Annotated in this window: 44 protein-coding genes, 4 tRNA genes and 1 riboswitch (1 of these 49 only partly in view); of the genes, 16 read left to right on the top strand and 32 right to left on the bottom strand. The window is 40.1% G+C overall.

Annotation, left to right across the window (positions count from 1 at the left end; genetic code table 11):
• Positions 1-200 precede the first annotated feature (200 nt).
• The 18 genes from WA249_RS15855 to WA249_RS15770 form a co-directional block, all read right to left on the bottom strand.
• Positions 201-275: transfer RNA gene (locus WA249_RS15855), tRNA-Thr, on the bottom strand.
• 13 nt (positions 276-288) lie between these two features.
• A tRNA-Gly gene (locus WA249_RS15850) sits at positions 289-364 on the bottom strand.
• 37 nt (positions 365-401) lie between these two features.
• Positions 402-485: transfer RNA gene (locus tag WA249_RS15845), tRNA-Tyr, on the bottom strand.
• A gap of 52 nt (positions 486-537) precedes the next feature.
• A tRNA-Thr gene (locus tag WA249_RS15840) sits at positions 538-613 on the bottom strand.
• Between the two features lie 98 nt (positions 614-711).
• Positions 712-2,205 (bottom strand): anthranilate synthase component I, encoded by a 1,494-nt coding sequence (trpE, locus tag WA249_RS15835; protein WP_336170082.1) that lies wholly within the window; start codon positions 2,203-2,205, stop codon positions 712-714.
• A gap of 108 nt (positions 2,206-2,313) precedes the next feature.
• On the bottom strand, positions 2,314-2,982 hold the full coding sequence (locus tag WA249_RS15830) for a phosphoglycolate phosphatase (protein ID WP_336170080.1): 669 nt from the start codon (positions 2,980-2,982) through the stop codon (positions 2,314-2,316).
• A gap of 65 nt (positions 2,983-3,047) precedes the next feature.
• A complete protein-coding gene (locus WA249_RS15825; protein ID WP_336170078.1) occupies positions 3,048-3,677 on the bottom strand; it encodes an FHA domain-containing protein in 630 nt (209 codons plus the stop codon).
• A 39-nt stretch (positions 3,678-3,716) separates the two neighbouring features.
• A complete protein-coding gene (gspD, locus tag WA249_RS15820; protein WP_336170076.1) occupies positions 3,717-5,993 on the bottom strand; it encodes a type II secretion system secretin GspD in 2,277 nt (758 codons plus the stop codon).
• Positions 5,994-6,034: 41 nt separating this feature from the next.
• Entirely contained in the window at positions 6,035-6,874 is an 840-nt protein-coding gene (locus tag WA249_RS15815) for a type II secretion system protein N (RefSeq protein ID WP_336170074.1), read from the bottom strand.
• The gene (gspN, locus tag WA249_RS15810; protein WP_336170072.1) at positions 6,874-7,617 is read right to left on the bottom strand and encodes a type II secretion system protein N; all 744 of its coding nucleotides are present in this window, start codon (positions 7,615-7,617) and stop codon (positions 6,874-6,876) included. Before gspN ends, WA249_RS15815 begins: the two co-directional genes overlap by 1 nt.
• Before the next feature lie 334 nt (positions 7,618-7,951).
• Entirely contained in the window at positions 7,952-8,278 is a 327-nt protein-coding gene (locus tag WA249_RS15805; RefSeq protein ID WP_003654486.1) for an H-NS histone family protein, read from the bottom strand.
• Between the two features lie 194 nt (positions 8,279-8,472).
• Positions 8,473-8,913 (bottom strand): acyl-CoA thioesterase, encoded by a 441-nt coding sequence (locus WA249_RS15800; protein WP_003654484.1) that lies wholly within the window; start codon positions 8,911-8,913, stop codon positions 8,473-8,475.
• Between the two features lie 7 nt (positions 8,914-8,920).
• Complete coding sequence (locus WA249_RS15795; protein ID WP_336170069.1) at positions 8,921-10,114, bottom strand: heme biosynthesis protein HemY; 1,194 nt, start codon at positions 10,112-10,114, stop codon at positions 8,921-8,923.
• A 9-nt stretch (positions 10,115-10,123) separates the two neighbouring features.
• Positions 10,124-10,966 carry a hypothetical protein gene (locus tag WA249_RS15790; protein WP_336170067.1) on the bottom strand — a complete coding sequence of 281 codons (843 nt, stop codon included), beginning with the start codon at positions 10,964-10,966 and terminating at the stop codon, positions 10,124-10,126.
• Between the two features lie 8 nt (positions 10,967-10,974).
• Positions 10,975-11,742 (bottom strand): uroporphyrinogen-III synthase, encoded by a 768-nt coding sequence (locus tag WA249_RS15785; protein WP_336170065.1) that lies wholly within the window; start codon positions 11,740-11,742, stop codon positions 10,975-10,977.
• Positions 11,743-11,745: 3 nt separating this feature from the next.
• Positions 11,746-12,663: a hydroxymethylbilane synthase gene (gene hemC, locus WA249_RS15780; RefSeq protein ID WP_034590869.1), complete on the bottom strand. Its 918-nt coding sequence runs from the start codon at positions 12,661-12,663 to the stop codon at positions 11,746-11,748.
• Positions 12,664-12,764: 101 nt separating this feature from the next.
• On the bottom strand, positions 12,765-13,505 hold the full coding sequence (locus WA249_RS15775; RefSeq protein ID WP_016139493.1) for a LytR/AlgR family response regulator transcription factor: 741 nt from the start codon (positions 13,503-13,505) through the stop codon (positions 12,765-12,767).
• A gap of 60 nt (positions 13,506-13,565) precedes the next feature.
• Positions 13,566-14,705 carry a sensor histidine kinase gene (locus WA249_RS15770; protein WP_336170059.1) on the bottom strand — a complete coding sequence of 380 codons (1,140 nt, stop codon included), beginning with the start codon at positions 14,703-14,705 and terminating at the stop codon, positions 13,566-13,568.
• Between WA249_RS15770 and argH the strand changes: the two genes are divergently transcribed.
• Both argH and WA249_RS15760 read left to right on the top strand, forming a co-directional pair.
• Positions 14,696-16,129: an argininosuccinate lyase gene (gene argH / locus WA249_RS15765; RefSeq protein ID WP_336170058.1), complete on the top strand. Its 1,434-nt coding sequence runs from the start codon at positions 14,696-14,698 to the stop codon at positions 16,127-16,129. The genes WA249_RS15770 and argH overlap by 10 nt on opposite strands.
• Positions 16,130-16,138: 9 nt before the next feature.
• A complete protein-coding gene (locus WA249_RS15760) occupies positions 16,139-16,408 on the top strand; it encodes an oxidative damage protection protein (protein WP_016139496.1) in 270 nt (89 codons plus the stop codon).
• Positions 16,409-16,713: 305 nt separating this feature from the next.
• Here the strand turns inward: WA249_RS15760 and phoU are convergent, their stop codons facing one another.
• From phoU to WA249_RS15740, 4 genes are all read right to left on the bottom strand, one after another.
• Complete coding sequence (phoU, locus tag WA249_RS15755; protein ID WP_013199117.1) at positions 16,714-17,436, bottom strand: phosphate signaling complex protein PhoU; 723 nt, start codon at positions 17,434-17,436, stop codon at positions 16,714-16,716.
• 105 nt (positions 17,437-17,541) lie between these two features.
• Positions 17,542-18,873, bottom strand: a complete 1,332-nt coding sequence (locus tag WA249_RS15750; protein ID WP_336170084.1) for a TolC family outer membrane protein — start codon at positions 18,871-18,873, stop codon at positions 17,542-17,544.
• Positions 18,874-18,969: 96 nt separating this feature from the next.
• A complete protein-coding gene (locus tag WA249_RS15745; RefSeq protein ID WP_336170054.1) occupies positions 18,970-19,875 on the bottom strand; it encodes a DMT family transporter in 906 nt (301 codons plus the stop codon).
• Entirely contained in the window at positions 19,868-20,449 is a 582-nt protein-coding gene (locus WA249_RS15740) for a TetR/AcrR family transcriptional regulator (RefSeq protein WP_336170052.1), read from the bottom strand. Before WA249_RS15740 ends, WA249_RS15745 begins: the two co-directional genes overlap by 8 nt.
• A 108-nt stretch (positions 20,450-20,557) precedes the next feature.
• Here WA249_RS15740 and WA249_RS15735 point away from each other — a divergent pair, with 108 nt between their 5' ends.
• From WA249_RS15735 to gluQRS, 6 genes are all read left to right on the top strand, one after another.
• The gene (locus WA249_RS15735) at positions 20,558-21,643 is read left to right on the top strand and encodes a hypothetical protein (RefSeq protein WP_336170050.1); all 1,086 of its coding nucleotides are present in this window, start codon (positions 20,558-20,560) and stop codon (positions 21,641-21,643) included.
• Positions 21,644-21,677: 34 nt separating this feature from the next.
• Positions 21,678-21,812, top strand: a riboswitch (TPP riboswitch).
• An 88-nt stretch (positions 21,813-21,900) separates the two neighbouring features.
• Positions 21,901-23,778 carry a phosphomethylpyrimidine synthase ThiC gene (gene thiC / locus WA249_RS15730; RefSeq protein WP_336170048.1) on the top strand — a complete coding sequence of 626 codons (1,878 nt, stop codon included), beginning with the start codon at positions 21,901-21,903 and terminating at the stop codon, positions 23,776-23,778.
• 75 nt (positions 23,779-23,853) lie between these two features.
• Entirely contained in the window at positions 23,854-24,489 is a 636-nt protein-coding gene (locus tag WA249_RS15725) for an NUDIX domain-containing protein (protein WP_336170046.1), read from the top strand.
• Positions 24,486-25,298 (top strand): 3',5'-cyclic-AMP phosphodiesterase, encoded by an 813-nt coding sequence (cpdA, locus tag WA249_RS15720; RefSeq protein ID WP_336170044.1) that lies wholly within the window; start codon positions 24,486-24,488, stop codon positions 25,296-25,298. Before WA249_RS15725 ends, cpdA begins: the two co-directional genes overlap by 4 nt.
• 210 nt (positions 25,299-25,508) lie before the next feature.
• The gene (dksA, locus tag WA249_RS15715) at positions 25,509-26,045 is read left to right on the top strand and encodes an RNA polymerase-binding protein DksA (protein ID WP_336170043.1); all 537 of its coding nucleotides are present in this window, start codon (positions 25,509-25,511) and stop codon (positions 26,043-26,045) included.
• A gap of 2 nt (positions 26,046-26,047) precedes the next feature.
• Complete coding sequence (gene gluQRS / locus WA249_RS15710; protein WP_336170042.1) at positions 26,048-26,980, top strand: tRNA glutamyl-Q(34) synthetase GluQRS; 933 nt, start codon at positions 26,048-26,050, stop codon at positions 26,978-26,980.
• Positions 26,981-27,029: 49 nt separating this feature from the next.
• On the opposite strand, the gene ftsW is transcribed toward gluQRS, so the two are convergent.
• The 5 genes from ftsW to WA249_RS15685 form a co-directional block, all read right to left on the bottom strand.
• Entirely contained in the window at positions 27,030-28,226 is a 1,197-nt protein-coding gene (gene ftsW / locus WA249_RS15705) for a putative lipid II flippase FtsW (RefSeq protein ID WP_016139507.1), read from the bottom strand.
• A gap of 23 nt (positions 28,227-28,249) precedes the next feature.
• On the bottom strand, positions 28,250-29,596 hold the full coding sequence (murD, locus tag WA249_RS15700) for a UDP-N-acetylmuramoyl-L-alanine--D-glutamate ligase (protein ID WP_336170041.1): 1,347 nt from the start codon (positions 29,594-29,596) through the stop codon (positions 28,250-28,252).
• A 147-nt stretch (positions 29,597-29,743) separates the two neighbouring features.
• The gene (locus WA249_RS15695) at positions 29,744-29,995 is read right to left on the bottom strand and encodes a DUF6587 family protein (protein ID WP_309455567.1); all 252 of its coding nucleotides are present in this window, start codon (positions 29,993-29,995) and stop codon (positions 29,744-29,746) included.
• A 12-nt stretch (positions 29,996-30,007) separates the two neighbouring features.
• A complete protein-coding gene (gene feoB / locus WA249_RS15690) occupies positions 30,008-31,864 on the bottom strand; it encodes a ferrous iron transporter B (protein ID WP_336170036.1) in 1,857 nt (618 codons plus the stop codon).
• The gene (locus tag WA249_RS15685) at positions 31,861-32,121 is read right to left on the bottom strand and encodes a FeoA family protein (protein WP_336170034.1); all 261 of its coding nucleotides are present in this window, start codon (positions 32,119-32,121) and stop codon (positions 31,861-31,863) included. Before WA249_RS15685 ends, feoB begins: the two co-directional genes overlap by 4 nt.
• A gap of 143 nt (positions 32,122-32,264) precedes the next feature.
• Here WA249_RS15685 and xerD point away from each other — a divergent pair, with 143 nt between their 5' ends.
• The 4 genes from xerD to thrC all read left to right on the top strand — a co-directional run bounded on the left by xerD (position 32,265) and on the right by thrC (position 36,883).
• Positions 32,265-33,185 (top strand): site-specific tyrosine recombinase XerD, encoded by a 921-nt coding sequence (gene xerD, locus WA249_RS15680; protein WP_336170032.1) that lies wholly within the window; start codon positions 32,265-32,267, stop codon positions 33,183-33,185.
• A gap of 146 nt (positions 33,186-33,331) precedes the next feature.
• Positions 33,332-34,144 (top strand): DsbC family protein, encoded by an 813-nt coding sequence (locus WA249_RS15675; RefSeq protein ID WP_199968530.1) that lies wholly within the window; start codon positions 33,332-33,334, stop codon positions 34,142-34,144.
• 243 nt (positions 34,145-34,387) lie between these two features.
• Positions 34,388-35,689 carry a homoserine dehydrogenase gene (locus tag WA249_RS15670; protein ID WP_336170029.1) on the top strand — a complete coding sequence of 434 codons (1,302 nt, stop codon included), beginning with the start codon at positions 34,388-34,390 and terminating at the stop codon, positions 35,687-35,689.
• 54 nt (positions 35,690-35,743) lie between these two features.
• A complete protein-coding gene (gene thrC / locus WA249_RS15665) occupies positions 35,744-36,883 on the top strand; it encodes a threonine synthase (protein ID WP_003654438.1) in 1,140 nt (379 codons plus the stop codon).
• A gap of 107 nt (positions 36,884-36,990) precedes the next feature.
• Here thrC and pbpG read toward each other — a convergent pair whose 3' ends face one another.
• Positions 36,991-38,037, bottom strand: coding sequence for a D-alanyl-D-alanine endopeptidase PBP7/8 (gene pbpG / locus WA249_RS15660; protein ID WP_336170027.1), 1,047 nt, complete (start codon positions 38,035-38,037; stop codon positions 36,991-36,993).
• A 212-nt stretch (positions 38,038-38,249) separates the two neighbouring features.
• Between pbpG and gacA the strand changes: the two genes are divergently transcribed.
• The 3 genes from gacA to WA249_RS15645 are packed head-to-tail and all read left to right on the top strand — an operon-like array spanning position 38,250 to position 41,906.
• Entirely contained in the window at positions 38,250-38,885 is a 636-nt protein-coding gene (gene gacA / locus WA249_RS15655; RefSeq protein ID WP_003654436.1) for a response regulator transcription factor GacA, read from the top strand.
• Positions 38,886-38,895: 10 nt separating this feature from the next.
• Positions 38,896-40,464 (top strand): sensor histidine kinase, encoded by a 1,569-nt coding sequence (locus tag WA249_RS15650; RefSeq protein WP_336170026.1) that lies wholly within the window; start codon positions 38,896-38,898, stop codon positions 40,462-40,464.
• A 23-nt stretch (positions 40,465-40,487) separates the two neighbouring features.
• Entirely contained in the window at positions 40,488-41,906 is a 1,419-nt protein-coding gene (locus WA249_RS15645; protein WP_336170025.1) for a sigma-54-dependent transcriptional regulator, read from the top strand.
• Between the two features lie 3 nt (positions 41,907-41,909).
• On the opposite strand, the gene WA249_RS15640 is transcribed toward WA249_RS15645, so the two are convergent.
• The 4 genes from WA249_RS15640 to lptF form a co-directional block, all read right to left on the bottom strand.
• Entirely contained in the window at positions 41,910-43,094 is a 1,185-nt protein-coding gene (locus WA249_RS15640) for a S41 family peptidase (RefSeq protein WP_336170023.1), read from the bottom strand.
• Between the two features lie 15 nt (positions 43,095-43,109).
• Positions 43,110-44,657 carry a 2,3-bisphosphoglycerate-independent phosphoglycerate mutase gene (gpmI, locus tag WA249_RS15635; RefSeq protein WP_336170021.1) on the bottom strand — a complete coding sequence of 516 codons (1,548 nt, stop codon included), beginning with the start codon at positions 44,655-44,657 and terminating at the stop codon, positions 43,110-43,112.
• Positions 44,658-44,783: 126 nt separating this feature from the next.
• Positions 44,784-45,854 carry an LPS export ABC transporter permease LptG gene (gene lptG, locus WA249_RS15630; RefSeq protein WP_336170019.1) on the bottom strand — a complete coding sequence of 357 codons (1,071 nt, stop codon included), beginning with the start codon at positions 45,852-45,854 and terminating at the stop codon, positions 44,784-44,786.
• Positions 45,854-46,954: an LPS export ABC transporter permease LptF gene (lptF, locus tag WA249_RS15625; protein ID WP_336170015.1), complete on the bottom strand. Its 1,101-nt coding sequence runs from the start codon at positions 46,952-46,954 to the stop codon at positions 45,854-45,856. Before lptF ends, lptG begins: the two co-directional genes overlap by 1 nt.
• A gap of 143 nt (positions 46,955-47,097) precedes the next feature.
• Between lptF and WA249_RS15620 the strand changes: the two genes are divergently transcribed.
• On the top strand, positions 47,098-47,897 hold the 5' portion of the coding sequence (locus WA249_RS15620; RefSeq protein ID WP_336170013.1) for a leucyl aminopeptidase. It continues 649 nt past the right edge of the window; 800 of the gene's 1,449 nt are visible here — the first part of the coding sequence; the start codon lies at positions 47,098-47,100; the stop codon falls past the right edge of the window.

Here is a 47,897-nt window from a genome sequence, read left to right as displayed (position 1 = left end):
AATTGTGCCCACGTTTACGTGTGGCTTATTACGTTCAAACTTAGCCTTAGCCATGTTTATAGTCCTCGTTTACGTCGAACACAATTCTGAGTAAAACTCAGCATCGACATATCGCCTAAAAAATCAAACACCCAATACTTGAAAAGCAGACTAATAAGCCTGCTTTTTAAATCTTTGTAGAAAATCTACTAAACTGTATCTGGAGCTCTTATCGAGATTTGAACTCGAGACCTCTCCCTTACCAAGGGAGTGCTCTACCACTGAGCTATAAGAGCGATTATCCTTCGATGGAGCGGGAGACGAGGGTCGAACTCGCGACATGCAGCTTGGAAGGCTGCCGCTCTACCAACTGAGCTACTCCCGCACGATGCTGGTATACTTAGCACTTCAATCGAAGTTAATGGTGGTGAGAGAAGGATTCGAACCTTCGAAACTTTCGTAGCGGAGTTACAGTCCGCCCCCTTTGACCGCTCGGGAATCTCACCACATCACACTTATTTCAGTGTTATCCTTCACTTAACAACTTCACACTTTAGATGGTGCCGGCACACGGATTCGAACTGTGGACCTACTGATTACAAGTCAGTTGCTCTACCAACTGAGCTATGCCGGCGCTTCTTAGTGTTTCGTACGTTTCGTATCGGAACGGTGTGCAGTTTAGCAAAACTTCCAAGCGATGCAAGCAGTTTTTTAAAAAAAACTGCTAAAAACTCATAAAATCAATCCGTTTGATGATAATTCAACCGCTTTGATCACTGCGCGAGCTTTTATTTGGGTTTCATTCCATTCTGATTCAGGATTTGAGTCAGCAACCAAGCCTGCTCCAGCCTGCACATAGACTTTTTTATCACGGATTACACACGTACGGATTGCAATCGACATATCCATTTCACCATGCCATCCTAAATATCCCACGGCCCCACCAAAAACACCTCTTTTTACAGGCTCTACTTCATCAATAATTTCCATTGCACGAATTTTCGGTGCGCCAGATAAAGTACCTGCTGGGAAAGTTGCCTTAAATACATCTAGTGCATCGATATCATCACGCACTTCACCTTGTACATTTGAAACGATGTGCATGACATGCGAATAGCGTTCAATGACCATTTGATCAGTCACTTTGACTTTACCAATTTTAGAAACTCGCCCAACATCATTTCGACCAAGGTCAATCAACATTAAATGCTCTGCGATTTCTTTTTCATCAGAAAGTAAGTCTTTTTCTAAAGCGATATCTTCTTCTTTAGTTTTTCCACGTGGTCTCGTACCAGCAAGCGGGCGAACTGTCGCAATACCATTTTCCAAACGAGAGAGAATTTCAGGTGAAGATCCTACAATATGAAATGGTTTTTGATCCGTAATTGTTTGACCTTGTACCAAGAACAAATAAGGTGAAGGATTTAAATGACGTAAAGCACGGTAAACCTGTAAAGCCTCGCCATCAAAGTCAGAAACCATGCGTTGCCCAGGAACAACTTGCATAACATCACCAGCACGGATGTATTCTTTAACCTTTTCTATGGTCTCAAGGAATTTCGCTTTACCCGTAATCGATTCAAAATGAGGTGGTGTATGTGGCTTAGCTTGCAAGCTAACTGGTGTAGCCAACAATTGCTCTAATTGATCTAATTTTTGCTGCGCATCTTCATAAGCATTTGGCTGTGCTGTATCAGCATGGACAATTAAAAACAAGGTATCTTTCAGGTTATCAAAAACAATGACTGTCTTTGAGAGCATCAACCATAAGTCGGGTAAAGCAATTGGATCAGCCGCAGGCACATTCTTTAAGCGTGGCTCAATATAACGAACTGCATCATAGCCCAAATAGCCAACCAATCCGCCTGTAAAACTTGGTAAGTCAGGCAGAAGCTCAGCTGGTGGAACTGTAAATTGCTTCTGAAACTCACGAATATATTCAAATGGATCTAGACAATCTTCTTGTGTGATTGAACCATCAGCATGCTGTATAGATAAAACGCCAGCATTACATGAAAAAACTGTCGACTCACCTAAACCAATCATGGAGTAGCGCGCCCAGTTTTCACCACCTTCAACCGACTCAAATAAATAAGCTTGTTTTTGCTCCTTAAAACGAGCAAAAACCGATAAAGGTGTTTCCGTATCTGCCAAACGCTGACGATAAACTGGAATAGTGTTGTAACCTGATGCCTTAAGTTGTTCGAATTGCGCTAATGTAGTCATGAATTTTTCTCTAATATGGTTTCGATTTAAAACGGTGTTTTTTAGTTTCGATTTAGACACGCCATCGAAAAACCATACGCTTATTCATGCTGATCTCCATTTCACTCATTAGATAATTAACTCAGCCAAACTATCAACCACTTGCTGAGGTTGGCAATCATAGATATTTTCTCCATGATTATAGCCATAGCTAACCACAATACAATCAATTCCCGCACGACGCGCAGCCTCAATATCGTTACTTGAGTCGCCAATCATTAATGATTGCGAAGCAGATATTTTTAAGCTTTGCATGCAATGCAATAAAGGCAATGGATGTGGCTTTCTCTCTGGCAAACTATCGCCCCCAAGTACAACTTGGAAATAAGAAGAAAGGTCTAATGCATCAAGTAACCCTTGAGCAAGTTGCACAGGCTTATTGGTAACACATGCCATATGTATATTCAAAGCTTTACAATGCTTTAAAAACTCAGTGACTCCCGGATAAATTTGAGTATTCACACAAAGTTCTGCACCATATATGTCAATAAATTTCTGTAAGAGGACTTTATGCTGCTGAGTATCTAATTTTCCAAAAATATGAAGTAGAACGCTTTCACAGAGTTTAGACACTCCCTTGCCGACCCATGCTCGTATCTGGGCTTCTGTTACTAATGGCCAATTGAGCGCCTCTAAACTTAAATTCATAGACCGATACAAATCAGCAGCAGAATCAACCAGTGTTCCATCTAGATCAAATAAAATTAAATCGCGCTTATTTAGTTGTGCAACAGACATCTTCTTCTTCTCAAAATTAAAAAGGCATGCGTTTAGCATGCCTTGATTGTAAAAGCAGCAACAAATTATTTAAAGAACAACCATGCCAATAAAGCTAAAATTACTAAAGTAATAATGGTGATTAAACCAACTGAGGCATTCTTCTGTTGCTCTTTTTCTTCAGCAACACGAGAAACTGGCTCCTCAAAGCCAACAGGTGCCTGTTGTGGTTGTACATTAATATCCACACCTTCCGGAATCGGTGCAGGTTTCGGAATAGAGATATTCTGTGGCATGCCATCGCGACTAACTTCTATTTCTGCAGCACGCTCTGTAAGGCTTGGCATTCCTTGATCACTTAAATCTTGAGATGGAGCCGTATTTACAGGTTCTACTTCAATTTCAGGCAAATCTACAATTTCCTGCGCAGGTGCCAGCACAGAAAATTTAAAGCTAGCAAATTGAACAATGTCACCATCATGTAGCTGTTTTTCTTGCTCAATACGAATATCGTTTATGAATGTGCCATTCGATGAGTTAAGGTCTTGTACCCATAGCAATTGATCTTTTAAAAGCAATGCAGCGTGGCGACGTGAAATTTCAGCAGCTTGTAACAACACATCGGCATCTTGATGGCGCCCCACCAGCATATCACGATCAACACTAATTTCTTGGCCAGTAATTTCACCAGTAATTGCTTGTAATTTCCAAGTCATGCGTATGTCCTATTCATTTTTATCAATCATAACATGTCACTACGGCGCCATGCTTGGACGCAGTGTCGTTGTTGTTACGGTATTTTTAGTACGATTAACTTCAGGTTCGGGCAACTGTAAGGTTTGCTTTCGAACCACAGGCTCTACTGCTACAGGTGTTATTACTGTCGAGCTTTTGCCACCTGAAGGAACCTGTTGATAATTTTTTGGCTGAGAGCCAATATCTGGCGGTGTCATTTTTTGATTATAGACATCATCGACCTGTTCAGGCAGTTTGGCAAAGTTGCCATTTCTATCCATCGCCAATTGCAAACTGTAAAGCTGGTTATAGCGCTGCTGAGACAAACGGCGTACATCGTTCGCATCACCTACAATTGTTGGATGAATAAAGACGAGTAGGTTACGTTTTACATTACTTCTGTTATCTGATCGGAACAAGCGTCCAACATAAGGGATACTACTTAACCCAGGTATGCCTTGTCTTGAAAGCGAGGTGTCATCTGACACCAAACCACCTAAAACAACAGTTTGTCCATGCTCAGCCAAAACAGCGGTTTTAATAGCACGTTTGCTTGTCACTAGGTCAGCTGCTTGCCCACGACTATCTTGAACAGCAGAGACTTCTTGCTCAACTTCCAGACGAACTGTACCACCTTCCCCGATATGTGGAACAACTTTTAATGTCACACCAACATCTTTTCGTTCAACAGTTGTATAAGGATTAATACCTGTACTATTGGTAGTGACCGAACCTGTTACAAAAGGAACGTTCTGACCCACAACAATATAAGCCTCTTCATTATCCATAGTTACAATGGATGGTGTCGAAAGTAAATTTGATTTGGTATTGGTTTTGAGTGCTTGAATTAATGCACCATAAGCCTTACGGGAGTTCTCAAAATTACCCACAGCCACAGTTGCCCCATTACCTTTATTGGCACCACCAGCAATAGCAGACGCCGCCCCAGCCGAACCACCTGATAAATAACCAGCAGCAATCGAAGATAAACTCGCTCCCACATTACTAAAGCTAAGTAAACCAATCCCACTAGATAAATCACCTAAGGCCCATTGAATTCCAAGTTGATCTGCATCATCTCCTGAGACTTCGATAATTGCAGCCTCAATGAGTACTTGCTGACGGCGCACATCGAGCTGCTGAATCGCAGATTCAATTTCACGCATTAATTGGGGATCAGCTTTGACAACCAATGAGTTTTGGGCACTGTCCGCAATAATACTTACACCATTTTGGTTAAAGCTGGAGATACTGTTCTGATTGTTGTTATTTGAATTACCATTCAGGTTTATTGCAGGGGTAGAAATTGATGTACCATTTGAACCTGAATTTGTTGAGTTAGAATTTTGATTATTACCCATTAAACCATTCATCGAATTTGATGAGTTAGATGAATTTTTATTGTTATTTGAAGAAGAAACAGCTTGTCCTGTCACGAGTCCTTGTAAAATCTCAGATAAACTTTTTGCACTTGCATATTTCAATCGGAAAACTTTTAAGCCCCCTAAGCGGTCTGCTGAAGGCACATCCAGCATTTCAATCATGTGGCGAAGGCGCTTACGCGTTTCAGGGTCACCCTTTACTAAAATACGATTGGTTCGATTGTCTGCAATAATACGTATACGTGCACCATTAAAATCTTTCGATGCTCCTGTTGCACTCATCGCTTCAAGTTGAGTAATGATTTCTTCTGCTTGGCTCGATTGAAGGTTGATCGCTTCAATATCGTTTTGCCCAGTTCCGTCTAGATTACGAATAATATTTTCAAGCTGATAGATGTTCGTAGCTCGGTCCGAAACAATCAGCGCATTGGTTCCCGCAATCGCCGCCATATGCGCAAACTGTGGCATTAAAGGGCGAAGTGCTGGAATTAAGTCATTTGGATTCGTATTTTCAAGCCAAATCACTCGTGTAACGATTTGATCACCGCGAACCTTATTTCGAGAATCGTAGGGAATTCCCGAATTTTTAACATTGCTATCCGGCACCAGCTTAATGGTATTTCCAGAAGGAATCGCCACCACCCCATTTACATTTAAGACCCCAAGAAACAGGTCATAAACTTCATCTTTATTGAGGGGTTTGTTCGATATTACTGTGACATTGCCACGCACTCGCGGATCTACTGCAAAGTTTTTCCCCGTGATGTCTGCAACTTCATTAATAAATGCAGTTAAGTCAGCATCACGTAAATTGATCTTCCATGTTTGGGCATAGACGCTGCTGCTCACTGTCGCAATCAATGGGGCTGCTGCAAGTAATGCCCAAAGTGGACGTTGATGATTCAATAAAGCCATAACTTGCGATATTTCCTAACTCTTATGGTGACGTGTTATCACTAAAAATTTTGTTGTATGGTCATCACTTGATCACCACGTTTTATTTCTAATTTCACTTGTCCGGCTCGACGAGCCTGTTCAAGTAACTGCACATCCGTTTGTCCTTGCCCAACCGTTTGACCATTTAAAGAAACAATTCGGTCACCCGGCCTTAAACCTAACTTATTTCGAAGCGCAGTGGGTGTACGTTCTGTAACTTCAAAACCTTCGCTTGAGCTCCCGCTTACCCCCATATCTTTAAGATACTGCTCTCGGTTACCTTGCATCTGCTGGATTGCCTGCCCAAGCGCTTCTTGAGTTGTATTGGTCGAAGGTGCCTGTTGAGCAGGGACAGTTGAATTCGCTGGGGTTGCCTGTGGATTAGGTGGTTGATATAACCCATTTGGCAAACCTTTAAATTGAAGCTCACGCGTACTCCCATTACCTTGACGTAATATCACGTGATCCCAATAAACTTCTGCTAGCTGATAGGATGTAGAAGCTATTGTTTCACCCACCCGATATCGGTCAGCAGTATTATCAAGCTTAATAACAGCTGAAGAAAAACGGTTCGGATAACCCACTATCACACCCTGCAATTCTAGTTTGACATTTTCCTGAGCTGCATTGGCTGAAGGTTCATTAAAAAGTGAAAAAGTACTAATGTTAGGAATTTGCGGTTGCTGTGATCCTAACTCTACCCGATCAAACTGCATCATTTGAGGAGGTGCAATGACCCACCAAAATAATGAAGCCAATTTCCAGCACAGCCATAAAACTAAAAAAGCAAATACGACAACACTTAACCGATTTAACTTTTGCCATTGTAGTTGCTGTAATTTTTCAATCCATACTTTCATTAGTTACCCCCTTGTATTAAGGGTTGACGAGAACTAATGACAAAAGTATCTAAACCAGCTTTCCCATCATAAGATGGGATATTCAGTAATAATCTTTGTGTAAGCTGCACATCAAGCATCATATTGGCATCTAATAGAAGATTTGCCATTTTTTGACTGCGTTGATCACGTATATCAATCTGTAATTTACCATTTTGGTCCGTTAATTGCCCATTTAAAGAAGGCATATTCATCCGGTCTTGACGGTCACTAATATTATAGATTAAAGCACCACCACCCCAATGCAATTGACCATCAACTGCGGCGAAACCTTGCTCTTTTTTATAATTAAAATCAATATCTTTTAACTGGATACTGTTCACTGGCCATTGCCAGTTCACAATTTGTTTTAATGTTTCAGGCGCAATTTGACCATTCATTGCCCTTACAAGTACTTTTTTACCAACGCCATAGGCCATTACCCCAGATAATTGGGTATTTCCACTATGGATATCTACATCAGCAGCGAACCTTAATAAAAACAGGTCAAGAGGTCTAGTTTTCCAATGAATCGAGCCTCTCAAAGTACCGCGCCGCCAATCTGCTTGGCCTTGCCAGATATTTCCACTTACATTGTGTAGAGTTTGATTATTCTTTGAAAATTTAGAAATAAGCCAAGTCGCTGGGATCTGTAAAATAATAAAAATTAAAAATGCAATGAGGGCAAATAACCACCACTTCCATTGCTTAGACTTTTTCTTCATTCAGCCTTACCAACATGCAAATTATCGTCCTTATTTTGAGAGTAGCTCCCTAGTCTGACATTATGCATACTTTTTCAACATCGCCAATTCACTTCATATAAAAAAACCAAGCAATCGGGCTTGGCTTCGGTATTAAGACTATAAGTTGAACGTATGACAAAATCATGAAAACGTGTTGATTGACTTAATAAGTGCACATTTGATCTCAACAATGTATTTAAAGATGAATTTAAACACTCAAATTCTTAAATAATATTTACCGCAAAATTTTTAGATATTTTCACGCATAAAAAAGCCAGGCAAATTTGCCTGGCTTTTAAAAAGGGCAATACGATTAGATTAAGAAATCTTCAAGTTTTGCGCCTTTTTCAATTTCAGCAACTAACCAGCGTGGTTGTTTACCACGGCCAGTCCAAGTCTCTTCAGAATTGTTTTTGTTGCGGTAGCGCGGCTCAACAGATTTACGTGTTGTCTTCTTACGTTTTTGAGCACCAAACTCAAGAAGCTGTTCAACACTAAAACCTACATTTTCAGCGATCTCGATAATTTGATTATAAGCATCTTCGATTGCTTGATCTTTTTTACTTACAATTAAAGCTTCTGCTTCTTCTTGTAAACGTTTTAACTCTTCAACAGATAATTCACTGATATCCGGTTTCATTAATAAATACTCCAGTCTTACAGACAATTCAAAATAATACAGACAAAATTTAAAAACATAAAATCAAGACTAATATTATTTATAATCTATTCAATAAGCAATAGTTTGAAAGCCGTGTTCATCAGAATAATCAAAAAAATTACCTTTTAATTACATTATCAATTATAAATGACATATATTTTATTAATATTTATTTAAGATAAATGTATTAAGTCATGTCCAACAGTTTTTTCTAGCTCAATAATTTTTTGTTTTATTTCCTGAGGTATTTCACATTTTCGTTCTGTTAATTTATCTACGCAGACCATAACAGCTTCGCCAGTAGCCACGATTTGTTGTTGTGTCTCGCTCCATAATATATAAGCCATACGGAATGCACTATTACGGAGCTCTTCCACGCGAACACCGACTTTCAATACATCTGGATAAAAAACTGGCTTTAAATATTTACACTGACTTGAGGCTACAACGGTATATAATTGTGGGGTTAATATATTTATCGCTTCCATATATAAAATACGTGAGCTTTCAATATATCGATAATATTGCACATTATTGACATGACCAAAAGCGTCCATATCTCCCCACGCTACTTTTTGTTCATATATTATCGGGTAGACAGACAGTTCTTTCATTTTTGCCTCATATTTTAAATTTTAAAAAATTCGCATCATTTTCAAAGATTAGGTTTAACTGTTTGATTAACACCTCATCTTCATTAAGCGTAGACTTAATACGTAAATAGCTCATTAAAATATTATCTGGATATAATGATAATAATGTTTCAGCCTCTGCTTGACGTCCAGTTGCCATATAGACATGCCATTTTGCAAAAGTTAAAACTGGCAAATTCATATATTGATTTTCAAACTCGATAATTTTTTCTTCGACATCGGCATAGTCTGGAACCTGCTTAAGCAATTGTTGCTGGAACCACAGGTAAAATACTTCTGGATCGAACTGCTCTTTTAATAGGTGTAGTGTTAATGCCGCATGCTGCATGCTCATATCAGGCATACGCGCCAATAGTTTGAGCCATAACAACTTACTGCTATACGGTCGAGTTTGAATCTCAGACTCTAAATCCAGATAACGTTGTTGCAATGCATGCTGGTCATCAATAGAAGCCTCATCAAACTGCTGAAGAAGTTGCTGTAGCCATAAATCACGATGCTCAGCATCTAGCAAACCATACTTCATTGAACGTAAATATACCCATGGATGTTGTAGCGCCAATTGCCCCCATAACGCGGTTAATCTTTGCTGGTAGGCAGTTTCTATTTCCTCAAGCCAAGGCGACAACTGATGTTGGTATAAAAACTCAAGATGAGTTAATGCACGATCAGCTTCGTTTTGGGCTAAAAAGATTTCGATTCGTTCTAACTCTGCCAATTCAAATGCCATAGGCGGTGACTGATCTAAAGCAGCTAATGCTTTTGGATAGTCTCCATTTGAAACTAGAAACTTGGCATCAATGATATTTTTTAAAAGCGCTGACTGAGTAAAAACACGTTCAATAAATACACGTTGGTCTTCAGCGGCCTCTAATAACCAGACAATACCTAATTGTTCATAGGGATGTAGGTTTTTAAACTGGAAAATATTTTCACTTTTCCTCTGCTCACGAGAGGAATAACGCTTAATCCAAAGCCACACCAGTTGAGCAATAAAACTTACTACCACAAAAGCGAGGGTTAAGCCCCAGACATTTGTTTGCAACTGCAATTGTCGCCAGTAGATATAGACATACCCCATTCCATAGCCATAACTCAATAAAGCTAAAGCGGCAAAGAGTATTAAGCTGATTACAAAATAAACCGACAGGAGGTGTTTCATATCTCCTCCTTATGAGCCAATTAGACCAAGTGTAGATAATTTAGGAACAGGCACTATCGACAAATGTGCCACTTTAGCAATACGTTTTTTTAACTGCTGACTCGTTGCATCAGGCATTTCATCTAGCTTTTGCATCACAGATTGCAACTCGTTTTGGTACTCTGTCATTTTGCCTTGATTGAGCGCCTGTTCAGCAATTAATAATCTTAATTGCACTTCTTTGAGCACTACACTTCGATTCATTAAATTAATAGACGGCGTTTCTACTTTTTCTATACGGAACCATCTTTTCCACCAAGATACAGACTCGGATTGATCCATCTCAAGTTTAGGCTGAGCTAAGGCTTGCTGAATATTTTTATCAATCGTCTGTAATAAATCATCAATCAATTGATGGCGTTGATTTTGGGCCAAACTGAATTGTTGAACTGCTTGTTTATCCTGCTCAAGTGATTGGTTCAAGCTATGTTGCAATGCAGGGGCAATTTCATAGTGCGCAAGGGATTGCTGTAACTGACTTAATTGATCAACTGCATAAATCAATTGTTGTTGATCAATTGCAAATTGAATTAAATCTAACTTTTGTTTAATTAAAACTGTAGGAGCAATACCTGCTGGTGGAGTATCTGGGTGGGCCACCGAACTTAGTTTATCGCCAGTATTTACAGGTTGATTCTGTAATTGGCGCTGTAAAGCAACCAATTGATCATTTAGATTGGCATAGTGTTGTTCTGATTGAAGCAGACTTTGCTTAAGCTCGGGAACAGTACGAGAAATTTGCCACATATCGTAACTGAGCTTAGCCAACCAAGCCATGCCCAGTAAAATGATGATAGAAACAAGTTTTCTCATACGAATCCTTATAATGCCTGAATGTGATGAATCATCCCCGAAGGCGATAAATTTTCAAGTTGAATAATGTGAAAATGAGCCTGTTGTTGATCGCGATATTCTTTAACAATTTGAAAAAGACGTGGCCCTAAAACCAAATATACACAATCAGGTTGTACATTATTTTTTGAACAAAGCTCTAACCAATACTTCCAGCTTGCCTCACTCGTAATTAAGACCAGCCATTTGTTTAAATTATAATTTGAATTCTGTGTCAGATGTTTGAATGTGTAATATGAGGCTTCTGGACACTGCCGATGATATAAAACGAAATTTAGAATCTGAATGCCTTGCTGCTGCAAGGTCTCCATCATAAATTGACGTCCACCCTCTCCTCGCCAAAAAGCGACGCTACCAGTCGGCTTCATGTTATGAAGAATAGGTAGATTTAACATCCCTTCAGAGGTTTCAACATCTGGAATATGTGCTTCTATTCCATACTCATTTAAACAATTGGCGGTTGACTGTCCAACGGCAATCCACTGAATATGTTTCAAGTCAGCTAGTTTTAAGCCGCTTTGTGCTAAATACTTCATCCCCACATCAACAGCGCTTGGACTAACGACAACAATAGCTTGTACATTAACTAATTGTTGGTAAAGCTGAAGTAAGTGTTCGGAAAAGGATTTGGCAACGAGTTCTAAAAGAGGTAAAGACTCAACCTGATAACCTTCATTTTGCAAAGCATCTGTTAATTCAGCTGCACGAGAATCAGGTCGAGTATTAATAAACAACATGGTTTAGTAGAGAGCCTTTAATAGCTCGCCCGCACCTTGATCAAGTAAGTTTCGAGCAAGGTTTTCACCCAGTTGATGAGCATTGCTCGCTTCATCTGTCAGTTCAGCACGTAATAATGTTTGCCCATCAGGACTTCCGACACGACCTTCAATATGGATTTGTCCATTTTGTAGCGTGGCATAACCTGCAATCGGAACCTGACAACCACCTTCAAGATAAGCATTAAAAGCACGCTCAGCACGTACACAAACATCGGTTTCTTCGTGTAATAGCGGTTGAATTAAAGCTAATACATCTTGGTCAGCTGCACGGCATTCCAAGCCCAATGCACCTTGACCCACTGCAGGCAAACTAATATCTGGTGTTAAACAATGACGAATACGTTCTGAAAGACCTAAACGCTTCAAACCAGCGCTAGCTAAAATAATAGCGTCATATTGACCATCATCCAGCTTTGCTAAACGTGTGCCAACATTTCCACGCAAGTCAATAATTTGCAAATCAGGACGTTGTTTTAAAATTTGAGATTTACGGCGTAAACTCGAGGTGCCCACTTTTGCACCTTGAGGTAGGTCAGCAAATTTTTCAAATTGATTTGAAACGAAGGCATCTAATGGATCTTCACGTTCACAAATTACGGCCAAGGTTAGACCTTCTGGCAAAGCCATCGGGACATCTTTCATTGAATGTACAGCTAAATCTGCACGCCCATCTAAAAGTGCTGCTTCTAACTCTTTAACAAACAGCCCTTTCCCACCAATTTTTGCTAAAGGCGTATCTAAGATTTTATCGCCCTGCGTGACAAATTTAACCAACTCCACCGTTAAATCTGGGTGAAGCTCCTGTAATCGGGCACGAATATATTCTGCCTGCCAAAGAGCAAGTGGGCTTTGTCGTGTAGCAATTTTCAAGGTTTTCATAAATTCAAGCATGGGCTGGTCAAACGATACACCCTAAACTTAACTTGATCCCTTAAAATTGCAAGTAAAATCTCGCACGCACCAGATAACTCTTTTTAGGTTTAGAGCTGATGAATCCGCTCTCTAAGCATAGATAAATGTCGACGACTCACCGAAAGTCGTTCATCTAAGCCACGTAATCGAACCTGATATTGCCCAGAGCTAACGAGTTCCAATCCATCTAAATATGCAACCGCAACCAATGCATTTCGATGAATACGAATGAATTGATCTGCAAATTCGGTTTCAAGCTCTTTTAAAGTTTCATCAATTAATACACTGCCATTTTGATGACGCACCGTGACATATTTTTGATCGGCTAAAAAATAATAGATATTTTCAACAGGAATCAGCTCAACTCCACGATAGGTTTTTGCAGCAATTTGATGTCGCTGTGTTTTTAGATCATGTAAAAAATCATGTTGTGGTAAAGCATTGAGCTGTGCTTGAGTAAGCTGAGTCAACTGACTAAAAACTTGTTCAAGCTCTTGAGGATCAATTGGTTTAAGAAGATAAGCTTGAGCCTGAGACTTAAATGCTTCCAACGCATGTTGGTCATAGGCCGTACAGAATACAATCGCAGGTCGAGGATTTAGCTGGCTTAGCTGTTCCGCACAGACAAGACCATTCATACCTGGCATTTGAATATCAAGTAAGATTACATCCGGTTGATGAAGCCGCGCCTGTTCCAAGGCTTCTTGTCCATGCTGAGCTGTTGATACAACTTCATGTCCCATCTTTGAAACTAAACGTGATAATCGCTCCACTGCAAGTGGTTCATCATCACAAATCAGCACCTTCATTCATCCTCCTTGTCACCGTTAACTTGATCCATGTTTTTATGGTTAACTCTGACTAACTTATTATTTTGTTTGATATTGATAGCTCATAATGGTGGTATATAAGGTTTCACCTTTATAAACCTGAAATCTTACGGAATTCCCATAATATGCTTTCAGGCGCTGTTTTACATTTTCAAGCGCGATTCCATGCCCTTTCCTTGAATTTATTGTATCGTCTGTATATGGGTTGGTAATGACTATACTGACCTGATTTTGCAATATTTCAACCAATACCCCTATGGTTGCTTTACCCAGCATTGGTTCTACCCCATGAAAAATACTATTTTCTAACAAAGGTTGTAATGTCAATAAAGGAATGGTGACCTGTTTCAGTTGCACAGGTGAAAGCTCGATTTTCCAATCTACTTTTAAACGCTCTCCCAAACGCACTTGCTCAATCATTAAATATTGTTTACTCAGCTCGATTTCTTCATGCAGACTCACCAATTTCAATTCTTGGAAGCTGGCGCGAAATAAACGTGACAGACTAATGAGCATGCTTTCTGCTTTATCTGGGTCTATCGCAATCAAACTCACCACATTATTTAAACTATTAAATAAAAAATGAGGGTGAATTCGCGCTTGCATGGCCTGAATACGGGCATTTAACTCCACAGACTGTTGATGCAACCACTGTTCTCTGACATATAAATAACGTAAGCAGAAAGCCCCGAGTAATATTCCATAGCTTAGATATAAAGGCACATTGGTAAAATAAATGCTCCAGTTCTGTGTTAAAGAAGCATGTTTATTTAAAAGGCCAAACTGAAAAAAATTACTCATTAAGGTCGTCAAAACAACAATACCTTGCAGCATGACAAAACCGATAGCCAAGGCAAATTCTTGATGTAACCTGCTAAAAAAAGCTTGAAAGCGTTCCACCAAGGCAAAAAACGACAATATGACCCAGTTAATAAAAACGATGTATTGTAAAAGGCGTCCACCGCTTAATGCTTGCCAAGACTGTGCTTCAGCCAATGCTAAGACCAGTGCCAAAACATTACTTGCAACAATTAATTCGAATAAGTGTTGCCAACGCCCGTTTTTCGTAAAAAAATAGGAAGCATTTTGATTTCGGTATGCTGTAGGAAACAACTTTGTTTGTTGAGCTTCGGCAAGTGATATACTCTTTTTTATTTTACTGAGCCACCATGACCACATCTTCAAATCCCCCTAATTCAGTAACCCCAGACCAAACTTCAGGTATGTGGGGTGGTCGTTTTTCTGAAGCGACGGATGCTTTTGTAGCCGAATTTACCGCCTCTGTTCAGTTTGACCAGCGTTTTTATAAACAAGACATCGCTGGTTCGATTGCGCATGCTACCATGCTTGCGAAAGTTGGCGTACTCACAGAAGCAGAACGCGATGACATTATTGAAGGTTTAAGCACCATTCGCTCAGAAATTGAGGCTGGAAACTTTGAATGGCGCATCGATCTTGAAGATGTTCACATGAACATTGAATCACGTTTGACTCAACGTATTGGCATTACAGGTAAAAAACTACACACAGGTCGTAGTCGTAACGATCAGGTTGCAACTGATATTCGTCTTTACCTACGCGACGAAATTGATGATATTTTAAAATTATTAGAACGCTTACAAAAAGGCTTATTAGGCTTGGCTGCCAAAAACGTAAGTACAATTATGCCGGGCTTTACACACCTACAAACAGCTCAACCAGTAACTTTTGGTCATCACTTGTTAGCATGGTTTGAAATGTTGATTCGTGACACTGAACGTCTTCAAGACTGTCGTAAGCGCGTTAATCGCATGCCACTTGGTTCAGCTGCTCTTGCTGGTACAACTTATCCGATTGACCGTGCTTATACAGCAGAACTTTTAGGTTTTGAAGCTGTATCTGAAAACTCTCTTGATGCTGTATCTGACCGTGACTTTGCAATCGAATTTAACTCTGCTGCTGCACTGATCATGATGCATTTATCACGTATGTCAGAAGAACTGATTCTTTGGACTTCTGCACAGTTCAAATTTGTGAATATTCCTGACCGCTTCTGTACTGGTTCTTCAATCATGCCGCAGAAGAAAAATCCGGATGTTCCAGAGCTTATTCGTGGTAAATCTGGCCGTGTATTTGGTGACTTAATTAGCTTACTTACGCTCATGAAAGGTCAACCATTGGCTTACAACAAAGATAACCAAGAAGACAAAGAACCTTTATTTGATGCAATCGATACGGTTCGTGGTTCACTCATGGCTTTCGCAGACATGATTCCTGCATTGGTTCCAAATATTGAAATCATGCGTGAAGCTGCACTTCGTGGATTCTCGACTGCAACCGATCTTGCTGACTATTTAGTGAAAAAAGGCGTTGCTTTCCGTGATGCGCATGAAATTGTAGGTAAAGCTGTTGCGTTAGGTGTTGCTGAAGAAAAAGATTTATCTGAGTTAACACTTGAGCAGTTACAGCAATTCTCTGACCTAATTACAGCCGATGTGTTTGATAAAGCATTAACACTAGAAGCTTCTGTAAATGCACGTGATCATATTGGCGGAACTTCACCAAAACAGGTTGAAGCTGCGATTGCTCGTGCCCACACACGTTTAGAACAGTTATACGCTTAAGGATAAACCATGAGTCGACAAGTATTTTGCCGCAAATATCAAAAGGAAATGGAAGGTCTAGACTTCGCTCCTTTTCCGGGTGCTAAAGGCCAAGACTTTTTTGAAAATGTTTCTAAGCAAGCATGGCAAGAATGGTTACAGCATCAAACTACGCTGATTAATGAAAAGCGTTTAAATGTGTTTGAACCAGATTCAAAAAAGTTTCTTGAAGAACAACGTGAGAAGTTTTTCAATAATGATGAAAGCGTAGAAAAAGCTGAAGGCTGGAAACCAGAATAATCGGTTTGTTTTAGCTTACTCATCATTAAAAAGGCGGGTCTATATACATAGACCCGCCTTTTTTTACGTGAAACTTACACAAGCATAAAAAGCCTTACATAGAGCGAACAGGACTCTACATGACATAAAAAAGCTCAGAACTTACTATCAATTCATAGCAAGAAGAACACGATCCCTGTCGTGTTTATGTACTTGATTTTCTGTCCTGAACTTCCCCCCAAAGTTCGGGACATTTTTTTATCTATTATTTTTAAAAATAAAAAAGCCTTGTTTTAAACAAGGCTTTTAAATATTCCAGCTCAAAATTACTTTTCGTGGACTTTAGCTTCAATTTCTTCAATTTTAGTATGACGAGCATCAAAGCCTTTTGCCATATAAATAACTTGCTCAGCAATGTTACGTGCATGATCCCCAATACGCTCTAAAGAACGTAGAACCCACATGACATTAATAACACGAGCAATATGACGCGGATCTTCAATCATATAGGTCATTAATGTACGCGTTGCTGACTGATATTCACGGTCAATGTCAGCATCGGCTAAAAGTACACGTAAAGCCTGATCTGCATCTAAACGCGCAAAAGCATCAAGAGCATCATGAATCATGACACGCACTTGGTTACCAATATGACGTGTTTCCATGTAGCCACGAGGCGAACCGCCCTCTTCACAAAGGTTTTGTGCAATACGGGCAATTTTTGCTGCTTCATCACCAATACGCTCAAGGTCAGTATTGGCTTTGCTCATGGCAATAACCATACGCAAATCGATCGCTGCTGGATGACGGCGTGCCAAAATTAGCGTAAGACCTTCATCAATATCGCGTTCATATTGATTGACGGCGTTATCTTTAAATTGAACATCAATCGCTAAATTTGCGTCTGTATCAAGCAAAGAATGAATTGCATTTGCGACCTGTTGTTCGACCAAGCCACCCATGGTCATAAACTTTGTGTTTACATCTTGCAAATCTTCATTAAATTGAGAAGAAATATGATGGGTTAACACCGGATTACTTGGACTCAAGGAAAGCCTCCAACATGATGGCGCAGGAATAAAATGATTGAGCATTAGAACACAGCAATCATTAAGTTTTTATGACAAAATTAAATTTCAGATAAAAGCTTTTTATTACTGATAGGTTAACCAGTTATTTAACTCGGCCAGATCTTTTTCGCCTAACTGGCCTACCGCAGCTTTTAAACGAAGTACATTCAATAAATAGTCATATTGAGCATTAAGATAATCCTGTTTTGCAGAAAAAGCATTACGCTGAGCCAATAAAACATCAACCATACTTTTTAAACCTTCGTTATAGCTCGCTTTTGAAGCTTGAGAAACTAAAGAAGATGAATCCATTGCAGCTTTTCTTGCTTCGAGTTTTGCTTGGTCTGTATCGACCTGCATAAAGGCACTTTTTACATCGACATTGGCACGGCGGATGGCCGCATCAAGTTGAGCCTGCGCTTTACTGGCCTCTACAGTCGCCTTTTTAATTGATGTTCGGGTCCGTCCACCATTAAATAAATTCCAGTTCATTTCTACCCCAACCTGATCAAATTTTCCATCAGTCGAAATGAGCGTCTCTGGTGTCTGTTTGGTATAACCATAGCTTGCAACAGCATCAAGTTGAGGATAAAGCGCGGCCTTTTCCACACGGCGCTGATCTTCACTATATTGTTGCTGTAAACGGGCTTGCTGGATCTTTAGGTTTTTTTGCTGGGCCAAAGAAATCCAATCATTAAGCTCTGCTGGATAAGGCTTTTGAAAACTAAAATCACTTCGTAATACAGCAAGCTTATCTTGATAAGAACCAATATATTCAGAAAGCTTTTCTTGGGCTAAAAGTAATTGAACATTGGTTGAAATACGGTTGGCTCTAGCATTTTGATATTGAGCATTTGCTTCACTCACATCACTACGCGCCACCAAACCTTCTTTAAGTTTGGCATTCATCATATTGAGCTGCTCAAGCAAAGCTTTTTCTTCTTGTAAGTAAGCAACACCAAGAGCTTGCTGACGCAATACATTAAAATAGGCTTCTGCTACATTTAAAACATGATCTTGTTTTTGCAGTCTTAAGGTAATTTCACTTAAAGCAACCGAAGTTTTAACCTGTTTATAACCTTCCCAAGCATCCATTCGAAACAGTGGCTGACGTGCACTTAAAGTCGCTTGTTTGGTGGTCGATGTATTACTCACCAAAGCATCTGACAACCCTTCTTGATCAACACCCAGAAAGTTTGAACGTTTTACTGTTTGGCTATTACGATTAATCTTTCCAGACAAGGTAACTGTGGGTAGTAAAGCACCCGTTGCCAAGCCTAAATTGAGCTGATCTGCTTCAAATTGTTGTTGATTCGCTTGCCATGTCGGATCATTTTGTTTCGCGCGCTCATAAGTTTCAACTAAATCTAGAGCAAAACTCGAAGATGCAAAACTCCAAAGGCCAACAGCGACCATTAATTTTATTTTCATTGTTCAAATCAACGATAAAACTTGCCTTTAAGACTAAGAAAAATTCGAATCAAACTCAAGCCATTAAAAGTTTTAGTTTTTTTAAGCGTTCTCAGTTTTTGACAAAATTAAAATACAAATAAAAATCAAAAGCATGCCTATCCAACCCAACCATGAAACATGCTCACCCACCAACACAATGGCAAAAATCGCAGCAACTAAAGGTTCAAATAAAGTTAAGGTCGTTGCTTTACTGGCATTTACTGTTTTTAGTCCAAAACCAAAAAGTAAATAGCCCAAAAACATAGGAATCAGCATCATATAACCAGCAACAAGTAAATTGGTTGAACTTTGTAATAACCCACTACCTGTAACCAGTAAAGTAGGAAGCAAAATAACTGCCCCACCACCCATAATCATGCCCATTGCAGCTTTAGAGGCAACACCCCGATCTATTAATCTTTTTGCAGCCCATGAATAAAGTGAATAAGTTGTAGCTGCGACAAGCCCAAGAAAAATACCGAAGTATTTATTCCATTGATTTGTACTATCTAGAACCACATGACTTTCACCCATCGACAACATCGTTACACCAAGCACACCGCAAATAAAACTTAGAAACCAGATGGCAGACAAAGCTTTGCGATCAAAGAACCGCTCTAAAATTGCTGCGATCAGTGGAGCAGAACCAATTGAAACCACGGTGCCAATCGTAATACCTGCATAATGCATTGAGGAATAAAAAGCCAAAGGATAAATACCAACAGCCGCCACGCCTAAAAGCAGTATTAAAAGATTTTCCCTTATAAATCGTCGGTTTTCACGTATCGCTCGTGATGCAACCAACGCTTGTAAAAGACCGCCGCCACCCATCGCTACGGCGCCAATAGCGAGTGGGCCAAGTGTCGGTGCAAAAGCTGCGGCAGTACCAGTTGTTCCCCACAAAACAGAAGCAACTAAAATTGCAATTGTGCCCCCATAGCTACTATTTTTAATGAGGCTAATCATGTGAGCATTCTCTATTTAAAATGTCTTCTGCCATTTGTTTTGCTAATAGAAGTTGACGACTATTTCCTTCTAAGCCTGCTCGTGCCATAGAACCTTCTAAAAGAAAAGAAAGCTGCGTGGCCACATAACTAATGCGCTGTGAGTCTGGTATCAATTTTTTTAAATGTTCAGCAACAATAGCTTCGACTTCTTCCTTATGTTGTCTTACCGAACTTCGCCCTGCACTATTCGCAGGAAACTCAGCCGCAGCATTCAATAACCCGCAACCTCGAAAGCCTTTTTCATAGGCAAATTCCGCATGGTCTTGATAGGCATCAAATACGGCCAAGATAGCTTCTTTAGCTGTTTTTATTTTTTCTAACCGCTTTTGGTAGAGATCAAGCCACTCTTGATGGCGCGCAGCAATGTAGGCATCAACAAGCTCACCTTTTGAAGAAAAATTATTATAAAGCGACATCTTAGCAACATCTGCTTTATTCGTAACCGAGTTAATGCCAGTTGCAGTAATGCCGTCGTTATAAAACAAGGTTGCAGCAGCATCGAGAATTTTCTGTCTTGCAGATTTATCATTCATAGCTTTATTATTAAGTAGACCGACCTACCTAATAATAAAGATTTCTAACAATGATGCAATCTTTTTCCAAGTTATAATTTGAGCAATATTCACTTTGATAAAAATACAATGATGAAAAAAGTTCTAATGATGAGTATGTGCAGCGCATTACTTTTAGCTGGATGTAATAAAACATCAGAGCAAGATCAGACTGTATCTAAAGAGCAAAAATCAACTGAGCAAAAGGCCACTCAAAAACAAGACAGTAGCTGCTTACAAATTATGGTAGCTATGCACACGATTAATCAAAACAGCAAAATAGAAGACTTAAATCAAATTAATGAAAAGCTTAAAACGTGTGTTCCGTCTTTAAAAAATGATGAACAGCTTAAGCTGATTGATGCCTCAACAGCCATGTATCAACGTTTTTTTAAACAAGACTACACTGAAAAAACAGGCAGAGCGTTTGAAGCTTTTGGCTATGCTGTTTTAGAACATAAACAACAAGACCTTAAAAAGGTCATCCAAACTCAGAAAAAGCTCTTCAACCAACTGAGCCCACGTGATCAATATTTACTTCAGCATGAAGGCCAAGCCTACATTGAACTTCTCTATCAAGGCGAAGGCATGTTCACCTATCGACGTCAGCCAAACTATTTAGTTGATGTTTTTTCTAAAGCCTTACCCGCAGACCAAAAAGAGTTCTTAACTCGTATGGCAAAAGATAATCAAAATATTTTCTATAACGATGGTGCGTTGGCTATTTCTTGGAAAGAACTCACTGAACGGGCATTGTTTTGGGAAAAATTTATTCAAAAATATCCAAAAAGCCACTTTATTGGTGATGCTAAATTACTCTTTAACGAATATCGTTATTTTATTTTCTTTGGTCTAGATAACACGCCAGTGTCAGATGAATATGCACCAAACACATGGTTTGATAAAGATGCACTTCAACAAATTCGGTTTCTCTCTACACAAAATCAGTCGAGTTTAGCGAAACCAGCCCAACTGTTTCTTAAGTTTATTGCTACGCCTGTAGAGGAGCGTAATAAGCAATTTAAAATAGATTTAACTGATAAGAATGGCGATAAAAAATCAAATTATCAAATGACTCATGAACAACTTGAGCAGCGATTAAAATTAGACTCCCCATGGAACACTGAAGTCTATCGCGACTGCCATATAGATGCGGTTTGTATAGATACAAATTGACAATGCCACCCAACCTAAAACATGTTAGTCTGTAAATCGCTTGACGGAGCGCGAGTAATAACTCGCTGAGATTGTGTAAATTTTGTGTTATCGCAACACAAGTTTGAACATGAGTACCGTTGAACCTGATCAGGTTAAGACCTGCGTAGGAATCAAGCCATCTAAAAACATAAGCCTTAAATTTATCTAGCAAAGATAAATCCGCCATCGTTTTTGGTCGTGCTTGATTCGTTGATGTTATTCATAAGGATCATGTAATGAACCAGTTAACGAATCTTTCTTCTGCTGAAATTTCAGCACAACATGAACAAGATGCAAAAGATTTAACCCGCATCTTACCCGCTTCTAAAAAAGTTTATATTGAAGGCTCTCGTCCTGATATTCAGGTTCCAATGCGAGAAATTTCTTTAACAGATACTCCAACTGGTCTTGGCGGTGAACATAATCCCCCTGTTATGGTCTATGACACTTCAGGTGTTTATACCGACCCAAATGTTCAAATTGATTTAGACAAAGGTTTACCTTCAGTTCGCCAAAACTGGATTGAAGAACGTAACGATACTGACGTACTTTCTGGCTTAACTTCAACTTTTGGTCAAGAACGTTTAAAAGACATTCGCACCGCAGATATTCGCTTTGCTCACATTCAAAACCCACGCCGCGCTAAAGCTGGCAAAAATGTCTCTCAAATGCACTATGCCAAGCAAGGTATTATCACACCTGAAATGGAATATATTGCAATTCGTGAGAATCAGCGCCAGTGTGAAGGTGTTGATATGCGTCAGCATCCTGGACAAAATTTTGGTGCAAAAAACTTAAAAGAAATTACACCTGAATTTGTTCGTCAAGAAGTTGCCGAAGGTCGAGCAATCATTCCTGCCAACATTAACCATCCAGAACTTGAACCAATGATTATTGGTCGTAATTTCTTGGTTAAAATTAATGCCAACATTGGTAACTCAGCGCTTGGTTCTTCAATTGATGAAGAAGTTGCAAAAATGACTTGGGCAACCCGTTGGGGTGCCGACACCATTATGGATTTGTCAACAGGTAAAAATATTCATGAAACACGTGAATGGATTATTCGTAACTCACCTGTTCCAATCGGCACCGTACCTATTTATCAAGCGCTTGAAAAAGTTGATGGTGTTGCAGAAGACCTAACATGGGAAATCTTCAAAGACACACTAATTGAACAAGCCGAACAAGGCGTTGACTACTTCACGATTCACGCAGGTGTATTGCTTCGTTATGTTCCACTTACAGCAAACCGTTTAACAGGTATTGTGTCTCGTGGTGGTTCAATCATGGCGCAGTGGTGCCTAGCGCATCATGAAGAAAACTTCTTATACACTCATTTCGATGAAATCTGTGAAATCATGAAAGCCTATGACGTTTCATTTAGCTTAGGTGATGGCTTACGTCCGGGTTGTATCCAAGATGCAAATGACGAAGCACAGTTCAGCGAACTTAAAACACTAGGTGAGCTTACTCATCGTGCATGGGAACATGATGTTCAAGTCATGATTGAAGGCCCTGGTCACGTACCAATGCATATGATTAAAGAAAACATGGACCTTCAGCTAGAAGTGTGTAAAGAAGCGCCATTCTATACGCTTGGGCCATTAACAACAGATATCGCTCCGGGTTATGACCATATTACATCTGCAATTGGTGCAGCCATGATTGGTTGGTATGGCACAGCTATGCTTTGCTATGTGACACCAAAAGAGCATTTGGGTTTACCAAACAAAAAAGATGTTAAAGACGGGATTATTACCTACAAGCTTGCGGCACATGCTGCTGACCTTGCGAAAGGCCATCCGGGTGCTCAAGTTCGCGATAATGCCTTGTCAAAAGCTCGTTTTGAATTCCGTTGGGATGATCAGTTCAACTTAAGTCTAGACCCAGATACAGCGCGTAGCATGCATGATGAAACTTTACCAAAAGAGGCTCATAAATCTGCTCACTTCTGTTCAATGTGTGGACCGAAGTTCTGCTCGATGAAAATCACCCAGAATGTTCGTGACTATGCCAACAACCTCACTAATAGCAATTCAGAGGTTGAAGAAGGCCTCAAAGCCATGAAAGAGGTTTATCAAGAACAAGGCCAAAAACTGTATCATAAAGTGTAAATATTCAAAAAAAACACTTGCCTAGCCATGATTCTCGGTTAGGATGAAATAAATAGATTTCGTCCTGATCGAATCATGAGTATTGTTGAACGTCCAAGTTATACATCTAAAGATGTCGAAGTAACATCACGCGAATCTCTATTCCGTGGTTTTATTCAAGTTGAAAAAGTCAGCCTTCGACATCGTCTATTTAATCAAACTGAATATACTCATGTATTACAACGTGAACTTGTTCATCGTCCTGAAGCGGCTGGCGTTCTACTCTACAACGATCAAAGACAACAATTTGCACTTATTGAACAATTTCGAGTTGGCGCGATTAATGACGCCTATTCACCATGGCAACTGGAAATCATTGCAGGTGTATTAGATGGAGACGAGACTCCTGAAAGCTGTATTCGTCGTGAAACGCTTGAAGAGTCAGGATGTACAGTTAATCATGTACAACATCTATTTAGCTTTTATCCATCTGCTGGGGCGTGTTCAGAACTATTTCACTTATATGCTGCTGAAACAGACTTACCAACAAAAGGCGGAGTTTTTGGCATGCCTGATGAAGGTGAAAATATTCTTTTACATTTGTTTGACTACAGCGAAATATCAACATTATTGAGTCGAGGACGTTTGAGAAATGCTCCTGTCATTATGGCGTTACAATGGCTATCTCAACACATCACAACGATAATAAAATCCGACGAGGTAGGACGGTGACTTTTCAAGTCTCAACACTTTCACAAAAAGACCATGTCATTATACAAATTACAGATACTCACTTATTAGAGTATCCGCACTTAGAATTTGTGGGAATGAATCCTGAAGAAAGTTTTCATGCCATTATTCAACAGATCCTGAAAAGACATCCTGAAACTGATGCCATTATCCATACTGGAGATCTGGCTCAAGCACCAACGCCTATTACCTACAAACGTTATATTCAATATATGCAAACGTTAGGCCTGCCATTTTTTCAGACACTGGGTAATCATGATAACGTTGACCATTTTCCATTACATAAAGAAAACCCTCAGGAACCTGTGGTCATTTGTTTAGGAAGCTGGCGCGTTATTTTATTAAATAGTGCGGTAAAAGGTCAGATTGATGGGCACCTGTCGCCAGAACAACTACAAAATTTAGCGACATTACTTGAAGAGTTTTCGGATAACCCTGTTTTGCTGGCTTGTCATCATCATCCTTTCGCAATGAAATCTAAATGGATTGATCATCACAAGTTACAAAATTCTAATGCGTTGCTTACAACATTAGCTCCATTTAAAAATGTAAAAGCTTTAATCTGCGGGCACGTTCACCAAGACTCACTAAACACTTGGCAAGGGATCGAATTTTTCTCGACACCCTCAACAAGTGTTCAGTTCAAACCGTTTAGTAATGAATTTGCCCTAGACCAAAATGCACCTGGCTACCGTTACATTCGTCTAAAAAACGATGGTAGTTTTGAAACAAAAGTCTTCCGTCTTGAAAATTTTCAGGGCCTTATAAATACTGATATTTCAGGCTATTAGCTCTATTTCTTATATACTTATATGCAATTATGACTAGGCTAAACACGTTTTGAAAATATTTACGAGGTGGAATGACTATCATCTTGCAGGAAAAATCTATATGATGACGACCCGATGGGGAAATCCATCGATGGTTTTCTATAAAAACACTTGCATATCACCATATTTTTTGCGTATAGATAATACGTGTATGATGAGGAATGCCCTATTATGGCGAATGACAACCACAACCAAGTTTTGGATGAACATACAGAAGTTGTAGTGGAAGGCGAAAAAGCTTCTGCAAAACGTGCACGTAAAGTGAAACCTAAAACTTCTGATATAGGCACAACTGCAAGTTTATTTGGTATTGCACCTTATCAACCTAAGAAAAATGAAGAGTACATGTCTGAAGGACAGCTCGAGCATTTCCGACAAATTCTGCAGGCATGGAAAGCTGAATTAATGTCTGAAGTTGATCGTACGTTGAATACGATGCAAGACGAATCAACTGCATTACCCGATGTAAATGACCGTGCGACCCAAGAAGAAGAGTTTGCAATTGAATTGCGTACACGTGACCGTGAACGTAAGTTGATTCGTAAAATCGAACAATCTATGGAAGCAATTAAAAACGAAGACTACGGTTTCTGTGAAACATGTGGTATCGAAATCGGTGTACGTCGTTTAGAAGCACGCCCAACTGCAACTCTATGTATTGATTGCAAAACTTTGGCAGAAATCAAAGAGAAGCAAAATAACGGTTAATTGTGACTGTTGAGAATCCTCCAGTCGAGCACAGCTCGACTCTTGCGCAGCGGCGAAACAATGTTTCGCTGATTCGCTACTCAGGTCGGTTTGCGCCATCGCCAACCGGCCCTTTGCATTTTGGATCACTTATTACTGCCGTTGCCAGTTATTGTGATGCAAAAGCCCATCAAGGCACATGGCTTGTTCGGGTCGAAGACACAGATATCCCTCGTATTTATCCGGGTAGTGAAGATCATATTCTCACATCACTGGAAGCTTTCCAGTTCGAACCCGATGCAGAAATCATCTTTCAAAAAAACCGTTTAAACATTTACGAAAGTGTATTAGATCAACTTAAAAAAGAGGGTCTTGTTTATGCTTGTCAATGTACACGCAAAATGCTGGGTTCAAACGCAATCTATGCTGGAACTTGCCGCGATCTGAATCTTGATTTTCAAGACCAAGCAATTCGGGTAAAAGTTCAAGATCAACAAATCTGTTTTGATGACCGACTACAAGGAATTCATTGTTCTAATCTGCAACACGACCTTGGAGACTTTGTTCTTAAACGCCGTGATGGGATTATTAATTATCAACTTGCTGTCGTCGTGGATGATTATCTGCAAGGCATCACCCATGTCGTTCGAGGCTCAGACCTACTAGATAACACTGAACGTCAGATCTGGTTGGGTGAGCTCCTAAGCTATCCTAAGCTGAGCTATATGCACCTCCCCCTCGCCATGAACGATCAAGGGCAAAAGCTCTCTAAACAAAACCTTGCTCAGGCACTCGATTTATCTAAAGCACCTCAATTGCTGCAACAAGCCATACAAGCACTAGGCCAACCTAAGGTTGATTTAGACCAACCTAAAGTTATGCTTAAACAAGCGGTAGCGCAGTGGAATATAGATTTAATTCCACATGTAGAGCAGCTCAGCGGAACATACCTATAAATAAAAAAACCCGATATCAAATCGGGTTTTCTCATGCCTAAATATTCAACTAGAAGTTTGATTCTTCCCTTTCCGGGTTCACTTCTTGTGTCGAAGAATCAATCTTTAAGATCAAGCTAATCATCGCAGCACACATCATTAAAGATGTACCACCATAACTAATAAATGGCAGAGTCAAACCTTTAGTCGGCATCAAGCCCATGTTCATGCCCGCATTTACCAATATCTGGAGCAAGAAAATAATACTAATACCGTAAGCTAAATAGCCTGCGCGAAGGTAATGATGTTTCAATGCACGATGACCAATTTTGATGCAGCATGCCAACATCAAGAAAGACAAACCAATGACAATCGAAATACCAAAGAAACCAAACTCTTCGCCTAACACTGCCAACATAAAGTCAGTATGCGCTTCTGGCAAATAAGATAACTTTTGTACACTGTGCCCTAAGCCTGTACCAAACCATTCACCACGACCAAAAGCCATTAGTGCATTTGATAACTGGTAACCTACCCCTAATGGATCTGCCCATGGGTCAGTAAACGAAATCAAACGCTGGAAACGATACGGCTCAAACAAAATCAAAAATACGATACCGGTTACAATTGCACCTAACATAATTAAGAACTGTGTTGGCGGTGCACCAGCTAAAAAGAATACCCCGACCATCATCAATACAATTACGATCGTAGCACCCAAGTCAGGCTCAGCAATAATCAAACCAACCGTAATTGCCATGACCCCACTTAAACGTAATAAGCCTTTCCAATGAGTACGAACCTCTTTGGCACGGCGCACAACGTAGTCTGCGGTAAAGATTGCCATCATGACTTTGGCAACCTCGGTTGGCTGTAAGGTAAAGCCACCGATCTTAATCCAACGTGTAGAACCATTCACTTCTGAACCCACCACCAAAGCAGCAAGCAACAGAACCATGGTCAACAGCCACAGCGGGAAAGTATTTTTAAACCACGTATTGAGTGATATCCGATAGGTCAAATATGCCACCACAGCCGCAGCGACAATCGAAATACCATGACGAATCACATAGTGAAACGGGTTTTCATGCATATATTCAGCATAGGGCATCGAAGCAGACGCCACCATCACTGAACCGATACATAACAATGCAACGACACAGAAAATCAGGACATTACGTGGCGTCACTTCCGCTGGCCATTTAGGCAATATCCGTTCATACCAATGATTGATTTTCTGGATTGTGGTCTGAGCTAAGCCTGCCATACTACATTCCTAATCATGTTTCTTTAAACCAACGAATTGACACAGGCAACAAACTGCTGACCACGGTCATTATAACTTTTAAACATATCAAAACTTGCACAGGCTGGTGATAACAACACCACATCTTCAGCTTGTGTTTCACGTTGACACAGCTCTACAGCCTCTTTGAGCGTTGCTGCATGCAAAATTTTGGTTGCGCCCTGAATTGCTTGTTCAATAACTGGAGCATCTTCACCAATCAATACCACAACTTTGGCATATTTTTCGATAGAAGAACGTAATGGACCAAAATCCTGACCTTTACCCTGCCCACCTAAAATCAAGGCAACCTTACCTTTTTTAACCTCAATTGCAGCACCTAAACCGTCAATTGCTGCAAGTGTAGCACCAACGTTAGTCCCTTTAGAGTCATTATAATAACGTACATCATGTACAGTTCTCACATACTCACAGCGGTGCTCTAATCCTTTAAATTGTTTTAACGTTTCAAGCATAGATTCCATAGGTAAACCAATTGCTTCACCTAATGCCAAACAAGCTAAAGCATTGGCTACGTTGTGCATGCCTTGAATATATAAATCTGAGCTTTTAATTAAACGCTGCAAACCACGTGCAAGCCAAAGCGTGCCATCACCATCTCTTAAAACACCATATTGATTTAAGTCTGGTGCATTTAGACCAAAGCTTTGCATTGGTGTTGTATCTGGAACAAGGGGGCGACTTAAAGCATCATCACGATTAAATATAACTTTTTTAACGCCTTGGAAAATACGATGTTTTGCTTGGTGGTAGCCCCACATATCACCATGACGATCTAGATGGTCTTCACTCATGTTAAGAACCACAGCAACCTCAGCATTTAAATGTGAGGTGGTTTCCAACTGAAAACTTGATAGCTCAAGTACAAGCAACTCTGGTTGGTCTTTTAGCAAGTCTAGAGCTGGGCGTCCCAGGTTTCCACCCACAGCAACTTTTTTACCCGCATCTTTAGCCATTAAACCAATTAAAGTCGTGACTGTACTTTTCGCATTAGAACCCGTAATAGCCACAATAGGCACTTCTGTCGCACGGCGTAATAATTGAATGTCGCCTACCACTGAAATACCTTGAGCAATAGCTGCCTGAATTTCTGGTAATTGCGGTGCAAGGCCTGGGCTTAAAATAATTTCTTCTGCTTGTAATAATAATTCTTGGTCAAGTTGACCAAAACTGGTTTTAACGCCAGCTGGAATCTGATCATGACCAGGAGGGGTTGGACGAGAGTCCGTTACTGCAACTTGGTAGCCTTGTTCATGCAGGAAATTAACAGCAGAAACGCCTGATATTCCCAAGCCTGCGACAACTTTTAATCCACCACGTTGTATTAACATTTTTGCCCCACAATTTATCAATCGACAGAATGGCAAAAATGTTAGCACTTTGCTGTTTTGAATGCTTTTTCAGTTTGAACTTTATTCATCTTTTTTTGTGTCAGTGCGTAAAAAAGCCATCAATATGATGGCTTTTTATACAGAAAATTAACGCCACTTCACCGTTTGTACTGGAGCGGACTTTTGTGCAGGTGCATCATCAGTAGAACAGCCACAATTACCACCACAGCCAGCAACTTGTTTAGGCTTCAACCATGTCGCCAAACGTTGCCAACCTAACCGTTGGCACTGGGTTGATAAAGCCAGAAATACTGACGTCGATGTTTGAGGAAATACCTTTTTAAAGACAACAATGGCACTCCACAACACCAATACAGCAACAATAAGGTAATCAAACATAAGCACCTCCAATTAACCCCAAATGCGTGATGCAATCTGGTAAGTTAAAAATGACATGAGATAAGCCAAACCAAATAAATAAGTAGTCATGACTGCCACATGTTTCCATGAACCTGTCTCACGGCGTACTGTTGCCAAGGTTGCCAAACAATGTGGTGCATAAATAAACCAGACTAATAAAGATAAACCAGTAGCAAATGACCAGCCTGTGCCATCTGCACTAATCAAATGGGCAAGCCCCTGTGCAACAGCATGATCATCTGCACCAGATAACGCATATACGGTACCCAAGGCTGCTACAACAACTTCACGTGCAGCCATTGCAGGAATCAAAGCTACTACGATTTGCCAGTTAAAGCCAAGCGGTGCAAATAAAGGCTGAATAAAGTGCCCTGCCATACCCGCGAAGCTATAATCAATAGCAGGTAACGTTGTGCCTTCTGGTGCTTGAGGGAAAGTACACAAGAACCAAAGAATAATGGTCAATGCAACAATAATCCCACCGACACGACGTAAGAAAATCTTTGCTCGCTCCATCAACCCAATAGCAATACTTTTTGGGTCAGGAAAACGATAACTTGGTAATTCCATTAACAAGGCATGCTGTGATTTATCTTTGCGTAAAAACTTCATCACGAAGGCAACACAGAGCGCACTTAAGATGCCCGCCATGTATAAACCAAAAAGCACTAAACCTTGTAAGTTAAAAATACCTAAAACAGTTTGACTTGGAATAAAAGCACCGATTAACAAGGCATAGACAGGCAAACGTGCCGAACATGTCATGAGAGGTGCAACCATGATCGTGGTAAAACGGTCACGTGAGTCACTAATACTTCGGGTCGCCATAATGCCGGGAATCGCACAGGCAAAACTCGATAATAATGGAATAAAAGAACGGCCACTCAAACCCGCCTTAAACATTAATTTATCGAGTAAGAATGCTGCACGCGGCAAATAACCAGATTCTTCCAACACCAAAATAAAGAAGAAGAGAATCAAAATTTGTGGCAAGAATGCCAACACTGTGCCTGCGCCTGCTAAAACACCATCTACTACTAAACTTCGTAGCACAGGTTGATGGATGGCTCCATTTAACCACGTACCTAACCACGGAATTACGCCATCTTCAATAGCAGCTTTAAAGGGTTCAGCCCAAGCAAAGACCGCCTGAAAGACAATAAACATCATCACTGCCAAGCTGAGTAAACCCAACACAGGATGTAAAAAAATTCGATCTAGAAAGTCAGTACGCTTATCATCATGATCAACAAAATTCACCACATCTTTAAAAATCATTTCGATTTTCTGATGATGCCCACCACTTAAACCACTCATTTCAGTATGCGGTACGGTATATTTTTCTTGGTCGAGCGCATGTAATAAGTTTTCAATGCCTGAGTTACGTACGGCAACTGTCTCAACAACCGGAACACCTAAACGCTCAGATAGTTTCTGTGTATTGATCTGAATACCACGACGACGCGCTTCATCCATCATGTTCAACACAACCAGAATTGGGCGTCCTAATTCAATGATTTCAAGCACCAAACCTAAATGCAGTTTTAAGTTTGTCGCATCGACAATACATAAAAATGCATCTTGTTGTCCTTCTTCAGCAATTTTACCTTGGCAGACATCACGGGTAATTTCTTCATCTGGACTGGTTGCCTGCAAACTATAAGTTCCTGGCAAATCCAGTACCCTAACTGCACGGCCAGAAGGCAGCTGAAAATGCCCAACTTTACGCTCTACGGTTACACCCGCATAGTTAGCAACTTTTTGTCTTGTCCCAGTTAAGTGGTTAAACAGTGAAGTTTTACCGCAGTTTGGGTTTCCCACAAGGGCAATACGTAGCGCATCACTCATGCGGGTACTCCTTCTAACTGAATCTCGATTTTTTCCGCTTCTGCTTTACGTAAAGCGAAACGAGTAAAGCCAATTTGGATTAAGATCGGATCACCACCAAAAATACCCTTGGTAATCACTTCCACTCGTGTGCCTGGCACAAAGCCCAGACTTTCCAAACGAATTGCGACCAAATCTTGCTGCTCGGACTCTATCGATATCCGATTCACATTGGTGATGGTCGCCGCTTGCTTCACTTTTAAAGCTGATAAACGCACCGCATCCGATCCTAAACCTTTTTTTCTAGTATACATATAAATGAGAATAATTACCAAATAAGGTTAAATTTCACTTCTTATTTAGTTTAATCGACAAACCTTAAAGTTTCTTTTACAGTACAGAGGTTTAGAGGATGTAGTGTATGTTAAATAAGAAACCGCGTATTCCAAGCCCAGTTCAAATTCCTGAACATTTAAGCTTTTTACAAGGTTTTCGCGACTATCTCGTTGCCCAGACAGTGAGTCCACATACACGAAATGCTTATTTATCAGACCTCATTCAATGTAGTGAACTCCATAAAAAAAATGCTCTTCCACAGTGGTCAAGTGATGACATCGCCGATGTTCTTATTGAACTGACAAAAGCAGGAAAAAGCCCCCGCTCCATTGCTCGCTGCTTATCTGCTCTACGCCAGTTTTACAAATTTTTACGTGAACAGAAATTACGTAGTGACAATCCGGTTGCAACCCACCACTCTCCTAAAATTGGACGAGCATTACCTAAAGATCTATCGGAAGAAGATGTAGAAGCGCTGATTCAGGCACCAGATATTAATACAGCACTTGGCTTACGTGACCGAGCAATGTTTGAAGTACTTTATGCATGTGGCTTACGTGTTTCAGAACTACTTAACTTGCGTCTAGAACTCATTAATTTAAAACAAGGCTATTTGCGTGTTACGGGTAAAGGCAATAAAGAGCGTTTGGTACCGTTAGGTCAATTTGCCTGTGAATGGGTAGAACGTTATTTGAATAATGCTCGGCCTCAACTCTACAAAAGCTCGACTGACTATCTTTTTTTAACTCAACAGGGTGGAATTATGAGCCGTCAGAACTTTTGGTATGCTATTAAACGCTATGCGCTTCAAGCCAATATTCAAGCTGAACTTTCACCTCATACCTTACGTCATGCCTTTGCAACGCATCTGCTCAATCATGGTGCTGACTTACGCGTCGTACAAATGTTGCTTGGTCATAGCGATTTATCTACAACACAAATCTATACGCATGTTGCACAAGTACGAATGCAACAATTACATGAAAAACATCACCCTAGAGGATGATAAAGCTTTAAAGCTCTAGATAAGTATTTCATATCAATCATTTGATTTCGTTCACAAAGGTTAAGAAAGTTTTAACAATACGCATTAGATTTTTTGTTATGCTTAGCAGCTTCTGACTATAAATACTGATGAAATAAGGGTTATCTATGTCTTTTACCCGCTCTCAAATTTTTCTTGCCTGTACTCTGGCATCTAGCCTTTTGTTCAGCGCTTGTTCTAAAGAAAACAAACCACAAAAAGAAGATTCGCTCACAGCGACTGCACCTGCTACAGGGGAAGCTTCAACCATTATCGAACGTAATGCCAAGCAGCGTTTGATCGAAACTTTGCAGAAACAATTTAAGAATGCAAATATCAACGCCAAGATCTTAGATATCAAGCCGACTGAGGTTCCTAATTTATATTGGGTAAATCTCGAAGGGATGACCTCGGTTTATACGACCAGTGATGGAAAATATTTAATTCAGGGTGATGTCATCCGATTAGGAGGCAAAGAGCTTCATAATATTGGAGATAATCTTCAAGCTTCAGAAAATAAAAAGCATCTTGCAGCTTTAAAAAATGAAGATCTGATTGTTTACCCTGCAAAAGGTAAGGCTAAACACGTGATTTATGTGTTTACCGATGCAAGTTGTCCTTATTGCCATAAGCTCCATGAACACATACCCGAAATTAATGAAAAGGGTATTGAGGTACGCTATATTGCTTGGCCACGTGGTGAGCAATTTATGCCGACCATGGAAGCTGTATGGTGTAGCGCAGATCGCAAAGCTGCCTTTAGCCAAGCAGTACAAGGTGTAAATATTCCACCTGCTCAATGTAAAAACCCTGTTCGAGAGCAATATCAACTTGGCTTAAACATGGGTGTAAATGGTACACCTGCGATTTATAATGTTGATGGCGAGTACTTGGGTGGATATCTAACACCAGATGAATTAATTAAACGTCTGGATAAATAATCTACTCAAAGTTGATGAATGATTAATCGTTCATCTCTTATAAAAAGCGCTGCTCTCATTGCAGCGCTTTGTTTTTTCAACAAATAATACTTTACCTATCAGTGTTTAAAGACTGATCTACTCTTCTTTTCCAAACATCGCACTCTAATTCATTGAACAGGCACTAAAAGCGCTAGAGTCTGGCGTTTTTTTTAGCTATGATCTAGCTTCAACTAAATGATTAAATGATGAATGGAGTGTGACGTGAAACCAGTTCGCCTGGCAATACTCGGTCTAGGAACCGTAGGTGGAGGAGCCCTTAAACTACTACAAGAAAATGCCGCTGAAATTAAACGTCGCACCGGTCGAGAAATTCAAATTACCCACGTTGGAACACGTCGTCCTCGTCCAGATCTCGAACTGGAAGGGATTAAACAAAGCGCAGATTTACTTGATATCGTTCGTCAACCAGACGTTGATATGGTTGTGGAAGTGATGGGTGGTATACACCCTGCTTACGAAGTTATTATGGAAGCAATCAAACACGGCAAACAAGTCGTGACTGCAAATAAAGCTTTACTCGCTGAACATGGCAACGAACTATTTAAAGCAGCAGAAGATAATGCTGTACAAATTGCCTATGAAGCAGCAGTTGCTGGCGGCATTCCAATTATTAAAGTCATCCGCGAAGGCCTTGCTGCAAACCACATTGAATGGTTGGCAGGCATCATTAATGGTACAGGCAACTTTATTCTGACTGAAATGCGTGAAAAAGGTCGTGCATTTGATGATGTATTAAAAGAAGCTCAAGAATTGGGTTATGCAGAAGCAGATCCAACTTTTGACGTTGAAGGTATCGATGCTGCGCACAAACTTACAATTTTAGCGTCTTGTGCTTTTGGTATTCCTCTTCAATTCGATAAGGTCTATACCGAAGGTATTAGCAAAATTACCGCACAAGATGTGAAATATGCCGAAGATCTCGGTTTCCGCATTAAACACCTCGGAATTGCACGTCGTGCTGAAAAGGGTATTGAACTACGTGTTCACCCAACCCTCATTCCAGATGAGCAGCTTATTGCAAATGTAAACGGCGTTAAAAATGCTGTTTTAGTTCAAGCTCATGCTGTAGGCCCTACACTTTATTATGGCGCTGGTGCTGGTGCTGGTCCAACAGCTTCTGCTGTTGTTGCCGATGTAATTGATATTGTTCGTGACATCTCTTATACCGAAGACGGTGCAGGAACAATTCCTCAGTTGGCTTTTGAAGCATTAACAAATGTGCCAATTTTAAGCCGTGAAGAAATGACCACAGGTTATTACATACGCTTAAATGCAGAAGACCAAACAGGCGTACTTGCAGATGTCACTACCATCTTAAGCCGCGCTGGAATTAGTATTGATGCCATCATGCAGCAATCCCGTTTAAAAGACCTTATTCCAATCGTGATTCTGACCGATCCAATCGTTGAATCTAAAATGGATGAGGCTCTTGCACAAATCCAAGCATTACCTGCTATTCGTGGCGAAATCGTAAGAATTCGTTTAGAATCGCTCGATAGTTAATCAGGTTGAGGGAAAGATTCCCTCTCCCGCTTCACCTCTAATTGGAACACCATCATGTCTAATGCCAATCGTTATACTGGTCTTGTAGATCGTTATCGTGACCGTTTGCCAGTTTCGGCAACTACTCGTGCTATCTCTTTGGGTGAAGGCAACACCCCACTCATTAAACTAGAGAATATCCCACGTATTATTGGCAAAGATGTTGAAATTTATGTGAAATATGAGGGTTTAAACCCAACTGGTTCATTTAAAGACCGTGGTATGACCATGGCTGTAACCAAAGCGGTTGAAGAAGGCTCTAAAGCGATTATCTGTGCATCTACTGGTAACACTTCTGCTGCTGCTGCTGCTTATGCTGCACGTGCAGGTATCAAAGCATTTGTTTTGATTCCAGAAGGCAAAATTGCAATGGGTAAAATGGCGCAAGCGATGATGTATGGTGCGATCACTATGCAAATCCGTGGTAACTTCGATGATGGTATGCGTCTTGTAAAAGAAGTTGCTGATCAAGCGCCAGTAACGATTGTAAACTCAATCAACCCTTACCGTTTGCAAGGTCAAAAAACCATTGCTTATGAAATTGTTGAGGCTTTAGGCCGTGCACCTGATTATCACTGCTTACCTGTTGGTAATGCGGGTAACATCACAGCTCACTGGATGGGTTATACCGAAGCGGTAGCAAATCAACCTGCTGATCAATTTGAACAAGTGATTTATGATGCAGCTACTGATCAATTCACTGGTCCAAAACCTGAAGGTTTACCAACAATGGTTGGTTACCAAGCTTCTGGCGCAGCTCCATTCTTACGTGGCGCTCCAGTTGAAAACCCAGAAACAGTTGCAACTGCAATTCGTATTGGTAATCCACAAAGCTGGAACCATGCAAAAGCTGTGGTACGCGACTCTAAAGGCTGGTTTGATGAACTTCAAGATAGCGAAATTTTAGAAGCTCAACGCTTACTTTCTATGTATGAAGGTGTATTTGTTGAGCCAGCATCTGCTGCTTCTATTGGCGGTGCGATTCGTGACATTAAAGCAGGTAAAATTGCTGAAGGTTCTGTAATTGTATGTACAGTAACTGGTAATGGCTTGAAAGATCCTGACACTGCAATCAAACAATGTGCTGATGCAGTTATGTTGTCAATTGATGCAACAATGAGCCAAGTAAAAGATTCGATTTTATCTAATATGTAAAATCTGAATTTTCATAAAAACGGCTGGTCAAAACAGCCGTTTTTTTATGTCTTTTTTATAGTCATAAAAAAACGCTTCTTGAGAGAAGCGTTTTTAGAATAATTAAATTAAATACGTTTTGGTAAATTACTTAACCAACCCAATAGGTTAGTGGCATCATTATTACGTGCTTGCGAACTTGGCTCACCAAGCAATACAATCACTGCTGGGCGCGAGTTTACAGTCGTATGCATGACAACACAGCGACCTGCTTCGTTAATATAACCTGTTTTAGACAGGTTGATATTCCAACCACCGTTACGAACTAGAGCATTGGTATTGTTAGATTTCAACACACGATAACCCAAGTTAAAGTCATAAGTTGGTGTTGTTGAAAATTGACGAATCAAACCATATTGAGAAGCTGTACTCGCCAAGATTCCTAAGTCACGCGCAGAAGATACATTACGCGGATCTAAACCTGTTGACTCATAATAATGGGTTGCGTTCATACCCAAAGAACGTGCTTTAGAATTCATTGCAGCTACGAATGCAGGACGACCACCCGGATAAGTACGCGCTAAAGCCGCCGCGGCAGGGTTTTCAGACTTCATTAAAGCAAACAATAACACTTCTGCACGGTTCATTTTGTCGCCAACACGCAGTGTTGAACTTGAATTTTTACCGTTTGCTCCAGCAAAATCAATTTGCTCAAGCATAATTTCTTCTGACATATTTAAACGAGCATCTGCTGTTACCACTGCTGTCATTAACTTGGTAATAGATGCAATTGGCACTGAAGCGTTCGTATTTTTACTAAATAATACTTCACCAGTTTGCGCGTCCATCACCAATGCGGCACGAGCACTTACACTCGGCTGGGCATTGTAGCCAGAGGTATCACGGATTTGAGCAAATTTTGGTGCAGATGCCACAACCTTGGGTGCATTACCACCACGTAAAGTTGTAGTTACAGATGTTGACCCTTGTATAGTTGGCTCATCATCTTCATCATTCAAAAGTTGACTAGCGTCAGCTGAAGACCAATTTAAACTTGCACTCCCTCCACTCCCTGAGGACGGGTTATTGACGAGTTCTGCAAAGCTTGTTGAACTCAAACTAAGCAAAATAGACATGCTTAGCACATGTATTAAAGACTTTTTAGAATTTTTCACGGCACAATACTCGACTCAGGGTGATACACATTTGCGCTTACTATAATTATGCCTTACATTTGAGGTATAAGGTATAACGCTTTTACCGACACAATTGTGCACAACTATTCGCTCACTATATAAGAATAGGATTGCTAATTTTGTCATTCCATTGCAAGCTAATTTTGCTTTATGTAACAAAAAACTTGTTTTTTGAAAGAAAGGAGGTCTTCTTGATTACAGTTTTAGTTGTGGATGACCATGAACTTGTACGTACAGGCATCTGCCGTATGTTAGAAGATCATGCCGATGTAGAGGTCATTGGACAAGCCGAATCGGGTGAAGAAGCAATTGCTATTGTTCGTCAGAAACATCCTCAAGTTGTGCTTCTTGATGTCAACATGCCAGGCATCGGGGGCGTAGAAACGACACGCCGTTTACTACAAACCGCACCAGACACAAAAGTTATTGCTGTAAGTGGTTTATCAGAAGAACCATACCCTTCTCTTCTGCTTAAAGCAGGAGCTAAAGGCTACATTACTAAAGGTGCTCCAATTACAGAAATGGTTCGGGCAATCAACAAAGTCATGCAAGGCGGCAAATACTTCAGTGCCGATATTGCTGAGCAGTTGGCGAGTTCCTATCTGTCTGACACACAACAATCACCTTTTGATGCTCTATCCGAACGAGAAATGCAAGTTGCAATGATGGTTGTAAATTGTATTAGCGCTCAAGAAATTGCGGACAAACTTTTTGTAAGTGTCAAAACGGTGAATACTTACCGCTACCGTATTTTTGAAAAACTTGCTATCGATAGCGACGTTAAACTGACTCATCTTGCGATCCGTTATGGTCTGATCAAGCCGTAATCAAATTTATATGCTATTTCCATTAAACTCTTCGTTGTCCAATACGATTTTTCGTTTGGGCACGTGGTATGGTTTATATCGTCTTATTATTGCGGTTAGCCTCAATATTATTTTGGTTTTAACCGATGCTCAAATCGACAACAGTCTACAACAACCCGCTTTATATTCTTACACACTGCTTGGCTATTCCATATTAAGCCTTCTTCAGCTTTTGTGTTTTAAGTTTGTTGCAACTCAAGCAACCAAGCAGCTTATTTTATTTTTTGTAGTCGATGTTATCTGCCTGAGTTTACTTACATTTTCTGTAGGTGAACCAAATCTGCAACTCAGCTTGCTGTATGTTATTGCTATATTTACTTCGGCAATTTTACTCAGCGCAAGAATGTCTTTACTCATTACATTACTTGCGGTCATTGCGATTATTTACCAACGTTTTGTCGGTAGTTTATTTGACTACAATAATCTAAATACGATTGGTAATAGCGCCTTATTAGCCTTCTTATTTTTTGTGGTGCATGGCATCGGGCAAATTGCGGTACAGCGCTTTAAACTACTTGAAGCGCTGACTTTCCACCAATCCATAGAACTCTATCAACTACAAAATATTAACCGCTATATTTTGGAACAAATTGAAGAAGGCTATCTTGTTCTAGATGAAAACTATGACATTGTTCTAAGTAATCCAGCAGCCTGCTCTTTGTTAGGTATTCCGCCACAGTTTGCCAGTGAAAAATATCCTTTAGCGAAATGGCACCCTGATTTATTTGAAATTCTTAAGTTTGATAACTTGCAAGAAGGCGATCGATTTATTTTTGAGTCTCGACTATCGGCCTATTCTATTAACATTAAAGTGCAACATCTTGTAGTGCCGCAACAAGCATTGACGCTACTCATCTTACAAGATGCACAGCAGATTAATCAGCAAGCTCAACAACTCAAACTTGCCGCCTTAGGGCAGCTTTCAGCCAGTATTGCACATGAAATTCGTAACCCGCTAGCAGCCATTGTTCAGGCAAATGAATTATTTAAAGATAGTGATTTAGAACAGCAAAATACTTTACGCCGTATGATTGGTAAGCAAACAAAACGCATCGACAGTATTGTTCAAGACACATTAGGACTTGCTAGCAGTGAAAGAACTCATCCAATCCAGATTGAATTAAAAGACTTTATAAAGACGTTATTAGACGAAGATTTATTAGATGTTAAACATTCTATACAGCTTAAAATCTCTGATTCATCCTTAAAATTATTATTTGACGAGAAACAGCTAAGACAAGTGCTGATTAACCTTGTCAGAAATGCTTTGCGACATAATGCACCCGATTCACCACATGTTCTGATCAACATTCACTCACAAACAAATAAAATTTATATTGATGTGATCGATTACGGCGAAGGGGTTTCAAAACGTGATATATCTCAATTATTTAAACCATTTTTTAGTACCGAAATTAATGGAACTGGTTTAGGATTATATTTGTCTCATAGTTTTTGTGAGGCAAACCATGCAAAGCTCACCTATGTAGAGCAAAAACAAGGGGCATGTTTCCGAATGGAATGCCCAATAATATATTGATTTTTTATTAGGTTTTTGGGGAAATGGCAGAACAGCAACCACTAGTTTTGCTTGTAGACGATGAAGAAGATTTGTGCCTTTTAATGCAAATGACTCTTGCACGAATGGGGATTAAAACACATCTTGCTTATCGGGTTGAACAGGCCAAACAACTCTTTACTCAGTTTCATTACGATGCATGCTTAACCGATTTAAACCTACCCGACGGTAGCGGTTTAGAATTGGTTAAACACGTTTCTCAAACTTACCCACACACACCAATTGCAGTCTTAACTGCATACGGCAATATGGATATTGCAATTGCAGCGTTAAAGGCAGGAGCTTTTGACTTTGTAAGTAAACCGATTAACCAAATTCATTTAGATCAGTTATTAAAAAAAGCGCTAAATCAGCCAAAACCAGAGCATGAGTTTGGTGAAACAACTTTGGAAAATGACCTATTAATTGGTCGTTCTCCCCCAATACAAAACTTACGGACAGCTATTAAAAAAATAGCCCGCTCTCAAGCACCTGTGTTTGTTACAGGCGAGTCTGGTACAGGTAAAGAGGTTGTTGCTAATCTTATTCACCGCTTGAGTAACCGCAGTGAAGGCCCGTTTATTGCGATTAACTGTGGAGCCATCCCAACTGAGCTCATGGAAAGTGAACTTTTTGGACATAAAAAAGGCAGTTTTACTGGAGCGACCCAAGACAAACAAGGTCTTATTTTGTCTGCTCATGGCGGCAGTTTATTTTTAGATGAAATTGCCGAATTGCCATTAAATATGCAGGTTAAATTGCTTCGGGCAGTGCAAGAGAAAAAAATTCGTCCCGTAGGTTCAGATCAAGAAATTGATGTTGATTTTCGAGTAATCAGCGCCAGCCACCAAGATTTAGATTTGTTAGTCCGACAAGGTAAATTCCGTCAGGACTTATTTTTCCGTATTCATGTGATGGATATCATGTTGCCGCCACTACGTGAGCGCGGTGGCGATATTTTGTTATTAGCCAATCATTTTATTCAAAAGGTTTGTATGGAATGGGAAATTCCAAGTAAACAATTAACCACGACGGCTGAAACTTATTTATTGCAGCAAGATTTTCCGGGTAATGTTCGTGAATTAAGAAATATGATTGAACGAGCTATTACCTTAAGTGATGATGAATTTATTGATTTAACACATCTAGCACCTCTTCTCAGAGGCAGTAGCGTTAACTCGCAAATCACAACTAAACCATTGAATGACACGTCAACTGCGATTGCCCAAACTCGGCCAAAACTACCAATGGAAGGTTTAGAACGCTACTTAGAAAATATTGAAAAAGATCTTCTATTGAACGCACTGGACATGACACATTGGAACAGGACTTTAGCAGCTAAAAAGCTAGGAATGACTTTTCGTTCTTTACGCTATCGGCTAAAAAAGTTTGGCTTAGATACCGAATTGGGAGAAGAACTATAAAAACTACTTTTTCTTTAGAAATAAATCTGCAACGCGATCTAAATAGACGTCTTCTTTCATTTCGGGGGGCAAAGGATAGCTCTGATTAGGCTGAATACCTTGCCCTTCAATCATATTGCCATTTGGCGTGTAATAGTGTGAGACTGTCATTTGTAGTGCCGCACCACTTGGCAAAGGAAATAGTTTCTGCACGACGCCTTTTCCATAACTTTTCTCGCCCATGACCCACGCACGCTGGTGTTCTTTCATGGCCGCAGTAAAAACCTCGGCTGCCGATGCAGAACGATGATTAATCAATATACCTAATTTTATATTCTGAAATTCATTGCCGGGCAGAGCCTGAAATTGCTGATTACCTTCCGAACGGCTTTTAGTTGAAACAATAATTCCATTATTTAAAAATAAATCTGCCGACTCGACTGCTGCCGATAACAATCCACCTGGATTGTTTCGCAAATCGATTAAAACAGCTTTTAAACGTGGTGAACTATTTTCTTCAATTAACCGTTTAATTTCATTTGCCGTGTCTTGCTGGAATACTCTAATTTTGAGTACTAAAACCTGATTATGTAGCATTACAGGTTCGATATCGGTTTCTATTTTTTTATTACGAACTAAGTTAATGTTTCCACTTAACTCTTCTGCTTGTACTTGAAGCGTACTTCCGATAGAACCATAAAGCAGCCCGAGCACCTGATCTTGGTTTAAATTTTTTAAGTCTTGGTTATCAATCTTGAGAATAGTCTGACCATTTCTCAAACCTAATTTATAGGAGTCTGAGCCAGTTTTAAGATCACGAATCATCCATTTATGGACATGCAATTCAGGGCTTAAAGCAAAATCAACCGAGGCGAGGTCGCCTTCGGTATATTGAATGAGTTGACGATATTCTTCTGCTGACAAATAACGCGAATAACGATCTAGCCCACTCACTAGCCCTTTAATGGCTTGTTGAAATAAGGCATCGTCAGACTTCACGTCGACATAGTTATCTCGAACAATTCCATAGATTTGAACAAACTGTTGAATCGATTCGATCGGCACCTCTGCATAACTATGTTCCGGCTCTTCCGAATCCGAATGCAAAGGTGACAATTTCTCTTTTACAACTGGTGCTGCAAAAGCAAATTGGCTGCAACACAGCAACATACTTACAATAAGTTTTTTATATTTAATGTGTTGCAGCATCCAATCACCTTTGGTTTATGCAGATAATGTAATCAGGTTACGTCCTTGCATTTCAGCAGGAACAGGAATCTGCATTAAATTGAGAATTGTTGGTGCTACATCGGCAAGCACGCCACCTTCTGCAATTGTTGCTTGTGTTGGGCCAACATAGATAAAAGGTACAAGTTCCGTTGTATGTTGAGTGTGAACTTGACCACTCTCGTAGTCTTGCATCTGTTCAACGTTACCATGGTCAGCAGTAATCAACATATGGCCTTTCTTTGCCATGACCGCTTCATAGACACGTCCTAGGCAAAGGTCAACTGCTTCAACGGCTTTAACAGCCGCATCAAAAATACCTGTATGACCCACCATATCACCATTGGCATAGTTCACAACCAATAAATCGTATTCACCAGAATTAATGGCTTTAACCAATTCATCAGTTACTTCATAAGCACTCATTTCAGGCTTAAGATCATATGTCGCAACGTTTGGAGATGGAATTAAAATACGTTTCTCACCCGGATATTCATCTTCACGCCCACCACTAAAGAAGAACGTTACATGAGCATATTTTTCAGTTTCGGCAATACGCAACTGAGTCTTTCCAAGAGAAGATAGATATTCACCTAATGAATTTTTGAGAGCTTCTGGCATGTATGCAACTGGCGCATCAATGCTAGCCTGATAACGAGTTAACATGACAAATTTAGAAAGATTTGGTACAACTTTGCGTTCGAAGCCAGCAAAATCTTTCTCTACAAATGCACGAGTAATTTCACGAGCTCGGTCAGCACGGAAATTCATAAATACAACGCTATCACCGTCTTGTACTTTAGCAACATCACCAATACGAGTCGCTTTTACAAACTCATCGTTTTCATTGGCTGCATAAGCTAACTCTAACCCTTCCACTGCTGTTTGCGCAGTACGAAGTGCCTCGCCTTCAGTCAACAAGCGATAAGCTTGCTCAACGCGATCCCAACGGTTGTCACGGTCCATTGCAAAGTAGCGGCCAATCATGGTTGCGATACGACCTTGACCTTGGTATTGAGCAAATAATGAATCTAGTTTTTCTAAAGACGATTGAGCACTACGTGGAGGTGTATCACGGCCATCAAGGAAAGCATGTAAATAAACTTTTGCACCACGTTTTAATGCAAGCTCACACATCGCCACAATATGGTCTTCATGGGAGTGAACACCACCGTCTGAGAGCAATCCCATAATATGAACGGCACCACCAGCGGCTTTCGCTTTTTCAACAGCGTCAATGAGCACTTCATGTTTAAAGAAATCACCAGTACGAATATCTTTAGTAATACGAGTAAAGTCTTGATACAAAACACGACCAGCACCAAGGTTCATATGGCCGACTTCAGAGTTACCCATTTGTCCATCAGGTAAACCAACATCTTCACCAGAACCAGAAATTAGACTATTTGGATGCTTTGCTGTCATTGCCGCCAAATTCGGTGTTTTTGCTGCAAGAAAAGCATTATCGTCAATCGCTTCACGGTGACCAACACCATCCATAATGACCAGAACGTGAGGGATCTTGCCAGCAGTTGCATCCGTCATAATCTATTTCTCTTTTGTCTACAATTTCGTCACAATATCTTACCGAATTTTCGGTCAAGACTCTATTTTTTCCTATGGCTTTCACCAATATCTACGATTGATGAAAACCATACATATCAATTATTACTAGCGAGCGCGGTAAAGCAAATAATTTCCGGCAACAAACATTAACAAGATAGGTACGAGTACAAACCATGCTGGCGATGGAGCATAAACCAAGCTGGCATAACCCAAGAAATCTTGTAAATAGTAGAAACTCAACCCAATAAATAATGCGATCACCAAACGGAAACCCATCGATTGTTGGCGTAATGGCCCAAAAATAAATGAACACGCCACTAAAACGAGAGCGATCAACGAAAATGGTGAGGCAACTTTTTGCCAGAAAGCCAATTGGTAAGTCTTTGGAACCTGACTATATTCATCCATATAACGCATAAAACTAATCAGCTGGCTTGGTGATAAATCTGCAGGGTCTAAAGTCACCATATGCACATATTTAGGTTGTAATGCTAAAGCAAGCGCTTGCTCTTCATGGTCAGTTTTGATGGCATTTCCTGCCGCTAAAATGTCCATTTGTTTCGCTTTTTTCAACGTCCATTGACCATTTTTTACGAACTGTCCTTGCTGAGCATTAATCACTGATTGCAAGTAATAGTTTTTATCAAAATCAACTACTTGAATATCTTTTAAATTTCCCTGAGAGTTAGCATAATTAATATAGATAAATCGCTGCCCTTCACGTGACCAATAACCTTTAACTTCGCCTAAAGTCGCTACAGAGCGGTGACTCTTAACACTTTCTGCTTTTTCATTCGTATATGGAATAACCCATTCACTTAAGACAAAAGACAAAATAATAAGTAGTAAAGCTGAGCGCATCACCCAACCGACAATACGCCATAAGCTAATACCAGCGGAGCGCATGACGATAAGTTCGCTACTGGTCGCGAGTGAACCTAAACCAATCACAGCGCCAATCAAGGCAGAAATAGGCAAAATTTCATATAGATAACGAGGCGCTCCCCACAACACATAGATGAGAGCTTGCCATGCGTTATAGTCTGGTTTGAGCTCACCCAACTCACCAAGGTACGTAAATAAGATCTGTAAAATCGACAAAACGACTGTGGTACCAAACATCGCAAGCGCAGTGGTTTTCGTCACATATTTGGCGACTATTCGACGTGCTAACATTATAATTTCACTCGCTTGATATGTTTCTTGATTTTTGGTCCCAATTTCTGCTTACGAGAAAATAAAGCAGCTGCAACGCCATAAACAACCAACACAGCAGGATAAGCCCAAATATCGAGTTCTTCTTTACTAATACGGGTCTTGATTGCAATCATTAATACGATCAGACTGGAAAAAATAAAAATCGCTGGAATAAGACGGTAATAACGGCCTTGTCTTGGACTCACTTCAGACAATGCTACTGAAAGCATTAACGCAATAATAATAGTAAATGGTCCGAATAAACGCCATCCCAGCTCACTTCTGACTACTGGATCATTCGTTTTTGAAAAGAGTTTCATCGTTGGTAATGATTCTACTTCACCACTTTCAAACTTAACGTCTTTATCATTTTCAAGTCTTAAACGGTAAGACTGAAACTCTGCTTGTGTATATTTTGGTTGTCCCGGGAATATTTCATATCGACGGCCTTGCACCAGATCAACCACATTCGCTGTGTCATTTGCAACTTCTACACGAGTCGCTTCTTTTGCCAAGATCATGACATCTGGCTTATCTTCTTTAGTCGAGCGTTGATAAAAGAAAATGTCTTTTAGATTTTTTCGATCTTCAGATAGCGAACCTGCATAAATCGTATAGGGTCCAGAAGAAATAAATTCTCTTGGGCGAACCAAATCAAAGCCTGTGCGAACCGCTTGAGTGGTAGTTAACTTTTCAAACTCACGTAGCCCCCACGGCGTCATCCAGAGCATAAGCACAGACTGACAAACCATATAAACAAGTGCCATTGGAATAAGTAATCGCGCCAATTGATGACGACTCACGCCACTACCATTGAGTACTGCCATTTCATGGTCAACATATAAGCGACCAAACACCAACATTAAACCAATGAAAAAACCCAGTGGTAAAATAAGTGTTAGAAATTCAGGTAAACGGTATCCAACGATGCTAAATAAAATACTGACATCTAAACGCCCCTGCGCCGCCACACCAAAGTATTTGATCAGACGACCGCCCATCATGATTAAGGTCAATAAGGAAATGACCACCAATGAGGTAGAGACAACTTGCTTGACGAGATAACGCCGAATAATCAAAGTAATACTTCCAAAAGGCTAATCGGGACGAATGCTAGTTTACCCGAATGTTAAAAATATAAAACCGCACATTGCAACGCTATGCTTGAAAGTGTTTCAATGTTTTAATTCATCATAACTTTCTATAGGCAATCACGACAGCCATGAAATTTACAACTTATACAACTTTTCCCGAACAGACATCTAATGAATCTTTGTGGATTTTAGTTGATTCGGAACAGCTACAAAGCAACGTCAACACATATCAAATCAATAACCTAGAAAGCGTTCTTGCTGCTACCCAATTTAAAGGCAACTTCAATGAAACTCTGCCTTTATTTGGTCAGATTTCAAATCAGCCTCACAGCCAATTACTTGGCTTAGGAAAAACAGCTGAACTTCAGGCAGTTAAGCTCGCTAAACTTGCTCAAACTATTATCAAATCGACACAAAATAAATTTAAGCATATCGGAATTGATATTGCTGCATTACCTGTCGAGCTCCATTATTTATTTGCTTTAAGCTTAACTCAAGCAGCTTATGGTTATGATGAGTTTAAATCGAAAAAAAATGAATTTGTGTTACAACAGGTTGATTTAATTAGTTCAAATACGAGCCTAGATGAACAACAATTGGCTTTAGTACATGCGGTACAGTCTGGTCAGTCGTATGCACGTGACCTTGGCAACCGTCCGGGTAATATTTGTTTCCCAGAATATTTGGCAGAACAGGCACTAGCTTTAGCCGCAGAATTCCCAGACTTACTTAAAGTCACTGTCTTAAATGAGCAGCAAATGGCTGATTTAGGCATGTATGCTTTCCTTGCAGTGAGTAAAGGGTCTGAACGTCCGGGCCGTATTGTTACTCTCGAATATCAAGCACAGATTGATCAAGCTCCGGTTGTTCTGGTTGGTAAAGGCGTAACTTTTGATACGGGTGGTATTTCTTTAAAACCAGGCCTTGG

Origin of the sequence: Acinetobacter sp. 161(2023) (assembly GCF_037027805.1) — a bacterium.
GTDB lineage: Bacteria > Pseudomonadota > Gammaproteobacteria > Pseudomonadales > Moraxellaceae > Acinetobacter.
The sequence above is the reverse complement of the archived record's forward strand: the minus strand, read 5'-3'. Positions and strand labels throughout refer to the sequence as shown.

Coding starts and splice junctions, on each gene's coding strand:
- trpE (WP_336170082.1), bottom strand. CDS start 2,205: ATGACTACATTAGCGCAATTCGAACAACTTAAGGCATCAGGTTACAAC.
- WA249_RS15830 (WP_336170080.1), bottom strand. CDS start 2,982: ATGTCTGTTGCACAACTAAATAAGCGCGATTTAATTTTATTTGATCTA.
- WA249_RS15825 (WP_336170078.1), bottom strand. CDS start 3,677: ATGACTTGGAAATTACAAGCAATTACTGGTGAAATTACTGGCCAAGAA.
- gspD (WP_336170076.1), bottom strand. CDS start 5,993: ATGGCTTTATTGAATCATCAACGTCCACTTTGGGCATTACTTGCAGCA.
- WA249_RS15815 (WP_336170074.1), bottom strand. CDS start 6,874: ATGAAAGTATGGATTGAAAAATTACAGCAACTACAATGGCAAAAGTTA.
- gspN (WP_336170072.1), bottom strand. CDS start 7,617: ATGAAGAAAAAGTCTAAGCAATGGAAGTGGTGGTTATTTGCCCTCATT.
- WA249_RS15805 (WP_003654486.1), bottom strand. CDS start 8,278: ATGAAACCGGATATCAGTGAATTATCTGTTGAAGAGTTAAAACGTTTA.
- WA249_RS15800 (WP_003654484.1), bottom strand. CDS start 8,913: ATGAAAGAACTGTCTGTCTACCCGATAATATATGAACAAAAAGTAGCG.
- WA249_RS15795 (WP_336170069.1), bottom strand. CDS start 10,114: ATGAAACACCTCCTGTCGGTTTATTTTGTAATCAGCTTAATACTCTTT.
- WA249_RS15790 (WP_336170067.1), bottom strand. CDS start 10,966: ATGAGAAAACTTGTTTCTATCATCATTTTACTGGGCATGGCTTGGTTG.
- WA249_RS15785 (WP_336170065.1), bottom strand. CDS start 11,742: ATGTTGTTTATTAATACTCGACCTGATTCTCGTGCAGCTGAATTAACA.
- hemC (WP_034590869.1), bottom strand. CDS start 12,663: ATGAAAACCTTGAAAATTGCTACACGACAAAGCCCACTTGCTCTTTGG.
- WA249_RS15775 (WP_016139493.1), bottom strand. CDS start 13,505: ATGAAGGTGCTGATTTGTGATGATGAACCACTTGCAGTGGAGCGATTA.
- argH (WP_336170058.1), top strand. CDS start 14,696: ATGACCACATCTTCAAATCCCCCTAATTCAGTAACCCCAGACCAAACT.
- WA249_RS15770 (WP_336170059.1), bottom strand. CDS start 14,705: ATGTGGTCATGGTGGCTCAGTAAAATAAAAAAGAGTATATCACTTGCC.
- WA249_RS15760 (WP_016139496.1), top strand. CDS start 16,139: ATGAGTCGACAAGTATTTTGCCGCAAATATCAAAAGGAAATGGAAGGT.
- WA249_RS15750 (WP_336170084.1), bottom strand. CDS start 18,873: ATGGTCGCTGTTGGCCTTTGGAGTTTTGCATCTTCGAGTTTTGCTCTA.
- WA249_RS15745 (WP_336170054.1), bottom strand. CDS start 19,875: ATGATTAGCCTCATTAAAAATAGTAGCTATGGGGGCACAATTGCAATT.
- WA249_RS15740 (WP_336170052.1), bottom strand. CDS start 20,449: ATGAATGATAAATCTGCAAGACAGAAAATTCTCGATGCTGCTGCAACC.
- WA249_RS15735 (WP_336170050.1), top strand. CDS start 20,558: ATGATGAAAAAAGTTCTAATGATGAGTATGTGCAGCGCATTACTTTTA.
- thiC (WP_336170048.1), top strand. CDS start 21,901: ATGAACCAGTTAACGAATCTTTCTTCTGCTGAAATTTCAGCACAACAT.
- WA249_RS15725 (WP_336170046.1), top strand. CDS start 23,854: ATGAGTATTGTTGAACGTCCAAGTTATACATCTAAAGATGTCGAAGTA.
- dksA (WP_336170043.1), top strand. CDS start 25,509: ATGGCGAATGACAACCACAACCAAGTTTTGGATGAACATACAGAAGTT.
- ftsW (WP_016139507.1), bottom strand. CDS start 28,226: ATGGCAGGCTTAGCTCAGACCACAATCCAGAAAATCAATCATTGGTAT.
- murD (WP_336170041.1), bottom strand. CDS start 29,596: ATGTTAATACAACGTGGTGGATTAAAAGTTGTCGCAGGCTTGGGAATA.
- WA249_RS15695 (WP_309455567.1), bottom strand. CDS start 29,995: ATGTTTGATTACCTTATTGTTGCTGTATTGGTGTTGTGGAGTGCCATT.
- feoB (WP_336170036.1), bottom strand. CDS start 31,864: ATGAGTGATGCGCTACGTATTGCCCTTGTGGGAAACCCAAACTGCGGT.
- xerD (WP_336170032.1), top strand. CDS start 32,265: ATGTTAAATAAGAAACCGCGTATTCCAAGCCCAGTTCAAATTCCTGAA.
- WA249_RS15675 (WP_199968530.1), top strand. CDS start 33,332: ATGTCTTTTACCCGCTCTCAAATTTTTCTTGCCTGTACTCTGGCATCT.
- thrC (WP_003654438.1), top strand. CDS start 35,744: ATGTCTAATGCCAATCGTTATACTGGTCTTGTAGATCGTTATCGTGAC.
- WA249_RS15650 (WP_336170026.1), top strand. CDS start 38,896: ATGCTATTTCCATTAAACTCTTCGTTGTCCAATACGATTTTTCGTTTG.
- WA249_RS15645 (WP_336170025.1), top strand. CDS start 40,488: ATGGCAGAACAGCAACCACTAGTTTTGCTTGTAGACGATGAAGAAGAT.
- WA249_RS15640 (WP_336170023.1), bottom strand. CDS start 43,094: ATGCTGCAACACATTAAATATAAAAAACTTATTGTAAGTATGTTGCTG.
- gpmI (WP_336170021.1), bottom strand. CDS start 44,657: ATGACGGATGCAACTGCTGGCAAGATCCCTCACGTTCTGGTCATTATG.
- lptG (WP_336170019.1), bottom strand. CDS start 45,854: ATGTTAGCACGTCGAATAGTCGCCAAATATGTGACGAAAACCACTGCG.